The 57,671-nt window shown below is 40.7% G+C and carries 60 protein-coding genes and 1 riboswitch (2 of these 61 cut by a window edge); of the genes, 23 read left to right on the top strand and 37 right to left on the bottom strand.

Annotated elements, in window-relative coordinates; genetic code table 11:
• From KFB94_05935 to KFB94_05915, 5 genes are all read right to left on the bottom strand, one after another.
• On the bottom strand, window positions 1–85 hold the start of the coding sequence (locus KFB94_05935; protein ID QVL44853.1) for an energy transducer TonB. It extends 695 nt beyond the left edge of the window; only the first 85 of its 780 coding nucleotides appear in the window; the start codon lies at window positions 83–85; its stop codon lies beyond the left edge, outside the window.
• Complete coding sequence (tolR, locus tag KFB94_05930) at window positions 82–528, bottom strand: protein TolR (GenBank protein QVL44852.1); 447 nt, start codon at window positions 526–528, stop codon at window positions 82–84. Before tolR ends, KFB94_05935 begins: the two co-directional genes overlap by 4 nt.
• On the bottom strand, window positions 528–1,247 hold the full coding sequence (tolQ, locus tag KFB94_05925) for a protein TolQ (protein ID QVL44851.1): 720 nt from the start codon (window positions 1,245–1,247) through the stop codon (window positions 528–530). The genes tolR and tolQ overlap by 1 nt, the downstream gene beginning before the upstream one ends.
• A 111-nt stretch (window positions 1,248–1,358) precedes the next feature.
• Window positions 1,359–3,350: a phytase gene (locus KFB94_05920; GenBank protein ID QVL44850.1), complete on the bottom strand. Its 1,992-nt coding sequence runs from the start codon at window positions 3,348–3,350 to the stop codon at window positions 1,359–1,361.
• Between the two features lie 103 nt (window positions 3,351–3,453).
• Complete coding sequence (locus tag KFB94_05915; GenBank protein ID QVL44849.1) at window positions 3,454–5,997, bottom strand: TonB-dependent receptor; 2,544 nt, start codon at window positions 5,995–5,997, stop codon at window positions 3,454–3,456.
• A gap of 419 nt (window positions 5,998–6,416) precedes the next feature.
• Between KFB94_05915 and KFB94_05910 the strand changes: the two genes are divergently transcribed.
• The 3 genes from KFB94_05910 to KFB94_05900 all read left to right on the top strand — a co-directional run bounded on the left by KFB94_05910 (window position 6,417) and on the right by KFB94_05900 (window position 8,916).
• Entirely contained in the window at window positions 6,417–7,331 is a 915-nt protein-coding gene (locus KFB94_05910) for a GGDEF domain-containing protein (GenBank protein QVL44848.1), read from the top strand.
• Window positions 7,332–7,334: 3 nt separating this feature from the next.
• On the top strand, window positions 7,335–8,369 hold the full coding sequence (locus tag KFB94_05905; protein QVL44847.1) for an AraC family transcriptional regulator ligand-binding domain-containing protein: 1,035 nt from the start codon (window positions 7,335–7,337) through the stop codon (window positions 8,367–8,369).
• Between the two features lie 280 nt (window positions 8,370–8,649).
• The gene (locus KFB94_05900; GenBank protein QVL44846.1) at window positions 8,650–8,916 is read left to right on the top strand and encodes a hypothetical protein; all 267 of its coding nucleotides are present in this window, start codon (window positions 8,650–8,652) and stop codon (window positions 8,914–8,916) included.
• Between the two features lie 185 nt (window positions 8,917–9,101).
• Here KFB94_05900 and KFB94_05895 read toward each other — a convergent pair whose 3' ends face one another.
• From KFB94_05895 to pqqA, 5 genes are all read right to left on the bottom strand, one after another.
• Complete coding sequence (locus tag KFB94_05895; GenBank protein QVL44845.1) at window positions 9,102–9,719, bottom strand: heme-binding protein; 618 nt, start codon at window positions 9,717–9,719, stop codon at window positions 9,102–9,104.
• A gap of 164 nt (window positions 9,720–9,883) precedes the next feature.
• The gene (locus tag KFB94_05890) at window positions 9,884–10,168 is read right to left on the bottom strand and encodes a TIGR03643 family protein (GenBank protein ID QVL44844.1); all 285 of its coding nucleotides are present in this window, start codon (window positions 10,166–10,168) and stop codon (window positions 9,884–9,886) included.
• Window positions 10,169–10,288: 120 nt separating this feature from the next.
• The gene (locus KFB94_05885) at window positions 10,289–10,834 is read right to left on the bottom strand and encodes a cytochrome b (GenBank protein ID QVL44843.1); all 546 of its coding nucleotides are present in this window, start codon (window positions 10,832–10,834) and stop codon (window positions 10,289–10,291) included.
• Window positions 10,835–10,994: 160 nt separating this feature from the next.
• Window positions 10,995–11,228, bottom strand: a complete 234-nt coding sequence (locus KFB94_05880) for a DUF2132 domain-containing protein (protein ID QVL44842.1) — start codon at window positions 11,226–11,228, stop codon at window positions 10,995–10,997.
• Between the two features lie 359 nt (window positions 11,229–11,587).
• The gene (gene pqqA / locus KFB94_05875; GenBank protein QVL46585.1) at window positions 11,588–11,659 is read right to left on the bottom strand and encodes a pyrroloquinoline quinone precursor peptide PqqA; all 72 of its coding nucleotides are present in this window, start codon (window positions 11,657–11,659) and stop codon (window positions 11,588–11,590) included.
• Window positions 11,660–11,989: 330 nt separating this feature from the next.
• On the opposite strand from pqqA, the gene KFB94_05870 reads away from it, so the two are divergent.
• Complete coding sequence (locus KFB94_05870) at window positions 11,990–12,328, top strand: hypothetical protein (protein ID QVL44841.1); 339 nt, start codon at window positions 11,990–11,992, stop codon at window positions 12,326–12,328.
• Window positions 12,329–12,640: 312 nt separating this feature from the next.
• Entirely contained in the window at window positions 12,641–12,922 is a 282-nt protein-coding gene (locus KFB94_05865; GenBank protein ID QVL44840.1) for a DUF427 domain-containing protein, read from the top strand.
• A gap of 508 nt (window positions 12,923–13,430) precedes the next feature.
• Here the strand turns inward: KFB94_05865 and KFB94_05860 are convergent.
• Window positions 13,431–13,655 carry a SlyX family protein gene (locus KFB94_05860; GenBank protein ID QVL44839.1) on the bottom strand — a complete coding sequence of 75 codons (225 nt, stop codon included), beginning with the start codon at window positions 13,653–13,655 and terminating at the stop codon, window positions 13,431–13,433.
• A gap of 180 nt (window positions 13,656–13,835) precedes the next feature.
• On the opposite strand from KFB94_05860, the gene KFB94_05855 reads away from it, so the two are divergent.
• Complete coding sequence (locus KFB94_05855; protein QVL44838.1) at window positions 13,836–14,306, top strand: DUF488 domain-containing protein; 471 nt, start codon at window positions 13,836–13,838, stop codon at window positions 14,304–14,306.
• Here KFB94_05855 and KFB94_05850 read toward each other — a convergent pair.
• The 3 genes from KFB94_05850 to KFB94_05840 all read right to left on the bottom strand — a co-directional run bounded on the left by KFB94_05850 (window position 14,263) and on the right by KFB94_05840 (window position 18,296).
• Window positions 14,263–15,090, bottom strand: a complete 828-nt coding sequence (locus KFB94_05850) for a hypothetical protein (GenBank protein QVL44837.1) — start codon at window positions 15,088–15,090, stop codon at window positions 14,263–14,265. The two genes, KFB94_05855 and KFB94_05850, sit on opposite strands and share 44 nt — an antisense overlap.
• A gap of 61 nt (window positions 15,091–15,151) precedes the next feature.
• Window positions 15,152–15,847, bottom strand: a complete 696-nt coding sequence (locus KFB94_05845; GenBank protein QVL44836.1) for an NrdJb — start codon at window positions 15,845–15,847, stop codon at window positions 15,152–15,154.
• A gap of 271 nt (window positions 15,848–16,118) precedes the next feature.
• Window positions 16,119–18,296: an adenosylcobalamin-dependent ribonucleoside-diphosphate reductase gene (locus KFB94_05840; GenBank protein ID QVL44835.1), complete on the bottom strand. Its 2,178-nt coding sequence runs from the start codon at window positions 18,294–18,296 to the stop codon at window positions 16,119–16,121.
• A gap of 388 nt (window positions 18,297–18,684) precedes the next feature.
• On the opposite strand from KFB94_05840, the gene waaA reads away from it, so the two are divergent.
• Window positions 18,685–19,941, top strand: coding sequence for a lipid IV(A) 3-deoxy-D-manno-octulosonic acid transferase (gene waaA / locus KFB94_05835; protein ID QVL44834.1), 1,257 nt, complete (start codon window positions 18,685–18,687; stop codon window positions 19,939–19,941).
• Window positions 19,942–19,953: 12 nt separating this feature from the next.
• On the opposite strand, the gene KFB94_05830 is transcribed toward waaA, so the two are convergent.
• The 10 genes from KFB94_05830 to KFB94_05785 all read right to left on the bottom strand — a co-directional run bounded on the left by KFB94_05830 (window position 19,954) and on the right by KFB94_05785 (window position 29,784).
• The gene (locus tag KFB94_05830) at window positions 19,954–20,166 is read right to left on the bottom strand and encodes a hypothetical protein (protein QVL44833.1); all 213 of its coding nucleotides are present in this window, start codon (window positions 20,164–20,166) and stop codon (window positions 19,954–19,956) included.
• Between the two features lie 249 nt (window positions 20,167–20,415).
• Window positions 20,416–20,967 (bottom strand): hydrolase, encoded by a 552-nt coding sequence (locus KFB94_05825; GenBank protein ID QVL44832.1) that lies wholly within the window; start codon window positions 20,965–20,967, stop codon window positions 20,416–20,418.
• On the bottom strand, window positions 20,960–22,321 hold the full coding sequence (locus KFB94_05820) for a TolC family outer membrane protein (GenBank protein ID QVL44831.1): 1,362 nt from the start codon (window positions 22,319–22,321) through the stop codon (window positions 20,960–20,962). The genes KFB94_05825 and KFB94_05820 overlap by 8 nt, the downstream gene beginning before the upstream one ends.
• Window positions 22,322–22,385: 64 nt before the next feature.
• Window positions 22,386–23,060, bottom strand: coding sequence for a protein-L-isoaspartate O-methyltransferase (locus tag KFB94_05815; GenBank protein ID QVL44830.1), 675 nt, complete (start codon window positions 23,058–23,060; stop codon window positions 22,386–22,388).
• Window positions 23,061–23,133: 73 nt separating this feature from the next.
• Window positions 23,134–26,316, bottom strand: a complete 3,183-nt coding sequence (locus KFB94_05810; protein QVL44829.1) for an efflux RND transporter permease subunit — start codon at window positions 26,314–26,316, stop codon at window positions 23,134–23,136.
• A gap of 29 nt (window positions 26,317–26,345) precedes the next feature.
• The gene (locus KFB94_05805; protein ID QVL44828.1) at window positions 26,346–27,431 is read right to left on the bottom strand and encodes an efflux RND transporter periplasmic adaptor subunit; all 1,086 of its coding nucleotides are present in this window, start codon (window positions 27,429–27,431) and stop codon (window positions 26,346–26,348) included.
• 3 nt (window positions 27,432–27,434) lie between these two features.
• The gene (locus KFB94_05800; GenBank protein ID QVL44827.1) at window positions 27,435–28,061 is read right to left on the bottom strand and encodes a TetR/AcrR family transcriptional regulator; all 627 of its coding nucleotides are present in this window, start codon (window positions 28,059–28,061) and stop codon (window positions 27,435–27,437) included.
• Between the two features lie 18 nt (window positions 28,062–28,079).
• Window positions 28,080–28,859 (bottom strand): SDR family oxidoreductase, encoded by a 780-nt coding sequence (locus tag KFB94_05795; protein QVL44826.1) that lies wholly within the window; start codon window positions 28,857–28,859, stop codon window positions 28,080–28,082.
• 15 nt (window positions 28,860–28,874) lie between these two features.
• Window positions 28,875–29,348, bottom strand: coding sequence for a DUF2269 family protein (locus KFB94_05790; GenBank protein QVL44825.1), 474 nt, complete (start codon window positions 29,346–29,348; stop codon window positions 28,875–28,877).
• Window positions 29,338–29,784, bottom strand: a complete 447-nt coding sequence (locus KFB94_05785) for a DUF2147 domain-containing protein (GenBank protein QVL44824.1) — start codon at window positions 29,782–29,784, stop codon at window positions 29,338–29,340. Before KFB94_05785 ends, KFB94_05790 begins: the two co-directional genes overlap by 11 nt.
• A 190-nt stretch (window positions 29,785–29,974) precedes the next feature.
• A riboswitch (TPP riboswitch) is annotated at window positions 29,975–30,071 on the top strand.
• 27 nt (window positions 30,072–30,098) lie between these two features.
• Here KFB94_05785 and thiC point away from each other — a divergent pair.
• The 11 genes from thiC (at window position 30,099) to mutY (ending at window position 43,575) form a co-directional block, all read left to right on the top strand.
• Entirely contained in the window at window positions 30,099–31,982 is a 1,884-nt protein-coding gene (thiC, locus tag KFB94_05780) for a phosphomethylpyrimidine synthase ThiC (GenBank protein ID QVL44823.1), read from the top strand.
• Window positions 31,983–32,219: 237 nt separating this feature from the next.
• Window positions 32,220–32,654: a heme-binding protein gene (locus KFB94_05775; GenBank protein QVL44822.1), complete on the top strand. Its 435-nt coding sequence runs from the start codon at window positions 32,220–32,222 to the stop codon at window positions 32,652–32,654.
• A gap of 189 nt (window positions 32,655–32,843) precedes the next feature.
• Window positions 32,844–34,313, top strand: coding sequence for a mechanosensitive ion channel (locus KFB94_05770; protein QVL44821.1), 1,470 nt, complete (start codon window positions 32,844–32,846; stop codon window positions 34,311–34,313).
• Window positions 34,314–34,512: 199 nt separating this feature from the next.
• Window positions 34,513–35,277: a DUF3883 domain-containing protein gene (locus tag KFB94_05765; GenBank protein QVL44820.1), complete on the top strand. Its 765-nt coding sequence runs from the start codon at window positions 34,513–34,515 to the stop codon at window positions 35,275–35,277.
• A gap of 113 nt (window positions 35,278–35,390) precedes the next feature.
• Window positions 35,391–36,191: a transglutaminase family protein gene (locus KFB94_05760; GenBank protein ID QVL44819.1), complete on the top strand. Its 801-nt coding sequence runs from the start codon at window positions 35,391–35,393 to the stop codon at window positions 36,189–36,191.
• Window positions 36,192–36,196: 5 nt separating this feature from the next.
• Window positions 36,197–37,051 (top strand): transglutaminase family protein, encoded by an 855-nt coding sequence (locus KFB94_05755; protein ID QVL44818.1) that lies wholly within the window; start codon window positions 36,197–36,199, stop codon window positions 37,049–37,051.
• A gap of 124 nt (window positions 37,052–37,175) precedes the next feature.
• Entirely contained in the window at window positions 37,176–38,471 is a 1,296-nt protein-coding gene (locus tag KFB94_05750; GenBank protein QVL44817.1) for an rRNA pseudouridine synthase, read from the top strand.
• 55 nt (window positions 38,472–38,526) lie between these two features.
• The gene (locus KFB94_05745; GenBank protein ID QVL44816.1) at window positions 38,527–38,916 is read left to right on the top strand and encodes a DUF937 domain-containing protein; all 390 of its coding nucleotides are present in this window, start codon (window positions 38,527–38,529) and stop codon (window positions 38,914–38,916) included.
• A 92-nt stretch (window positions 38,917–39,008) separates the two neighbouring features.
• Entirely contained in the window at window positions 39,009–39,806 is a 798-nt protein-coding gene (locus KFB94_05740; protein QVL44815.1) for an undecaprenyl-diphosphate phosphatase, read from the top strand.
• Window positions 39,807–39,872: 66 nt separating this feature from the next.
• Window positions 39,873–42,536: an AsmA family protein gene (locus KFB94_05735; GenBank protein QVL44814.1), complete on the top strand. Its 2,664-nt coding sequence runs from the start codon at window positions 39,873–39,875 to the stop codon at window positions 42,534–42,536.
• 4 nt (window positions 42,537–42,540) lie between these two features.
• Window positions 42,541–43,575 (top strand): A/G-specific adenine glycosylase, encoded by a 1,035-nt coding sequence (gene mutY, locus KFB94_05730; GenBank protein QVL44813.1) that lies wholly within the window; start codon window positions 42,541–42,543, stop codon window positions 43,573–43,575.
• Between the two features lie 165 nt (window positions 43,576–43,740).
• On the opposite strand, the gene KFB94_05725 is transcribed toward mutY, so the two are convergent.
• The 3 genes from KFB94_05725 to KFB94_05715 all read right to left on the bottom strand — a co-directional run bounded on the left by KFB94_05725 (window position 43,741) and on the right by KFB94_05715 (window position 46,991).
• Complete coding sequence (locus KFB94_05725; GenBank protein ID QVL44812.1) at window positions 43,741–45,837, bottom strand: TonB-dependent receptor; 2,097 nt, start codon at window positions 45,835–45,837, stop codon at window positions 43,741–43,743.
• A gap of 211 nt (window positions 45,838–46,048) precedes the next feature.
• Window positions 46,049–46,618 carry a DUF3365 domain-containing protein gene (locus KFB94_05720; protein QVL44811.1) on the bottom strand — a complete coding sequence of 190 codons (570 nt, stop codon included), beginning with the start codon at window positions 46,616–46,618 and terminating at the stop codon, window positions 46,049–46,051.
• A gap of 16 nt (window positions 46,619–46,634) precedes the next feature.
• The gene (locus KFB94_05715; protein ID QVL44810.1) at window positions 46,635–46,991 is read right to left on the bottom strand and encodes a carboxymuconolactone decarboxylase family protein; all 357 of its coding nucleotides are present in this window, start codon (window positions 46,989–46,991) and stop codon (window positions 46,635–46,637) included.
• Between the two features lie 401 nt (window positions 46,992–47,392).
• Between KFB94_05715 and KFB94_05710 the strand changes: the two genes are divergently transcribed.
• Window positions 47,393–48,031 (top strand): response regulator transcription factor, encoded by a 639-nt coding sequence (locus KFB94_05710; protein ID QVL44809.1) that lies wholly within the window; start codon window positions 47,393–47,395, stop codon window positions 48,029–48,031.
• A gap of 144 nt (window positions 48,032–48,175) precedes the next feature.
• Here KFB94_05710 and KFB94_05705 read toward each other — a convergent pair whose 3' ends face one another.
• Together KFB94_05705 and KFB94_05700 are read right to left on the bottom strand one after the other, a co-directional pair.
• A complete protein-coding gene (locus KFB94_05705) occupies window positions 48,176–48,874 on the bottom strand; it encodes a transposase (GenBank protein QVL44808.1) in 699 nt (232 codons plus the stop codon).
• A gap of 71 nt (window positions 48,875–48,945) precedes the next feature.
• Entirely contained in the window at window positions 48,946–49,629 is a 684-nt protein-coding gene (locus tag KFB94_05700) for a hypothetical protein (protein QVL44807.1), read from the bottom strand.
• Between the two features lie 609 nt (window positions 49,630–50,238).
• On the opposite strand from KFB94_05700, the gene KFB94_05695 reads away from it, so the two are divergent.
• Window positions 50,239–50,511: an HU family DNA-binding protein gene (locus tag KFB94_05695; protein ID QVL44806.1), complete on the top strand. Its 273-nt coding sequence runs from the start codon at window positions 50,239–50,241 to the stop codon at window positions 50,509–50,511.
• A gap of 791 nt (window positions 50,512–51,302) precedes the next feature.
• The gene (locus tag KFB94_05690; GenBank protein QVL44805.1) at window positions 51,303–51,644 is read left to right on the top strand and encodes a hypothetical protein; all 342 of its coding nucleotides are present in this window, start codon (window positions 51,303–51,305) and stop codon (window positions 51,642–51,644) included.
• Here the strand turns inward: KFB94_05690 and KFB94_05685 are convergent.
• The 6 genes from KFB94_05685 to KFB94_05660 form a co-directional block, all read right to left on the bottom strand.
• Window positions 51,616–52,473 carry a hypothetical protein gene (locus KFB94_05685; GenBank protein QVL44804.1) on the bottom strand — a complete coding sequence of 286 codons (858 nt, stop codon included), beginning with the start codon at window positions 52,471–52,473 and terminating at the stop codon, window positions 51,616–51,618. The genes KFB94_05690 and KFB94_05685 overlap by 29 nt on opposite strands.
• Window positions 52,474–52,717: 244 nt before the next feature.
• Window positions 52,718–53,182, bottom strand: coding sequence for a response regulator (locus tag KFB94_05680; protein QVL46584.1), 465 nt, complete (start codon window positions 53,180–53,182; stop codon window positions 52,718–52,720).
• The gene (locus KFB94_05675; GenBank protein ID QVL44803.1) at window positions 53,183–53,335 is read right to left on the bottom strand and encodes an excisionase family DNA-binding protein; all 153 of its coding nucleotides are present in this window, start codon (window positions 53,333–53,335) and stop codon (window positions 53,183–53,185) included.
• Between the two features lie 307 nt (window positions 53,336–53,642).
• The gene (locus KFB94_05670; protein QVL44802.1) at window positions 53,643–54,272 is read right to left on the bottom strand and encodes an arylesterase; all 630 of its coding nucleotides are present in this window, start codon (window positions 54,270–54,272) and stop codon (window positions 53,643–53,645) included.
• Window positions 54,273–54,324: 52 nt separating this feature from the next.
• Complete coding sequence (fae, locus tag KFB94_05665) at window positions 54,325–54,876, bottom strand: formaldehyde-activating enzyme (GenBank protein ID QVL44801.1); 552 nt, start codon at window positions 54,874–54,876, stop codon at window positions 54,325–54,327.
• Window positions 54,877–54,937: 61 nt separating this feature from the next.
• The gene (locus KFB94_05660) at window positions 54,938–55,363 is read right to left on the bottom strand and encodes a GNAT family N-acetyltransferase (GenBank protein QVL44800.1); all 426 of its coding nucleotides are present in this window, start codon (window positions 55,361–55,363) and stop codon (window positions 54,938–54,940) included.
• Between the two features lie 81 nt (window positions 55,364–55,444).
• On the opposite strand from KFB94_05660, the gene KFB94_05655 reads away from it, so the two are divergent.
• Window positions 55,445–55,831 (top strand): DoxX family protein, encoded by a 387-nt coding sequence (locus KFB94_05655; GenBank protein QVL46583.1) that lies wholly within the window; start codon window positions 55,445–55,447, stop codon window positions 55,829–55,831.
• A 32-nt stretch (window positions 55,832–55,863) separates the two neighbouring features.
• Here the strand turns inward: KFB94_05655 and KFB94_05650 are convergent, their stop codons facing one another.
• Complete coding sequence (locus KFB94_05650) at window positions 55,864–56,781, bottom strand: quinoprotein relay system zinc metallohydrolase 2 (GenBank protein ID QVL44799.1); 918 nt, start codon at window positions 56,779–56,781, stop codon at window positions 55,864–55,866.
• Between the two features lie 114 nt (window positions 56,782–56,895).
• On the opposite strand from KFB94_05650, the gene KFB94_05645 reads away from it, so the two are divergent.
• Entirely contained in the window at window positions 56,896–57,483 is a 588-nt protein-coding gene (locus KFB94_05645) for a cytochrome b (GenBank protein ID QVL44798.1), read from the top strand.
• 46 nt (window positions 57,484–57,529) lie between these two features.
• On the opposite strand, the gene infA is transcribed toward KFB94_05645, so the two are convergent.
• A protein-coding gene (gene infA / locus KFB94_05640; protein QVL44797.1) for a translation initiation factor IF-1 crosses the window boundary here: on the bottom strand, window positions 57,530–57,671 show its 3' portion. It continues 119 nt past the right edge of the window; 142 of the gene's 261 nt are visible here — the last part of the coding sequence; the start codon falls outside the window, past its right edge; it ends in the stop codon at window positions 57,530–57,532.

Here is a 57,671-nt window from a genome sequence, read left to right as displayed (position 1 = left end):
CAAGCGCAAAACACTGTTCCGAGCGCAACAAATGCGTAAACGCTTGTAAATCAATCACCGGTGTCGGGGCTAATACGCGACTCATTCTGGCGCTTCCGTAATCAGACCTAAGTTCGTTACACCACCTTTTTGCAATGCTGCAATGCCAGCAATAACAGTGGCATAATTGGCCGCTTGATCAGCGCGAATAAACACTTGCGTATCGCCTCGTAAGGCAATCACTTGCTTCACTTTCTGTGTCATCTCATTCACATCAACCGCAGTATCTGTTTGCGATGTGGTATTCACTTCTTCACCAACGTTCCAAAAATAACTGCCATCACTTTTTACCGACAGGGTGAGAATTTGCAACGTTGCATCTGTGGGCAATGCTTCACTTTCTATTTTTGGCAACTCAAGCTTTACGCCCTGCACCAACAGCGGCGCTGTCACCATAAAAATCACCAGCAAAACCAGCATCACGTCAATATAAGGCACCACATTCATTTCTGCTTTTGGGCCATGTTGACTTTGCGGCTTCCTTAACATTACTGACCTCCTGCCACGAGCGAAACAGGCTTCAGTGGGGCATGTAAAAGACGATGTAAGCGCATTTGCAGCTCGTTGCCGAAGGTGTAATAGCTTGCAGTAATCGTCGCACCGCGTGCGCTAAATCGGTTGTAAGCAATCACAGCTGGAATCGCTGCAAATAGGCCAATGGCTGTTGCAATTAGAGCCTCAGCAATACCCGGCGCTACGGTAGACAGTGTGGCTTGCTGCACTTGGGACAAGCCGATAAATGCATTCATAATGCCCCAAACGGTACCAAATAAACCGATATATGGACTCACAGAGCCCACCGTCGCTAAAAATGATAAGCCTTTTTCTAGTTGCGCTTCTTCTTTGCCAATAGCAACCAACATCGCGCGTTCTGCACCTTCTGTTACTTGGCTAGCTGCTATGTTGGGCAGGTGTTTAAGGGAGGAAAATTCGCGGTAGCCCTCACTAAAAATGCCTTGTAAATGTGTCACAGACTTTTGCTTATTCGTGACTTCATCGTATAAATGCACCAAATCATCCGCTTGACGAAAACGTCGAATAAATGTGGCATTGTCTTTTTCAGTACGGGCTAGATTTTTGGCACGTAATACAATCAAATACCAACTAATCACTGAAGCCAATACCAAAATTAACATGACTGTTTGTACCAATACACTGGCACCAGCAACCAAACTCCAAATGGACATTTCCTCTAATCCTGTTTCCATCTCACCACTCCTTTGTTCTACTATTAAATTCGCATCAAAAGCGCATTCACGCGAATATTGCCAATCTCTACTATTAAATGACATACAGGTGACAACTTGATGACAGTCACCCTATTCAAGGTTTAATGCTTCGGCAATGGCTGTCCAAGGCACATATTTAAAATTTTGTTTCTCTTCTGGCATACGTTTACGTCCATCTTGCACCACCAACATACCAAGTCGCCATAACCCAGTGTTATGACCACTAAGATCTGCTGAGGTCACTTCAAGACCATCCGTCTCAGACGCGCCATCAATTGCTAGCAAAGCGTTAATGCCAATTCTAAAATTGCCACGCACTTGATAGGGCGGTGTAGCATCCAGTACAACATAGCTATCATTGCCTTGACTTGAGATAACCAAATAGTCTTGCTTAGCTCCCTGATAGTAGGCAATGCCCTCTATATCTGCATGCACAATCTCATTGGTCGAGATTACGTTCGTCATGGTCGTTGGCACATCCGCACGAGCACTCAATGTCCACACAGCCACATCCTCCTCACCAATAAATAATTGCTCGCTTTGGTCATGTGCCACACAACCCTCAGGTTGTGTTTCCACTTTAAAACTACGTGCTTTTTTTGTGGCAATCTGACCATTAACAGCCATTAATTGATATTGTTCAAACGTGCCATCTTTATCGTTCATGATTGCGTAAAAGTTATCCTGCTTATCTTTAAACATGCAAATGCCATACATTTCCTGAATGGTTGTGGCGTGTTCACCCAAAACGCTGACATGTCCACTTTGGCGGTCTATGCTAAAGAGATGCAAACTGTTGTTATCACGATTGCTGGCTGCTGCAATATCAATCAATTTGCCATTGAGGTTAAAACCTGTTCGTACATCTACATTATTTAAGCGACCAACAGGTAAGTATTGCTGCGTTTTTCCTTGTAAGTCATAAACTGCTAAACCACCCTGCTTATCTGTGGCCAAGACCAAGCTTTTGGTGGCATCATTTGGATGCATCCAAATAGCTGGATCATCTGCCGCATCGCCCATACTTGGTATAGCGTCTGTTTGAATCAGTGGTTTAACTTCCAAGATTTGGCTTACTTCATGCCCTTTCTCGTTCAACAAATCATCTGCTGCAATCGCTAAAGTTGCTTTATGCAAGCCACTTTTATCATGCACCAATAGCGCTAACGTAGTGCCATTAGCACGAACACTGATATTTTCTGGAGAATCCAGCCCAGCCAATGCAACTGGCAATACTGCTTTGTAAACAGCATGAGCACTATCCCCATTATTTTGATAGCGATGTAAGTGTGCACTATCAGCATCTATCAATAAAACTTGATGATTTGCAATGGCCATTCCTGAAACGTTCTTTTCAATATCGCCAAAGGGCGTCAGCATCGCTACTGGTTGGCGCATGAGTTCCGCTTCGGCACGCGCAGCATACGCCCATAGCCCTACGTTTTCTTCGTTCACATACAGCGTATTTGATCGGTCATCTACTTGGCAAAAACTACTTGCCGGTGGCAAACTCAGCCCTCTAACACGCAAAGCTTGTGGCAATAATGCGTGATCAGCAGCTACTAGCCATTGCTCACCCAAACCTTCTTCGCCCACCAAAAATACAAAGGCATTATTGCCACCATCTTGGTACAAACAGGCATCCTCTATTTTGAAGTTAGGCTTAGGCAAAGTGAGTGGTGCAGACCAAGTGCCGCTATCTTGACTAACAATTGATACTACCGCTTGTTGTAAATTACCTTCAACACTCGCCACCAACATACCCTGAGGGATTAGGCGATGGTCTACGGAGGTAAAGTATCCCTTTAACTGACTCAAGGTCTCGCCCTTTTCGTCAATAACTAACAAACCATGTTTTTTGCTTGCGATCATGACATCTGCATTTGTTAAAGTGACATTGGGTGCAAACATACTGCTGTCAATAAGCTGTGCGGCTTCTACCTTGTGTTTGATTGGTAGCGGCTTAAAACTAATCGACTCCCCACCTTTAGCTGGGCTTGTCTGTTGGCAAGCTGTCAACAAAACAAAGCTAAGGCTAGTGATGCCAACGACAAAATGATGTTTAAGTATTGAAATTTGCATATTTCTCTCTGATTATTCATGCCAAGTATTAAAAAAGGCAACGTGGCGCAACCTATATCGGTTGCACCACGCACCTGGGATTACGCGCTCATTCAGTAGCTGATTAAAAATCAGTAAAGGTTAAGCTCACACGGTAAGTTGGGCCGTATTCTTCAAATTGCGAATTGAAACTCTGACGATTTTGATACACGTAGAACTTTTCGTCGGTGATGTTTTGTGCATCAAATGTCAATTGCATTTTAGGTGTAATAAAGTAACTGGCACTTAAATCCACATACAATTGTGCATCTGCATATAAGTCGTTTTGCTTGGTATCAATTGCGCCTACTTCTGCCAAAAATTTAGATTTATAGTTACCTGCTAGACGCACACTGAATTTTTGATCTTGCCAACCAATCGACATATTACCCACTTGTTTTGATTGACTTGGTAACACGATATTACGTGTTTGGCCTAATGAAGAAATTTTGGCGGTCGAATCACTAAAAGTTGCGTTGGCGCCCAAAATAACCTTATTCCATGGATAAGATAACCAGTCTAATTTTTGTGAGTAGGCCAACTCTAAACCATATACTTTTGCATCATCACCGTTTTCAAAAGTCAGCGCTTCATCAAAAGCTGTCCAAGCACCTGTACCACGCACATCAGTCTCATATACAAAGTTTTTGATGTCTTTATAAAAAGCAAACGCTGAAAGAACCCCAGCACGTCCCATATAGTGCTCGATACCGATATCTAAGTTTCTTGCTTCTAAAGGATTTAAATCTGGATTACCAAAAGCGGCTTCATCACCATTAATCACAACCCCTGGTGCTAGCTGATCAAAAGTGGGTCGAACAACAGTGTTTGTATAAGCGGCTCTGAATAAAGTATTTTCTGCCAATTGGTATTTGGCGTGTAAACCTGGCAATACATTGTGATAATCATTACTTTTGGAAACTGCAGCAAAACTACCATCTACAACACTAGTGCCTTTTGCTGTAAATTTCGTTCCTTCATAGCGTAAACCTGCAATTAACCGTAACTTGTTGATGTCAATTGTATTCATCACATAGGCGGCGTTAATATCTTCCGTCATTTGATAATCATTAATGCGTGATTCTTCTTCATCAAGTGCAGCATTACGGTCTAATTGACCAATCAGATTTCGGATAGCGCTGCCATTAATGGATTGCCCAAAAGGACCAGGCTTGTAATTTAAATTACCGCCGCTGTATTGGCTTAGATTGGTTGGTAATGTGCCAAAATCATCATATATATAGGTTTGCGTATCATTCCTAACATCACGACGAATGGCCTTAGCACCAAACTTAACTTGTGAGTCGTAGCCTTTAAAGTCATATAGACGTGCAAAATCCATTTTGATGTCTCTTTGTTTTGAGACAAAATCTGTGGTTTCCGCTTCTACCTCATCTAGTTCAAACGAGTTTGGGTTAAAGTAATCCGCACCGGCAATAAGACGCGGCTTTCTAGTATTACTAAAACCAGTATTAGCAAAAGCCCCTTCGAATACAGCACCAGCGATACCAAATGGACTTTTTTCACTTGATTCGCTGTATGATGCTTGTCCGTCTATTGTCCATAAACCAATATTTTTTTCGCCACCAAATGTAATCGATTTAATTTCTTGCGTATCAATACGGTCTTTCAACTCTCTTGAACCATCTGCAGCACCTAATTCGCTTGGTAACTGCGCATCATCAAATTTTAGTTCTGCAAGGTGGCGTTGTTCGTCATCTTTAAACTTGCTATAAATGGTACGCAAATAGTAGTTTGATAAGGCATCTGGCTTATAGTCAATATTCAAACCAACACCTAAACGGTCACGTTGAATTTGGTAATCTCGTGCTTGGAGCTCATTGAGTTCAGGGCCGTCCCACTCTCCGCCAGTTTCTACGTTATCTGAACCAAATTTTCGTTGTTGAAAACTCAATGCAAGGGCTACTGCCAAATTATCTGTACCATCACCAACACTAAAAATATTACTGATTGCACCAGACACTTTAGGGCTGGTTTTACTCACAAGCGGGTTGAATCCAGCTTCGCCAGAAATGGTGTAAAAGAAACCATCATGGTCAAAGCCAGATAAGCTGTTTACATTGACGGTAGCGCCTAAAGAGTTCGCATCCATATCTGGTGTCAGTGTTTTGACCACAGAGAGTGATTGGATGAGCTCAGACGGCAACACATCAAGCGCCACCGCACGACCACCAGGTTCTGAAGATGGAAGATTCACACCATTAATATTGACACTGTTTAAATCTGGCCCTAAGCCACGAATCGTTACAAATCGGCCTTCGCCTTGGTCGCGCTCAATCGAAACGCCCGGTACGCGCTGCAAGGCCTCAGCAGCATTATCATCTGGTAATTGACCAATGGCATCGGCACGTACCACACTTTCTATAGAGTCAGATGCGCGTTGATCTTTTAACGCTTTATCTATTTGTGCTGCTTGACCAATGACTTCCAAAAACTCTGTTTCGCCAATATCACCCAATTTTGTTGGTTTGGATGTTGATGCGCCTGTTTTATTCAGATCATCAGCATCCGCAGCAAAACCAAGCGGTATACTTGCCATTGCCAGCATTAATACACTTAGTTTGAGTGCCGGTTTTGTTTTGGCTGTCTTACCTTTTTTCACTTGCATTACCATCCCCTATATCGCTTTGTCATAAAAAAATGCTTCTGCCTACCCATTAACTTTAGGCCTTACTCAAGACAGATTTGATGACGAATACTAGGGATGCACTGTGACGCTTTTGTGACAGGTATTTTTAATTGTGCTCTTTTATGGGTATTTTAGCGTATTTTAAAAACTATTTGAGCTTTTTTGACAGCAAATAAAAAGAATGTCTTGGCTCGATAAATCAGTTGATATAGCAGATTTTCTTTACTGCACACTCATGTAATTCAGTTAACTAATTGCTTATTTCAGTAAAATTATCTAATTGGCATGGGCTAAATTGACTGCGCTTTATTTATCACAATGTCATCACACTGCAATAATGCAACGCTACATTCAATCCTATTTGATGCGCCAACGCCTACAGTTAAACAATATCAATCATGAAAAAATTTCCGTCATCAGCAAGCGTTTTAAGTTGCTTAGCTTTATTTTCAACGAGTGGCTTGTATTTATATCTCATGACAGGCGATATCAAATCTTGGGAGATGATTAAGTGGCTAGATGTATTTGCAGAAGGTGGCACCACCTTGCTGGCGTTATTCTGGCTTGTTCTGTTAATGCGTAGCCGCCCGGCGGGTTGTGTGACTTCATTGCTTGCATTGGGTTTATCCTGCTTTGTATTTTCATGGTGGATGGACTTTTTAGATGAGTTTATCAAGATTCCAGATACTATTTTTTGGGACAATTGGTTAGAAAGTTTACCTATTCCAATCGGATTGGTTTTACTCACTTTCGGTATCTTTCATTGGCATAAAGAAGAACTTGCCATCAGCGCACAAATGGTCAAACGTGAACGTGTGTTTCGCGAACACCGTTTATTTGATGCTTTAATTCCACTTGGTAGCGCTGGTTATTTACGCGAGCAATTAAAACTAGCACTTAAAGAAGCACGCACAGAAGCGCAACCACTTTCTCTAGTCGCCATTGATATTGATCACTTTAGTCAAATAAACCAGTTATATGGGCATCAAGAAGGTGATGCCGTTTTGCAGTCAATCACCCAATTATTATTGCTTAATCTACGTGAGCAAGATTTACTTTGCCGACTAGCAGGTGATCGTTTTGTTGCTTTACTACCAAATACCAATGAATACCAAGCAGAAATCATTGCGCTTGAATTAAAAAATGCGATTACGCATCTGGCCTATAAAAGCACGCACCTTGGCAAACGTATCCATTTATCAGCCAGCACTGCAACCACTGTTGGTATGCAAGAAGAGGCCAATACACTCCTTAAAACACTCAACAGCAAACTTGGTTTTATTAAAAATGGATTGATGAACGCGACTACATAATTTATGGGTATAAAATGCAACAGCTATGAACGCGATACGGCCTTTATCGCGGCACATCATCAGCCAGCAATCATGCTTGACTTGGCAATGTCTCGCAATGTGAACAGCCATGCGTTATTACGTGGCACGCAGCTCTTTTTAGATGATATGCTCACTGGGCGTAAACTCATTAGCCCTGCTCAATTTTTAACTTTATTGAACAATGGGCAGCAATTGTTAAAAGCAGATGACACTAGCTTTTTATTTGGTCAGCGCCTATTACCAGGCTTTTACGGGCCCGCCAGCCAAGTATTAAACCACTCCCTTAATTTACGCGATGCATTAATGCACCTTTGTGCCTATCATGCCCTACTTTGTCCGCTATTGACCCCACGTTATTTCGAAAATAATAGCCATTTTTTTATTTATTGGTTAGATAACTGTGGTGCAAGCACACAACAACCGTTTTTAGTTGAAGCTTACATGACTGCAATCACACGCATGGCGGCAAAAATGTCGGCTGAAAGACTGCCATGGCGATTTAATTTTACCCACGCTGAACCACGCTATATTGAGCAATATTGGGTACATTTAAACGAAGATGTTGCCTTTGACCAGCAGCTTAATATGATGAGTATTCCACTTGCGAATGCAAACAAAACATGGCTGCAAAGTGCACCTATCAGTCTACAGTTAGCCACCCTAGGTAGTAAAACGCAGATAGACGAAATAGGCTGGCATGAGAGCTTTTTAGATTCTTTATACAATTATTTACGCGACAATATTCAACAAAATCTGCAGTTAGAATCGGTAGCGGCAGCGTTTGGCATGAGCGCAGCCACGTTGAAGCGTAAATTACTCAAACACAATACACATTTTCAAGAACAGTTAGATTTTGCGCGTAAACATGTAGCACTCTATTTGTATCAAATTAAAGGTTACCAGCATCAACAAGTGGCTGATTATTTACGTTTTAATGATATTAATAATTTTAGGCGTGCATTTAAACGCTGGACTGGGTTGCCGCCTAGCCAATTGCGCCAAGCGAATTGTTTTTAATCAGCGCAGTCTATCCATCATTACAGCAGTTCGACATTGGCAAGTTGTGGCATAAATTGTTGTCAATTATTATTTAAGAGGATTGTAATATTGCTTGTATCGTGATGAATAATCATGCCAGCAATATGTTTTACTTCATCAAATTCAATGGGTTGTCATAAAAAGTTCATGCAACTTTCCGAAAAAATAATGCACTATATTCACATAACAAAAAAACATACATATTAATATGACATACAGATGACAATTTGTTAAATTATGAGTTGAAGGAGAATAAATCATGAATAAATTACTACATTTCATAGCTTTATTAATGTTAATTTCATCTGCCAGTGTGCAATCAACTACCATAGAAAGTAACGGAAGGCAGACCAAAAATTTTACTTGTAGTGAATTTAATAGTAGCTATGAAAAATGCAAATCTAAAGCAAACGAACTGTGCAAAAATGAGTCTAGGATTCTTGATTACCATAAAGAAGTGTATGCCGAGAATGTTGATGGATTCTATATGCCATCAAAACATCACTTTCTTGTTGAATGCCTTTAACAACAATCCAAATCGTTAAGCCATATTCATGGCTGCGCGTTTGATTTAATTTGGATTCATTGATTAATATAGACTGAAAGCAACCCAATCATTGGGTTGCTTAATCTTTAATTTAGCAAAATTCTCGCTCGTAAGGCTTGCTAATTCTGGTGTTATTGAAAGTCTTCAGCAAAAGTCATCAAAGCTCAATAAGCAATCATGATCTCGTTACGACGTAAAAATGGTAAAGTCCAAGGCGGGTTATAGCGTGCCAGTGCTGGCGTTGCAATTGGTTTTATTTGTTTGGTTTTTAACCATGCTAATAACATTGCTGTTTTTTCGGCAACTTTCTCTTCGCCAGCCAAGCCAGAAAAACGCATCACTGCCATACGGTTCTCAGGCACTTCGCGCAAGATAACTGCTGAATGATTGGGTGTGGGTAATGTATTTAATGTGTATTGGCTTGGCATCACAAAATACATACGCCAACGACCCGCTGTTTGTTGCATTGTCACAGGCGCCGTCATGCTGATTCTTTCAGAAGTTGGCACCATCGTCACTGGCGTGGTCATACTGATTTTCTCATTAGCGCCAGAACGGGCGGTATTGTTTCCAAAAATATAATCAGCAATCCGCTTGAATCCATCGCGAGAGGCATCGCGCAAAGAGCCATCAACAAGCGTTTCAGCCACAACCATCGCCGCATATTGCCTTAACTCAAAGTCACCTGACTTTTCCAGCACTGTATATTTTGGCTCTTCTGCTGCCATTGCAAGGTTAACAAACAATAAAATCAACAACCCACATAATAAACCTAATTTCACTTCATGCTCCCAATATTCGTCAGCTTACTATCGCATATTAAAATGCATGTTGATTATCTAATAATGACCGGCCTGCATAAAACACGATTTTCACACCATGCGCATGATGTAAATAGCTAGTTTAATTCAAGCGCCTATCACTCAAGTTAGATCGATTTGACCAATTAATTCCGTAGTTTATATTGAGTTGGACTAAAAGCGCGCGTGATTTCAACTGTTCTTAAACGAAGATGTTTACAAGATTGTGTTTTCACTCTTTTACGCCATAATTTATAACTGCCAAACGTTAATGACGCTTTCATGAGTTTCATCAAAGCGCTTTCATCCAATCCATATATTTTTTTGATGGCATCAAATGTTGTTTTGTCTTCCCAAGCCATCTCAATAATTCTAGATTTATCTTGCTCAATCAAGGCTATATCTATTTTCGCTTGTTGATTTTGTTTCATGGTCATTGCTTAATTCATCATAAAAAAATTAGTCAGCTAAATCTAAACTAAGTTCATCAATCCGCTTGCAAACGTAATCAATGGCATGCACTCAACCCCCTAAGTTACAGAAAATGTGCTTTATTTTTTGTATGTTGGTAGCATCGCCATCAAAGTATTATCGCGCATGACGTAATGATGGAATAAGCCAGCTAAGGCATGTAAAGTAATCAAATAATAGCCAGATTTGCCGATAGTGCCGTGGATGCCTTTTAATGATTTTCCCAACTCTTTATTCTCATTAATCAGCGCAGGCAACTCTAAGCCAAAAAAAGGAATTGTTTTGCCAGACGCACTCAAGGTTAACCAGCCTAAAATAGGTAAACCAATCATCAACAAATAAAGCGTACCTTGAACCGCCTTGCCTAGCACTCTTTTCCATGTTGATGGCGTTGGCACAATGCGTGGTTTGTTTCCTCGTACAATAAAAAATAAACGCAACCATATCAAAATAAACACAGAAAGACCCAACATAAAATGCCACATTTTTAATGCTTCGCGTGGGTCACTGCCCTTAGGATACAACACCCTTAATTCAATACAAGCATAAACAGCAACCATCAATAAAAACATCAGCCAATGCATCAAAATAGACATTGATCCGTAACGGTTTGAAGCTTCACTCATCTGTATGACTCCTGATTGACTGTTAATTATTCTAAGATTGATTGATGCATTATTTTAACTGTTTTCGTTTGTGCTTTTTTCTATCGCAACAAAATAAAAGCAGCAACATGAGAGCCATTAAACCTTAGCTGACTAAAATTATAAGCGCCAATGTCTCAATTTAGGCTTCACGCTGCATGTGTAGATAAAGCGCTTCAACCTTATCTCTAGCCCAAGGTGTTTTGCGCAAAAAAGTTAAACTGGATTGCATACTAGGATCGTAGCTAAAACAATTGATGGGAATCAGTTTCGCTAAATGTGCCCAGCCATAATGCGCCACTAAATCAGTCAAGATTGCTTTAAGCGTTATGCCATGCAATGGGTTATTAGGTTGTAATGGTGGCACGCTGGTCATAATGGTTTATTATCAATCAATATGGTAAGAAAATTTGTCAATCACCATTCTAATCGATTGCAATGCCTTGGCAATAGTCGCAACACATGACTGTTCACATTTTGCTATCGCTATCAACAAATGCAACATGTCTACCCGAGTAGCAATCGAAGCACCTACTCAATAAGTGTTGTTGCAGATGGCGAGTATTGATAATAGCGATTGAGGTTTTAAAAAACTGATTTTAAAAACAAAAAAGCCTAGCAAGAAGCTAGGCTTTAATCGATAACACGTATTACATTAGCGATGACAGATTGGGCAAGTACAAGCTAGCCCATGAAAAGGCCAAAATGCATCTATCTTCGCTGATTGATAACGCATTATTTGTTCATTACGTACATTGTTACTTCAAAGCCAAAACGCATTTCTGTAGCTGCTGGTGTTGTCCACATAATATTCTCCTGAGTCATTTGGTTTCGAGTAAACAAAATGTCTATCTCGTTAACAACATTATCGGCCTCACAGAAAAAAATACCCTATTTAAGTTCATGAACACAGACTCAGTAAATTCATGATCAACCACTGATTAAAAGAACACAACAGGCATCAGCAATCACAAGCTTAAGCATCTTATTACCATCCAAATATGCCGTTTGGTATATACCATTATAGGGATATCAGTAGATTTTCTATTGACCCTACAAGCGCAGAATACGTTTCATGGTAAAGCAATTCAGTTAGAAGGGCTTTACAGTTTAAACAAACACTTTAGGAGAAATAAAATGAAAACATTATCACTACTAAGCGCACTTTTATTAACTGTATCAATCAATGCATATGCAAACCAATCAAACGGCGAGCAGGCAGCAACTAATCAAATGGCAGAAAAAATACACCTAGCAGCCACTTCAGCAGATGAGGTTGTCCACAATGCAACAAGACTTAAATTTATCAGCAGAAGGGCTGCGCATAACCCAGCCGTAAACAATAAAGATGCTTACAATGCAGATGAAAATTGGGTTGGCGCAACTTATGTGGATGAACAAGAAGCTAACACAAGCAAAAGATTAAATCGTCAATTTACAAGCAAACGTCCAAATATGAACTATCAGTTTGATTAATATTTGATTCATAGCGGTTAACAAAAAACGGGCAAATGCCCGTTTTTTTATGCCTTCATCTCAATCATTCAAACAACAAGTCACTGCAAACTCAATCTGTCTTACCTATTCCAACCAAAGAACAACCATGCGACAAAAACCGCTACGATAGCTAGCCCGTCATTCCCATGACAATGTTCATCTATTTTGAATGTCAAGATTGTTAATATGGATTCCCACCTTCGCGGGAGTGACAGCGAACGTTTAGTCAACTTAGCTTGTCAATAGTAAGCGTTTTAACGCTTTACCTAACGATTAACACCAGAGGCCCACATGAAAGCAATTTGGAACAACCAAGTCATCGCAGAATCAAACAATACAATTGTGGTAGAAGGCAATCACTACTTTCCACCGGAATCCATTCACCATAGCTATTTAACCAAAACCGACCACACCACCACCTGCGGCTGGAAAGGCGTGGCAAACTATTACTCCATCGCGGTTGATGGTAAGGTAAATGAAAACGCAGCATGGGTTTACAACACCCCAAAAGAACAAGCCACCAACATCAAAGACTGCTTAGCTTTTTGGAAGGGCGTGGAAATTACCCAATAATTCTCAGTCTTTGCGAGTAGTAAAGCGACAACGCAATCCATTTTGTAATGGTCAAGAAAAGTCGATTTGTGATTTTTTGCTAGTTTCGCGTGGCGGATTACAGTTGGCTTATCCGTTATGTGCGAGCTGAATCTATTGATTGACTGTTCAGGCAAATCCATTGATTGATTGCGGAAATCATGGTCTGAGCTAACCCACATTATTTTGTTTTATAAATGAAAAAACCACCTTGCGGTGGTTTTTTCGCCTCAGAGGATCATTTAACTTAATAAACTTCCCTAGAGGTGAGTTGTTCTCGCAATATAACGCTTTCTAATTTTTAGTCAAGCCCGCGTATGGCGTATTAGGTTGTCACCACAAACTTACCAACTTATTGGCTTTAGATTGTTTGTAATACCGTTTACGGATGCGGTATGCCAGATGAGATTGGTGGACTTTTTTAATACTGATTTAATACTGAGCTAAGCCTTTTGATACCATTGATTTGGTTTTAGAACAATTGAAAACGTTAATAATGCGGCGGTATCTCATGCTGCTGTCCATTCTCCTGCATCGCGCTTTGCATGCTATCCATTTGCCCTATCATCGACTCAACCGTGCGCTGTAGTTTTGCAATCTGGCCTTGCTGCTCAATAACGACTTGGTTAAGGCTTTCCAATAAATCCTCTTGAAATGATAGCTTTGTTTGTAATTCTATAATTGCTTCTTCGTTATTTTCCATAGGTCGTACCATCTAATTTACCCAAGTAGGGTGGGCAACTTGTTTGCCCACGCTTAACAATCGTTCAAAGTTAACCAAACGCGTGCACAGCCTACCCACCCTATTTGGCTCACTCAATTAGTTCTTAATTGTAACAATACTTTGCTTAAGATTCTTAATGCATTATCATTCGCTTAAGTTTGAGGGGAAATTATGCTGTATACATTTGGTTATGAAGGTCTGACGATAGAGAGTTTTATTAATAGGCTAAAAGAAACTGGCGTTAAAACAATTATAGATGTAAGAGAACTACCGCTATCTAGAAAAAAAGGTTTCTCAAAAAAATCTTTTGCTGCTAATCTTCATGCCGCTGGCATTGCCTATGCGCATATGCCAGCCTTAGGTTGTCCGAAACCTATTAGAAATGCATATAAACTAAATTCAAGCTGGTCTGAATACACTAAAGAGTTTAATGCCTATTTGGCAACCCAAACTTCAGCAATTAAAGAGCTTTCGAAAATATCACACTCGACATCAGCGTGCTTAATTTGCTTTGAGGCCGACTTCAATTTATGTCATAGAAGTTTAATTGCGCGTGCCTGTCAAAACCTAGATGGGGTTAAAGTTAGTCATATTACCGCTAAAACAATGATTGCTGAGCTACCTGTTCGGGTTGCTGCATAGGTGGGTAAATCAAACTTACTATCAACCATTGATTAGGAAATCTGTGTATTGTTCCCATAAGAAACATTAAGTCCGATTTTGCTAGGTTTTCCTCAATCATTTTACGGAATGGTATTTCCCAATCTTTTTTATGTTGCGCATAAACATTCCAAAATAAAGCACCAACCTCCCAATCAACAATTTTGTGTTTATATCTAAGCTTTTCATCACCTATATTACACTCATAAATATAATGAAAGTCGTATGGAAGCTTTCTTAAAAGCCTAATACTTTTTTCGTCTGTATCATCAAACAAATTTCCTTGTTGTTGCAGAGATAGCAATTTTTGCTTTTCTTGTTCAGACCACTCTGGATTATCTACTGCCTTAATTTCCAAAGAAATAATTTTTTCAGGTTTTAATAATGCTAGGCTAGTTCCATGCTTGTTCCTTGCATCCTCTAGTTCATCGAAATTATTAAATTTCTGAATTTTATCTAAATATACACGCCTATCTCGCCAAAGATTCTTTGTTGAAAGTGGTTTATCATCACACTCTATTGTATCAACATATAATTTGTGACTTTCAGGCCTATGATCTTTACTCGCTTTTTCAAGCCTTACATTTATCCATTGCCATTTTTTAAACTGTCTGTCATCACTAACCAATCTAAAAGGAACTGGATATAATCTGATTAAATTTCCACTATCATCCATACCCGCAACGCATGACGTTTCAGAATACTTAGCACTTGGTGAGGGGTAAGTTTTACAAAGAATAAGCACTCTCTGGACTTTTGATTTCATTTAATTATTCGTATTATTAAAGTTATAAATTACAAAAAAGGAGCCGAAGCTCCTTTTTAATCTAACCGCACTTACTTTCACCACAATTCAAGCAAGTCAAACACCCATCCATAATAATGCTGGCTTTGGTGTTACATTTTTTACAGAGGGTTGCGCCTTTTGGGTAGCCTTCGTCGTTCATGGCTTCGCCGCTTTCGGCAGCTTTTTCTAGGTATTCTGCTTTTTTCTCATCCACCAATTTTTGTTGGTGTTCGTCTAAACCTGCTTTTTCTAGCATGCCGATATTTTGCAAGTGCTTTTCTACCACTTCGCCAATTTCTGCGACTAGGCTAGGTACAAATTTGCCGCCTTTTTTAAAGTAACCGCCACTTGGTTCGAATACGCTTTTTAGCTCTTCTACCAAGAAGGTGACATCGCCACCTTTGCGGAACACGGCAGACATGACGCGGGTTAGCGCCACGATCCATTGAAAGTGCTCCATGTTTTTGGAGTTGATAAACACTTCAAACGGACGGCGATGCTCTTGTGGTGTGCCTGCGTTCATCACGATATCGTTAATGGTGATGTATAGCGCATGCTCTGTGACTGGTGTTTTGATTTTATAGGTGTTACCCACCAATTCATCTGGACGGCTTAACGGCTCGCCCATTTGCACTACATTACTTTTTGCCGCCTCATCAGCTTTGGCTTTTTCAGCTTTGCTTTCTGGCGTGACTAGGTTGTAACCAGTGATTTTTTTATCAATTTTAATTGCCATTTTTTCTCTCCTATGGGGTCTTTTTGGCTTTCCCGTTCCTTCGTTAATTGTCGTCATTCCATGCTTGACATGGAATCTAGCGTCTTTGTTTTTACACTCTTTTAATACTTTAAGTCACTGGATTCCGACCTTCGTCGGAATGACGCTTTAGTTTTTAAGCGTCGCGAGCGATGGGAGTGCTAGGCGAAAATTGGTTTTGAACCGGAATGTACATTTGAGTACATGAGGATTTAAAACCAATTTTCAACAACGCAATCCCGAGCGTAGCAGCTTAAAATTTGCCGTAGTATCCCTCTTTTAGAGCATCGTACAAGTTGGCTGCACTATGAATCTCCCCATCATACTCAATCTCTTCATTACCCTTGGCTTCAATTTCAGTGCCGTCATCTAGCGTAAATTTATAAGTGGTGTTTTCTAAATCTTTCTCTGTCACCAACACGCCTTGGAATGCTTCTGGGTTAAAACGGAAGGTGGTGCAACCTTTTAAGCCTTTGTCGTATGCGTATAGATAGATGTTTTTGAAATCTTCAAAATCATAATCGGTTGGCACGTTAATGGTTTTTGAGATGGAGCTATCAATCCATTTTTGTGCGGCAGCTTGAATATCCACATGCGCTTTGGCTTTAATATTAGAGGAGTCCATAAAGTAATCGGGCAATTTTTCTTCTTCTGACTGACCAAACGGCATGGCTTTTGGATTAATCAATTCGCGGTAAGCCAATAGCTCGAATGAGAACACATCGACTTTCTCTTTCGATTTTTTACCTTCACGAATTACGTTACGGTTGTAGTGATGGGCAAAACTTGGCTCAATGCCGTTGCTGGCGTTATTGGCTAATGACAATGAAATGGTGCCTGTTGGCGCGATTGAACTATGGTGGGTAAAGCGCACGCCTTTGTCTGCAATTTGGTTACGCAAGCCAACTGGGAACTGCTGCATATAGCGACTATATTTACCCAGCAATACTTTACCTGCAATTTTGTTACCCACTTTAATACCATCTGCCGCCATTTCTGGACGTTTAGCGAGCATGTCTGCTGTGACAACAAATTTCTCATCCATAATAGGCGCTGGGCCTTTTTCTTCTGCTAGTTGCACGCCAACTTCCCAGCCTACTTCTGCCATGACGCGGGTCACTTCTTCTGTAAATTTAAGTGAGGCTTCATCGCCATATTTTTGCTTCATCATGGTTAAGGTTGAACCTAAACCCAAATAACCCATGCCATGACGGCGTTTACGGGCAATTTCTTCACGTTGTTTTTCGAGTGGTAATCCGTTAATTTCGACGACGTTATCCAGCATTCTAGTGAAGATAGCAACCACTTCTTTATATTCTGCCCAATCAAAATAAGCTTCATCGGTGAATGGTTTTTTAACAAACTTGGTTAGATTAACCGAGCCTAGTAAACAAGCGCCGTAAGGTGGCAATGGTTGCTCGCCACACGGATTGGTTGCGCGGATGTTTTCGCAGAACCAGTTGTTGTTCATTTCATTGACGCGATCAATCAAGATAAAACCAGGCTCTGCAAAATCGTATGTGCTAGACATAATCACATTCCACAAATTGCGCGCTTTAATGGTTTTGTAAACACGGCAAGCAACTTTACCTGCATCAACGCCTTTTTCTTTGGTGAGGTATTTGCCTTTAATTGGCCATTCGCGCCATACCACTTGTTCCGCATTATTGGTGTCTAAACCATCAACAATGGCCTCTTTTTCTGTCACTGGAAAAGCCAGCTTCCATTCAGCATCAGCTTTAACCGCTTCCATAAACTCTTTGGTAATGAGACATGAAAGGTTGAATTGACGCAAACGACCATCTTCACGTTTGGCTTTAATAAAATCGGTAACATCTGGATGGCTAATATCAAACGTTGCCATTTGCGCACCTCGACGACCACCCGCAGATGACACGGTGAAACACATTTTGTCGTAGATATCCATAAAAGATAAAGGGCCGCTGGTATGTGCGCCAGCGCCTGCAACAAATGCGCCTTTTGGTCTTAGCGTAGAGAATTCGTAGCCGATGCCGCAACCTGCTTTAAGCGTTAAACCAGCCTCGTGTACTTTATCTAAAATATTATCCATGCTGTCTTCTACCACGCCAGAAACGGTACAGTTAATGGTAGAAGTGGCTGGCTTGTGCTCTAGCGCACCCGCGTTTGAGGTAATACGACCAGCAGGAATAGCGCCATGGCGCAACGCCCATAAAAACTTTTCATGCCAATGTTGTTGTTTTTCTTCAGTGGTTTCTACATCCGCCAAGGCACGTGCCACTCGCGAGTAAGAATCATCCATGTTTTTATCAACTGGCTCACCATTTTTGGTTTTAAGGCAATATTTTTTATCCCAGATATCCAAAGAAACGGATTGGATTGGAATGTCTTTACTATCGTTGACACTGTCTTGCGCGCTGGATTTTTTTGACTGCTCTACTGCTTTTAGCATACTTGCTCCCACTTTTATTCTATTTATACTGTATTTTTACAGCACTTTCGTCTTACTGTAATCTAACTTTTTGATTTATATAAATAATCGTTATTTACATCAGCAAAAAGCGGCTCTTCAACACAACATATTGTGTCATCGGTGATAATTTATGCCTTTATCATGTGTTTTGCAACCCTTTTTTACAACGACATTTTGCACCATTTTTGGGCATAGAAAGCAAAGCTAAGCTCCGACTAGAACACAGCTAATGTAAGCGACCACCAACATTGATATGCAATATAAAAAATAGAGGAATAGACAACAATACTACACTTTGCATCCGTCATTCATCATCAAGATTGTAATGTCGGGGGTTGGTCGTGAATGTTTTATGAGAAAATAAGTGATGCCAAGATTTTTATATACATGTTTACTTTACTTCGTTTTACCATTGGTACCGTTTAAATTATGGTGGCGCGGCATTAAACAGCCAGCTTATCGACAGCATTGGCTGGAGCGATTTGGTTTTTATCATGTAATGCCAGACAAGCCTATTATTTGGTTACATTGTGTTTCGGTTGGTGAAACCAACGCGGCAATGCCGTTAATCAAAGCACTTAGACAAGCATATCCGACCTATCAAATACTGTTATCCCACACAACGCCAACAGGTCGTGCGACTAGCGCGCATTTGTTGGCAGATGATGTGTTACGTGTTTATTTGCCTTACGATGTGCCATTTGCAGTGCGACGCTTTTTACAGCACTTTAAGCCGCACATTGGTTTGTTAATGGAAACTGAGCTTTGGTTTAACCTAATTGCCGCCTGCAAAAAGAGTAATGTTCCTTTGTTATTGATGAATGCAAGGTTGTCAGAACGATCAGCAACTGGCTACGCCAAGTTGGGCACTCTAGCGCGTCATGGCTTAAGTAGCTTACAGGCGATTGGGGCACAAACATTAAATGATGCAAAACGATTAGCGGCACTAGGCGCAACTAATATCAACGTAACTGGCAATCTAAAATTTGATGTAAAACCACCTACTGATAGTAAAGAAAAGGGCGGCCAATTACGTCAGCTATTGGGTGATGAGAGACCTATCTTTTTGGCGGCGAGCACCCGCGAAGGTGAAGAAGCACTGATTTTAGATGCGGTTCAAGATTTGGCATTATTAACGGTCATCGTGCCGCGCCATCCACAGCGATTTGATGAAGTGGCTCATTTACTTAAACAACGCAAACTAGCATTTGTGCGCCGTCATATGCTAACTGAGCCTATCTCCACAGCAACCCAAGTGGTGTTGGGCGACAGCATGGGTGAGTTGTATTATTACTACGCCGCCTGCGATTTTACGTTTATCGGTGGTAGTTTGCGCGATTTTGGTGGGCAAAATTTAATTGAAGCAGCAGTGATGGGTAAGCCTATTTTAATCGGACCACATACCTTTAATTTTGCCGAAGCCACGAATGACGCCATTGAGTTTGGTGCGGCTATTCGCGTGCATGATGTGAATGACTTACGTAAACAGATACAAACGTTTTTACAACATCGTAAACAAGGTGAAGAGATGGGCAAAGCAGCCATTGCTTACAGCCAATCTGCCACCGGGGCAACACAAAAAATGTTGATTATGATTGCGCCTTATTTATCAGTTAAAGATTGATCTATTGAAGCATCAAGTTGATGATGTTTGCAGGCTAAACGATTTAACCAATTTCACCTCACAAGCACCTGCTCCAGTGTCACTTCTGGTCAATGGGCTTTTCCAGCGCCAGTTGCTCTTTGGCTGGGTGACTTCGACTAAACAAGCAGAAAAATTGACCCTTTGCCCTGCCTTTACCGACTGAATGCTTTGCGCAATGGCTGGCAAGGCGGGTATTAAAGGCATATTGGCGCTATTGGTTTCTATCTCACGTCTAGAAATAGGAAACGCTTCAACACGCCAGTGATACCAGCGATTACTTGGCTAATCGTTATTTGATTGATAATAGCATTCTCTGCCTAGCCAACGCCAAATCGACTGGTGCCAACTCAGCTTCTTGATCAGCGGTCTATTGCTAAGTGGATAGCACGCGCACCGTAGTCAATCAAACGCATGAACAGAACATACTGCCACTTTGAATGAATCACTGTGCGGCTATTTGATTAGTTTAGCAATCGCCTTAAATGACGCGTGCTTGGCGTCACCTAACCACTCATAAAGCACAGACTCGGTATTAGTGATCACAGCGCCTGCATTGGCCATACGCGCTATCGCATTACTTCTATTGGCTGCGTTACGTGAAATAATCGCATCTTCTACCACCATCACTTGTTTGCCTTGTGCCATTAAATCGCATGCGGTTTGTAGCACACAAATGTGTGCTTCCATTCCAGCCAGTATGATTTGCGATTTGTCGCGTTGTAGCTTAGCTTTAAATGCTGAATCAGCATAAGCAGAGAAGTTGGTTTTAGCAATCGGCTTGGTGTTACCAAAATATTGCGCTATTTCAGGAATAGTTGCCCCTAATCCTTGCGGATATTGTTCTGTTACCACCACTGGCACAGCCAACAAGTTTGCTGCTTGTATTAATCGACCACAATTGTCAGACACCGCTTGCATGTCTGTCGCCAACATCGCATCACATAACTTTACTTGCACATCAATCAATACAAGCTGACTTTGACCAGCGATTGCAATATTAGTCATTGTCCACTTTCCTATCAGTATTTAATGCGATTAACTGCTGATTAATCTCAATCAAATCTGCTTCTGCCACCAAGCCAGCAGATGCTTTCAATCGAACGATATTCACCAAATAGTTATAGCGTGCTTGGAGCAAATCACGTTTAGCAGCAAATATCTGTTGCTGTGCATTCAACACGTCTACACTGTTTCGCACACCAACTTCATAACCTAAATTGGTTGAATCTAATTGGCTTTGGCTGCTGATTAAGGCTTGTTCGAATGCTTTGACTTGGGCAATACTGGTGTTTAAATTTAAAAATGCACGTTGTGTTTCCAAATCTGTTTGACGTTTGGCCAAATCCAAATCATCTTGCGCTCTTTGCTTGTTATAAACCGCTTGACGCGCTTGCGAACTGATGACGCCGCCTTGGTATAGTGGAATATCAAGCTGCAAGCCTATCGTAGCAATCTTTAACTGGTTACCTGCGTTAAATGGAGTAGGGCTGCCATTAATTAAACTATCGGTATAACTAGCAACCAAATCTAAAGTGGGCAAATGACCTGCATTTGCGCGTGCTATTTCTTGCTCTGCTAGCACCAGCGTTTCTTGCTGAATTTGAATATTTAAATTATTCTCGCGCGCTATTTCTTGCCAATCATCCATGCTTTGCTGTAGTGGCACCACATTAATATCTGTCTTAATTCTAGCCAAACTTTGTGGAACATCACCAGTAATCGCTTGCACTGCACGTTTAGCAATTTCATGCTCGTTAATCGCCGCCACTTCTTGCGCCACCGTTAAATCGTAACGTGCTTGGGCTTCGTTAACATCGGTGATGGTTGAGGTACCAATTTCAAAACTTGCTTTTGCCTGTGCCAATTGGCTCAAAATTGCCGCTTTTTGTGCTTGGATTAATGTAATTTGATCTTGCGCAATTAATACTTGAAAGTACGCTTCTGTTGCCCGCAAAATAAGTGCCTGTTGGCTCAGATTATATTGCTTATCTGCTTGGCTAACCTGTGTTTTGGCTTGATCCATTTGCACCAAGTTTTGTTTTCTGTAGATAGGCTGACGCGCCTCAAAGCCAGCGCGATAAGTATCAAAATCGGCTCTACCGCCAGGAATATTTCTGTTTAAGAAACGGATGTCTGTACGAGAGTTGCTGGCTGCAGTAGTGAAATTAATCATGGGTCGATAGAGCGCTTTACCTTGCTCTATGATTTCTTGAGCCGCTTTGTTGGCGCTCAATGCAGAAGCTAGCGTAGGGTCATTTGCTAAAGCTTGATGGTAGATATCCAGCAAGGTTTGCGGCTTTGTGCTCGTTCGCTCTCCTTCTGCCAACACAAAAGCTGGATGCATACTTGCTACCAGCATTAAAAAAACTATTAAATAGCGCATATCGCTTTAACACTCACAATCAAATCTCAACAATCAATGCTTAAAATGCAAACGTCGCTGCTTGGGGCGCATGTGCTAAGGGTGGCACACAAGTTTCAAAAATGACTTGTTTATTAAATCCATTGTCAGAAACACGCGTGATTAAGGTTGCCTCCATGACGGGCGCAGACCCTAATACCATAAACAATGTGCCGCCTACATTGAGTTGTTCTCGCAACTGCAATGGCTCAACCGGCGACGAACCTGTTAATACAACCACATCATAAGGTCCTTTGTTCTTTAGTCCCTCTATGCCGTTGCCTAGTTCAATTGTCACATTACGAATATCCTCATCTGCCAGTTTATAAGCAGCGGTTGCACTTAACTCAGCATCAATTTCTATTGAATAGACATGTGCAGCCATATTGGCCAGCAGGGCAGTAAAATAACCACTACCCGTGCCAACATGTAGTACTTTATCGGTGGCTTTAATCGCTAGCGACTGTAAAATCCTCGCCTCTAACTTAGGCGAAAGCATAAACTGTCCATTCATGAGTGGTATTTCAATATCTGCAAAAGCCAGACCTTGATATGCCTCTGGTACAAAATGCTCGCGTGGCACTTTGTGCAACAACTGCAACACATTGGGATCTAATACTTCCCATGTGCGAATTTGCTGCTCTATCATATTAAAACGCGCTTGCTCGTTACCAAGATTTTTTTGTAGTATTGTCATCGATTACACCTCAATATTCCTATATCCGTTTTGTATACCCGCTAGTGTAAAACAGTATTGCTTATCACGACTATTATTCTGCAATTTGTTCCACAAAAACAGAATCTGTTGCTTTTGGTAGGCGCACATTAAACCATGCGGCATACAATGCTGGCAAAAATAATACTGTTAATAGAGTTGCTATTGCCAGCCCACCCATAATAGCAACTGCCATTGGTCCAAAAAACACGCTGCGTGTTAATGGAATCATGGCTAAAATGGCTGTTCCCGCTGTCAACGCAATCGGCCTAAAGCGCCGAATCGTTGATTCCACTATGGCTTGCCAATCGGCTAAGCCAGACAATTTATCCTGCTCAATTTGATCAATTAAAATAACGGAGTTGCGCATAATCATGCCAGACAAAGCAATCGTGCCTAGCATCGCAACAAAGCCAAATGGTTGATTAAATAACAGCAAGGCAATGGTGACACCAATTAACCCTAATGGCGCGGTTAATAATACCAAAAATACGCGCGAAAAACTTTGTAATTGGATGATTAACAAGGTCAGCACAACAACCAAAAATAGTGGTGCGCCTTTGGCAACAGAAGCCCCACCTTTGCTGGATGCTTCTATCGCACCACCTGTTTCGATGGTAACCCCTAATGGTAAGCTTGCTTTAATTGTTTGTAGTTTTTCTTCTATTTGATTGGATACCACTGGCGCTTGAATGTTGCCACTTAAGTGCGCACGAACAGTGATTGATGGTGTTCGATTACGTCGCCAAATAACACCTTCTTCAAAGGTGGATGTGATGGTAGCAACTTGCGATAGCGACACGTTATTGCCTGATGGGGAGATAATGACTAAGTTTTGTAATTGGGATAACTGCGTACGCTCTAGTCGCGTGCCCCTAGCAACCAAATCAATGCGCTCATTGTCTTCCCTGAATTCGGTTACATATAACTCATGTATAGCACTATTAATTGTATGAGCAATATCAACTGAGCTGATATTTAATAAGCGTGCTTTTACTTGGTCGACACTCACTTTAATCACCTTGCTTGGCTCTTCCCAACTCAATTGCACATTAATGAAATGGGGGTGTTGACGCATGATATCGGCAACTTGATGGGCAATTTCTCGTATTGTAGGAATATCAGTGCCATCTATTCTAAACTGAACAGGGAAACCAACTGGCGGTCCATTTTCTAAACGTATCACCGAAGCACGTAAACTGGGAAAGTCTTGTTCAAATAAGGCCAATAAATCATGACGAAGCAACTCACGCGTTTCTAAATCTTTGCTTAAAATCACTAACTGTGCAAATCCCCTATGCGGCAATTGCACATCCAGCGGTAAATAATAACGCGGTGCGCCTGAGCCAACGTAAGACACGTAGTTAACAATACCCTGGTGTTGCTGATTCCAACGCGCCAGCCATTGCTCCAGTTTTTTCACTTCTGTGTTGGTTGCTTGATAAGAGGCGCCTTCTGTTAGACGCAAATCAACTACAATCTCAAGCCGTGTGGAGTCTGGAAAAAACTGTTGCTGCACGTTACCAAATCCTATTACGGCCAATATAAAAGCCATGACAGTAATCACAATCACTGTTTTTTGATAGCGTATACAGGCGATGACCAGTTGACGAAATAGCCGGTAAAACGGTGTGTTATAAATATCGTGGTGATTAGATTGGTCTTTATCAGCCCGTTTATTACGCCATTTAACCCACGTTAATTTGTTGGTAATCCAACGCATCAATCTAGAGGATGTTGGTGCGGCATGGTAATCTGGCAGTAGGTGATAACCCAAATAAGGCACAAAAATAACGGCAGCCACCCATGATAGTGACAAGGCAATGGCCGATACTTGGAAAATTGACCGTGTATATTCACCCGTAGAAGAGGCCGCCGTAGCAATGGGTAGAAAGCCCGCCACTGTAACCATCGTACCCGTTAACATGGGGATGGCGGTGGAATGAAAAGCGAATGATGCCGCCTTGACTCTATCCCAACCTTGCTCCATTTTTGATGACATCATTTCTACTGCAATAATGGCATCATCAACCAACAAGCCAAGCGCAAGAATTAATGCCCCTAATGAAATCTTGTGTAAGCCAATGCCATAAAATGACATCACTAAAAAAGTTGCGGACAACACAATAGGAATAGAAATGGCAACAACAATGCCCGTTCTTACCCCCAATGACAGTAAACTAACGCCCAATACAATGACCAAGGCTTCAATTAATGAACCAACAAAATCATTGACAGAGGATGCAACAATAGTCGATTGCGAGGTGACTGTATGGATGCTTACCCCAATAGGCAGCTGATGCTTAATTTGCTCTATTTTGTGGCTCAGTGCCTTACCTAGCGCAATGACATCACCACCTTCCACCATGCTCACACCAATCAATAAGGCTGATTGACCGTTATAGCGCGTTGTATCTTGGGGCGGATCTTCAAAACCACGATATACATTGGCTACATCACTTAATTTAAAATCTTGGCGACCAACCCGAAATTTTGTTTGACGTAAATCCTCTATTGTTTGATAGCGCCCCGACACCTCAATTCTAATTCGTTCATGTGGCGAGTCATACGTTCCACTTGGTACAACGGTATTTTGTGATTGCAAAATATTCACTAATTCGCTGCTATTTAAACCCAAGGTAGAAAGTTTAGCATTGGAAAATTCAATATAAATCCGTTGCTCTTGCTCTCCAAAAAAATCAACTTTCTCTACATCGGGCGTTTTCAGCAATGCGTTACGAATAATATCGGCCTGTTGCTTTAATGCAAAATTGTCAAAACCATCTCCCGTTAGCGCATACATGGTGCCATATACATCACTAAACTCATCATTAAACGTTAAGCTCTGAATATTGTTGGGCAGCGTATGGCGAATATCACCTATTTTTTTGCGAACCTGGTACCAAATATCAGGAATATCTGCCGATAGCGTATGGTCTTTAATCACAACAAAAACAACCGACTCGCCATGTCGGGAAAAACTACTTAAATAATCAATACTCGGTATTTCCTGCAGTTTTTCTTCAATTTTATCTGTTACTTGCTGCGCCACTTCAGCAGCACTAGCGCCCGGCCATGCCGTGCGTATGAGCATCACTTTAAATGAAAAAGGCGGATCTTCTGATTGCCCCAATGTGCTAAATGCAAATACGCCAGAGAGCAACAGCATCAACATCAAATAAAGCACCAATGTTTGGTGTTTTAATGCCCAATCGGATAAGTTAAATCCGCTGCGCATTTCATTGCCTTTGTTAGATTCAAGACTCACTATTTGTGCTCATTTTGTTGGATTTTTGGTTTTACTTGTTGACCTTGCACTAAAGTATGTACGCCAGCGATTGCAACCATCTCACCCACGGATAACCCTGACAAGACTTCAACACCATTTTCGGTAAACGGGCCAACTTCAACTTGGCGTCTTTGGGCAAGTTGCTGCGCATCTATCACCCATACTATGGTTTTTCCATCCTGTTGCGTTACCGCACTAGTTGGCACAATCAGTTGATGCGGCGCATGGCGGTCAACAATAACACCAGCCGTCATGCCAAATTTCATCTGCTCGTCGGCATCGATGATTTCCACACGCATATCAAAAGCCCGTGTTGCCTCATTTGCAGTTGGTGTTATTTCACGCACTTTACCCTTATATTGTTTTGTTTGATTGGCCCATAACTGAATGGTCACCCTATCGCCAATTTGAATATTATCGATACGCGACTCAGGCACGGCCACCAACGCATCCACTTGCTTCAAATCAACAACCTGCACCACGCTTTCACCCACCTTAACCACTTGCCCAGGCTCTGCATTAATCATGGTAATCACCCCATCTCGATCAGCTCTCAACATGGTGTACTGCGATTGATTATTGGCAACGGCGGCTTGCGCGATGGCTTGTTGCATCACCGCTAATGTTGTTTTAAGTTGCGCCTCATCTGCATCAAGTGCCGATTGCGAAATAAACGCTTGCTCAACTAATTTTCGCTTACGCTCAACCTCAGCCTTGGCTAATGTATAGCGCGCTTGTGCTGCCAACACATCGGCATTGGCCACTTGCGCGCTTAATTGAATATCGGTTGCATCAATACTGGCAAGTAGCTGTCCTTTTTTTACTACATCGCCCACGTCCACTCGCCTTGCTACAATTTTTCCCTCTACACGAAAACTTTGATTCGACTCATAACGTGGTTTTATTTCACCAACCAACACCATATCAGCTCGATCGACATTAGCGTCATCACCAACAACCATCACCAATGCAGGACGTGGTGGTGATTCTGGCTCTACTGGTTTTTCACATGCCTGCAACCATAACATGGTCATTAACGCCATAAGAATGCTATTCGTTTTCATCGTTTACTCTTTCACCAAACCACGCAATATCACATCTTGCATCAAAGCAAGCCGCTCTGAAATATCACACCAACCAAACCAATCATCTTGCGACATTGTGATTTGCAAAGCGCATACCCCGTGCATCGCCGCCCATATAGTTTGTGCAATTAAATTAATATCCGTTAACTCTTGTCTAAAACGTCCATCTGCATGGGCGGCTGCTACTACCGTTTTAAGTTGTAAATAGCCGTTTTTCTCGGCATTATTTTGCACATTTTCAAGACCTTTTGGTTGATCAGACGCATGCCTTGTCATAAACATCAACTGATAATGATTTGGATACGTTAAAGCAAATTTTGCATAGCCCTGCCCAAGCGCAACCATACGATCCAATGAATCGGGAATGGTTGAAATATCATGTAAAGCATCAGCTAAGGACAAAAAATCCGCCTCACAAATCGCTCTTAATAAAGATTCTTTGTCATTAAAATGCAAATAAATAGCGGTAGCAGAGTAACCAATCAGCTTTGCTATTTCACGCATACTAACTGCCTCCACCCCTTTATTCACAAACAACTCACGCGCCGCATCCATAATGTTTGCTCGCATTTGCTGTTTTTCTTTTTCTGTTTTCACTTTAGGTGGCATTAATGTCCAGATTATCCTTTAACTAGTTTCTCGCATTATAAAACCGGCCATTTTCATCAACAGCTTGCGTGATGGCATCATCGCACACCCATATTCCATCCATTGGTTCAACCACCCAGGTGTCACACGCAATTTACCTGCCATCATGGCTTTATAAGCTGCTAATGCAACTTTGTCTGCCTGCATTAATTTGCCTTGCGCATTAGCGGCCTTATCCATATTGGCACGTTTGACAAATCCTGTTGCTGTCACCCCTGGGCTGAGCAATGTCACGCTAACACAACTCCCTTTTAATTCATCATGCAATGCTTCAGAAAAATGCCTGACATAAGCCTTACTTGCCGCATATACTGCAAAATTTGGAATAGGTAAAAACGATGCAATTGACCCTACATTCAAAACACGGCCCTTGCCTAACGCCTTCATATCTTTCACAAACAATGCTGTTAATGCGGTGAGTGTTAACACATTTAATTGCAACATGTTGTTATACAACGGTGCTTTATCAGAATCAAAACAACCGTAATCGCCATAACCTGCATTATTAACCAAACATTCAATTGCCCAATCATTGGCCTTGCAAGCTTGATAAAGTGTATTGGCACTATCGGCATTTGATAAATCCATTGCCAGCACTTCTACTTGTATTGCATAGTCGGCCACCAAAGTGTTTTTTAAGTCAATTAAGGCATCTTCACTTCTTGCCACCAAGATTAAGTGATGCGCTTTGGCCGCCATTATCTTCGCCAGTGCATAACCAATACCACTCGATGCGCCAGTAATAATAGTATAGTTCATCTGATATTCCTTATGTTATGCCATGGTTTTAAACGTCATAAAATAGACCGCACCCAATGGAACCACCACAGCTAGACCGCCCCATATATTCCAGCGGCGACAAAGTTGCCAATACACATCGCTTATTACACCCGTTTCTGCAAATAGTTGCGCCATTTTGGCTTGTTTGATTTGGGTTGGAATCAAGATAAACGCCCATATAATGGCTGAAATGGCAAATAGCCCAATCCCCATTTGTAACCATTTCATCGAATAAGACCAACTTGTATGGACATTGAATGCCCCTGCAATGGTTAAAATCACCGAACCACCTGCGTTAAATAACCAATCTGTGACAGTCACTTGGCGCTGTGCAAATGCAATCACCTGAGCATTTTTAGTGCGATCAGCCATATTCTTCCACCAGCCTGTGATAATAATAATATTACCCAAAAATAGCACCACCCCCACAATATGTAGCACCTTTAACCATAAGTAACTATTGTCCATTTTGCACCCTTCTCCATGTTTGTGTTTTACCCAATAAACGAATCCCTACATAAGCCCGAACATCCAATATTTGGCCTGCCTCTTTTAACTTTAATATCACCCGATAGGTATTCCCTGAGAACGGATCTAGAATTTCCGCCCCCTCATAACTGCCCTCACCCTTTTTAACCACCTCTTTTAATACCGTCATGCCAATTAATCTTTTGTCTTTTCTTTCACCCTTGCAAGCTGTACAAAACTTTTCTTCTTGATCTGTCTGCAACACTTTTTCTATCACACCTTTATAAACACCCTGTTCAGCTGTGATATGAATATAACCAGTTGGCTGACCTTCATCGTTATGGGCTTTCCAAAGGCCTGTCAAATCATGAGCAAATACATGACACGAAAATAACAGGCCAAGACCGAGCAATATAATTGGATGACTTTTTTGCATAATAAACGCCAATAAAATAAAAAATGGAATGTCATTAATTTAGTTAACAGTGTTAAATTAACGGTGTTAATTAATCGTGTCAAGCACTTTTTTGTTTGACTCTCTGCCAACAAGACACCTCATTCATCACCAGCAAAAAGAGTAAGCAGGGATTTCACATTGCTTTTTTAACTGTTTTCGCGTAAATTTAAATCATTGCTAGGGGTCTGTGTTTTAAAGCACAGTGAGATATACCCTTTGAACCTGATGCGGTTTATACCGCCGTAGGGAAGCGTCTTTCTTGAGCTCCTTACGTTATTTTTTTGGAGCTTATCTTGAATACCATCGATAAAAACTTAACCGTATTTTCTACCGAAACTGCTTCATTAGATGCAGGCACCACCGAACCTTTTGCCAAATCCCGCAAAATTTATGTAGAAGGTAGTCGTCCAGATATTCGCGTTCCTTTTCGTGAAATCTCACTGAGCGATACGCCTTCTCAGTTTGGCGCAGAGAAAAATGAGCCAGTCATTGTTTACGATACGTCTGGACCATATACCGACCCTTCAATTACTATTGATATTCGCAATGGCTTACCTGCCATGCGGGCCAAATGGATTATGGAGCGTGGCGATGTAGAGGAGCTAGATGGCCCAAGTTCAGAATTTGGCAAACAACGCAAAACAGACCCCGAGCTTGCCGCCATGCGTTTTAACCTTACACGCAAACCATTACGTGCTAAAGCAGGTAAAAATGTCAGCCAAATGCACTATGCACGTCAAGGTATTATCACGCCGGAAATGGAATACATTGCCATCCGCGAAAATCAAAGACGCGAAGGCATGAGTGCGTTATTGCAAACCCAGCATCCTGGCCAAGATTTTGGTGCGAGCATTCCAAAGATGATTACGCCTGAATTTGTGCGCGATGAAGTAGCGCGCGGACGCGCCATCATTCCGCTGAATATTAACCACCCAGAAATTGAACCGATGATTATCGGTCGTAACTTTTTAGTCAAAATTAACGCCAATATTGGCAATTCTGCTTTGGGCTCTTCTATCTCAGAAGAGGTCGAAAAAATGGTATGGGGTACACGCTGGGGTGGCGACACAGTAATGGATTTATCCACCGGTAAAAACATCCACGAAACCCGCGAATGGATTATTCGCAATAGCCCAGTGCCTATTGGCACCGTGCCGATTTACCAAGCATTAGAAAAGGTAAATGGCAAAGCCGAAGACCTCACTTGGGAAATCTTCCGCGATACTTTAATAGAGCAAGCAGAACAAGGCGTGGATTATTTTACGATTCATGCTGGCGTGCGTTTGGCTTACATTCCAATGACAGCAAAACGCATGACTGGCATTGTGTCTCGCGGCGGCTCTATTATGGCAAAATGGTGCTTGGCACACCATAAAGAATCGTTCTTCTACGAGCATTTTGAAGACATCTGCCAAATCATGAAGCAATATGATGTGAGCTTCTCGCTTGGCGATGGCTTACGTCCTGGCTCAATTTATGATGCCAATGATGAAGCGCAATTCGCCGAGCTCAAAACACTAGGCGAACTAACCCAAATTGCTTGGAAACACGACGTCCAATGCATGATTGAAGGCCCTGGCCACGTCCCTATGCACCTCATCAAAGAAAATATGGACTTGCAGCTTGAACATTGTGGCGAAGCGCCTTTTTATACCTTAGGGCCATTAACCACCGACATCGCCCCAGGCTATGATCATATTACCTCAGGCATTGGTGCCGCCATGATCGGTTGGTACGGCTGTGCCATGTTATGTTACGTCACACCAAAAGAACATTTGGGCTTGCCGGATAAAGAAGATGTTCGAGTTGGTATTATTACTTACAAAATTGCCGCCCATGCCGCAGATTTGGCAAAAGGCCATCCGGGCGCACAAATCCGTGATAACGCATTAAGCAAAGCACGTTTTGAATTCCGCTGGGAAGACCAATTTAATTTAGGCCTAGATCCAGAAAAAGCCAAAGAATTTCATGATGAAACCTTGCCACAAGAAGGTGCAAAACAAGCCCATTTTTGTTCGATGTGTGGCCCACATTTTTGCTCCATGAAAATCTCACAAGATGTGCGCGATTATGCCGATGCGCAAGGGATTGACGTAGAAGAAGCGCTACAAAAAGGCATGCAAGAAAAAGCCATTGAGTTTGTCAAAAAAGGCAGTGAAGTGTATCAAAAAGTCTAACGCTAACTAATTTGCTCAATAAAAAAGTCAGCAGATGCTGGCTTTTTTATTGATATGGCAATGTGCATTTGGTGGCCGCTTTATTAAAAAGTATGTTTGCTCTTAAGGCAAAGTTGTACTACAGTGAATGTTAGTCCTATCCTTTCGGCAAGTTGCGGTCAATCAAGTTGCGACCAATCAAGTTGCGGTCAATCAACTTGCATCCTACTAATCACGATAAATCACCATGGAGAATATATGCACGTAACCTTCGAACAAGCGCAAGAAATCATCGATAATGCAGTTAAAAAATCACAAGAATTAAAAGTAAAAATGTGTATTGCAGTATTAGACTCTGGCGGTAATCTAAAAGCATTTTCACGCATGGACGATGCATGGGTTGGTAGCAGTGACATCGCCATTAAAAAAGCAAAAACAGCATGCTATTTTGCCATGCCATCTGGTGAAATTGGTAAATTATCCGTTCCGGGCAAACCACTCTATGGCATTGAACACTCTAATGAAGGCTTAATTACCTTTCCAGGCGGTGTGCCAATTGTCGATAAAGACGGCATGTTAATTGGCGCTGTTGGCGTGAGTGGAGATACCGTTGAAAATGACCATCTCGTAGCAGTAGCAGGTGCGACTAAATGCGGCGAATGTGATCTACCAGCGCATCCTTGGAGAACATAATTTTAGCTATCGTTTAGGCTAATCACCAAACCTAGACAGTGAATAAGATTTAGGGGCACTCCCCTAAATCGTTCTCACTATAAAGCCTCACAATCTCCCACTGCCCGCTTCTGCCACCATCCACCTTGTAATATCTGAAAATCGTTGTACACTGAACTTGCAATTTCATCAAAATTCAGGGGACATAAAATGGACTTTTCTACACTCTTTAATAGCTTGCAAGGGCAATTAGGTCAACATTTACCCGGTATTTTTGGCGCGCTTGCCGTATTAATTGGCGGTTGGCTAATTGCAGTATTAGTTCGTGCTGGTTTAAACCGTTTTTTACACATCATCGGCATCAATAAAAGGGTTTCAGAAAGCACAGGACAAGAGGTCGATTTAGCCTCTGGCATTTCTTTAGGCGCGTTTATTCTGGTTTTACTGATTACCTTAATTGGCGTATTGAGCAGTTTAAATCTACAAGCCGTATCCGAGCCGTTTAATGTCATGGTGATACAAATTTTTGAATACCTACCGCGTATATTTGCTGGATTAATTTTACTAGCCATTGCGTGGGGCATTGCCACTTTAGTTAGATTAGTCGTCACCAAAGCACTCGCAACCACCAAACTGGACGAAAAACTAAGCGCTGCCGCCGGCATGCAACCCATGAGCAACAATGTTGGCAACATGTTGTTTTGGATTATTATCCTCATGTTTTTACCCGCCTTGCTTTCTACATTCGAACTCAACGGCCTACTTGCCCCCGTGCAAGGCATGGTCGATCAATTTTTAGGCATGGTGCCAAACATTTTTGCTGCCGCAGTAATTGCAATGGTCGGCTGGATAGTGGCTAAAATTTTACGCGGCTTGGTCACCAACATTATTGCCACCAGTGGCATCGATAAACTTGCTAATGCAATCGATAGTGACGGTAAAAATGTCATTACATTATCGAATGTGGCTGGCATGCTGGTGTTTATTTTTGTCTTCATTCCAACACTCATCGCAGCGCTTGATGCCTTAGAAATGAGTGCCATTTCTCAACCAGCCAGCAACATGCTCAGCATGATGTTTGACGCAGTGCCAAACATTCTAGCGGCGGCAGTTATTCTAACCATCACCTATTACGTCGCCAAATTTGTCGCAACACTCATTGTCAATCTGCTCACCAGTATCGGCTTTAATACAGTACCCGCAATACTGGGCTTTGCCGACACCTTTAGCAAAAAATCAACAATTTCTGAGCTCGTAGGAAAAATACTCATCTTCTTTGCCATGTTATTTGCCACAGTAGAAGCAGCCAATCGGCTAGGCTTCTCGGAAGTGAGTGCCATTGTTAGCATCTTCATCCAATTTGGTGGCGACATATTACTAGGCTCAGTTATTTTAATGATTGGCTTCTGGCTAGCCAACCTCGTCTACCGCGCTATTGATCGCGCAAGCGGAAAAGAATCAACAGGCCTAGCCAATATCGCCCGCATCGCCATTATTGGCCTAGTCGTCGCCATGGGCTTACGCGCCATGGGCATCGCAGACGACATCGTCAACATGGCCTTTGGCCTAACCCTAGGCTCAGTAGCCATAGCCGTCGCACTAGCCTTCGGCCTCGGTGGGCGAGAAGCAGCAGGCAAACAACTAGAATATTGGTTTAAAAAAATGCGTGGTGATGAATAAATAATCAAGAAAGGTGAGTAGCGAGTTAGCTACTCACTATTATTTTTTGTCGCTAATGGCTTTTTAAAATAATGGTCAGAGTTTAGTTGGTCACAGATAGTAACGATGGTTAATTTTGGAATTAACCAAAGGTCTGAATTATAGTACTCTCAAGACTTATAAAACTTTTATCTAAACAATAAATACTAGGATGTTAATTGTGACTGGAAATAAACATCAAAATTATGAGCTTCTCAATTTAATTGGATATGGGTTAGCCAAATTTAATAACGACTTTATCAAAGAATTTGGTGCAAAATCTAAATCTGAGTTTTATGAAATATTTCGTAAGAATGGTATTGTTGATACATCTAGCACGGTTAAAAATCGCCAAGATTTATTTGATGCATTTTTTGATAATGGCAGAAAAGGTTGGTGGCAAAAAGGCGATGCCTACTTACACAGAAAAATATTTATTGATAGCTTATTTGGTCACTTAAATTTCACTGATTATGCTTCAGTAGTAAAACTGTATTTACTTGATGAAAACGATATACAAACCCACAATGTACAAAATATAACTCCAATTATTAAAAGTAAATTCAAGCGACTAAAAACGACTGGAGAAGAAGCAGAGATATACTTTATTAATAATTATCAAAAAATCCCATATTTCAATGAAGCATCTATTGAAGATGCTAGAAATTTTGGTGATGGATATGATTTCCAACTCCAAAAGCCTGACTCAATCATCCTCGCTGAAATCAAGGGCGTAAGAGCTAAGAAAGGCACCTTCAGACTGACTGAAAACGAGTATATTAAAGCTAAAGAGTACAAAAATGACTATGGGATTGTCATTGTCAGTAATTTAGATGAATTGCCAAAAATGACAGTTATTTTTGACCCCATCCAAGAACTCGAATTAACTAAACGTTCAATTACAACAAATCAGCTAACTTATCATTCTCCATTTTTGGAATGGTAGACTTTGTCAGTTTAATTTAACGAATAAGACCAACACGAATAATCAATTAACGCTAGACTATAATGCTTTAACGTTGCGGTGATTAAGCTGTGATAATTGATTAAGGAAATGCTGTGTGGTTGCGTGCGAGTTGTGATATTGCTTTTGATGTGAGTGTTGAAACGCCGTTTATTTTGATGTTGCGTCCGCGTAGTGGTGTTCAGCAATGGATTGCGCGGGAATCTTATACACTTAAGCCGAGCCATATTCATGCTGTTGAATATACTGATCATTATGGTAATTTATGCCAACGGTTAACTGCGCCTGTGGGTGAGTTTTCGATACGGACATCGGCTGATATTTTAACGGCGGATGATGTTGATGTGGCGCCTGGTGCGCCGTTTGATGATGTGCAACATTTGCCTAATTATGTGCTGACTTATTTATTACCCACGCGCTATTGCGAATCTGACCGTTTTATTGATTTGGGCAAACAAATTGTTGCGGGCAAATTGCCTGGTTATGATCAAGTGGCGGCGATTGAAAATTGGATACGCGACAATTTGCGTTTTAATTCGGATTCGCCACATTTTCAGCTTTCTGCTACCGAGGTGAATCAGCAAGGCGAGGGGGTTTGTCGTGATTTGGCGCATCTTGGTATTGCGCTTTGCCGCGGCCTTTGCATTCCTGCCCGTATGGTGGTTGGTTATTTATATGCATTAGAACCAATGGATTTTCATGCATGGTTTGAAGCTTATGTGGGTGGGCGCTGGTATACCTTTGACCCAACGCAATCAGCGCCAAAAGGCGGGCGCATTGCTGTTGCTTATGGACGCGATGCTGCTGATGTGGCGATATTTAATCAATTTGGCCCTGCTTTGTATCCGCGAGAAATGGCCGTGCGGGTAGAAAAATTAGCGGCAGCGCCTGAGTAAATAAGATGCATAGAATTCGTATCCAACATCTAACCGAATATAGGTTTGCGGCGCCTGTTACGTTTAACACACACCGATTGTTGATTCGTCCACGCGAGGGGCATGATGTGCGAATTGAGACGTCAAAACTGGCTATTTCTCCCGCTTATGACATTAAATGGCAACGGGATGTGTTTGATAATTCGTTGGCGATTGTTAATTTTAAAGCACCCAGCCATACGCTTTCTATTGCCAGCGAGGTGGTGATTCAGCATTTTGAACAGGCGCCTTTCGACTTTATGGTTGAAGATTATGCTGTTTATTATCCTTTTAATTATGCCGATGCAGAGCGGACCGATTTGCTGGCTTATCAACAGCTTGTGTTTTTAAATGATCAACAGGCAATTAATGATTGGCTACACCAATTTAATTATCTTGGCATGAATACGTTTAGCATGCTGATGCTGATTAACCAAACGATTAGCAATCAGTTTACCTATCAAATGCGAGAAGAACCCGGTGTGCAATCACCCGCTTATACCTTAGCGCATCGTAGCGGTTCTTGTCGTGATTACGCTACATTATTGATTGAGGCTTGCCGTTGCTTAGGCATGGCTAGCCGTTTTGTTAGTGGTTACTTACATGCGCCTGCTACTGAAGAAGGCCATGCCAGCACGCATGCTTGGGTTGAGGTTTATTTGCCGGGCACGGGTTGGAAAGGCTTTGACCCCACATCAGGAGAAGTGACCAGTAGCAAGCACATTGCCACTGCCGTGGCGCGCAACCCGGAGGCTGTGCCGCCAGTGGCTGGTAGCTTTATTGGGTTAGGATCAAATAAACCAACGATGCATGTTGATGTAAAAGTCAGTTTATTAACCTGAGCATTGCTTTATTGAAAATAGCTTCATTGAAAGTAGTTTAATTCAAAACAGTGTATTTCAAATGTTAACTTAAGATTAGCGCAGATTAGTCTGTTAAAATGCTGATTACATTAGGAAACCCATTTTGACGACACTTAAGCTGAACAAAACGCCATCTGAACAACCCGCTGTGAAAAAATCGCCAGTGCGTCGTGCAGACCCTGCTAAACGCGATCGCAGTAGACCACCGCCAGCTAAACCAAGCTTTAATCAAGAAAAAGTAGCAGAAAAACCAGCGCGCCAACGCAATCATAGGCACGATGGTCGTTTACATGAAAACGTGGCAAAGCCAGCCACTGCTGATGCATCAAATGCTGATGCTTCAATTACTAACAGTCCAATTTTAAGAAGCGAATTTAAAGCGCGTGCTTTTGTAGCAAACAAAAATGAAACTGGGCAGCATACACCTCGACGTGATGATGATAGAAAGCCAACTAGACGGCAAGAAGAGGGCGGAAAAATACAAGCAGATACGACCCGTCAATATGCAGACCGTGAAGGCGCTTATCGTAATCCGCCAAGACGTGGCGGCAAAGCGCGTGATGGGTTTGTAGCCAGTGAATTTGACAAAACACGCGCGGCCAAAAAATCTGCACATCAACAAGCGGCAGCAACATTGCCAAACCAACAAGATGACAAGTTACCCAGATTATCAAAACGGATGGCAGAGCTTGGGCTTTGCTCACGTCGCGAAGCTGATGAATGGATTGTGAATGGCTGGGTAAAAGTGGATGGTGAAATTATTGACACTTTGGGCACGCGCGTGAACCCCAATGCTGAGATTGTTGTGAGTGGCTATGCCATGGAACACCAAGCGGAAAACGTGACTATTTTACTGCACAAGCCTGTGGGGCATGTGAGCGGACAAGCAGAAGATGGTTATCAACCGGCAATTGTATTGGTACATCCTGATAATGAATGGCTAGAAGACCCCGATTTGAATGCACATAACGCAAAGCAATTTCAACGCGGATTTTTAAGAGGGCTTGCACCAGCAGGGCGCTTGGATATTGATTCAACAGGTTTGCTAGTGCTTACTCAAGATGGGCGTGTTGCGCGCCATTTGATTGGTCAAGATTCAAGCGTTGAAAAAGAATATTTGGTGCGGGTTGAAGGCGAGTTGGATGAAAAAGGGCTGGCACTGCTGAATCATGGCTTGAGTTTAGATGGTGAGCAACTAAAACCAGCTAAGGTGAGTTGGCAAAATGAAGACCAATTACGCTTTGTGCTACGTGAAGGTAAAAAGCGCCAAATTAGACGGATGTGCGAATTGGTTGGTTTGCACGTGGTGGGGCTAAAGCGGGTGCGTATTGGCAGTGTCAATTTAGGTAAATTACCACTGGGCATGTGGCGTTATTTGCGTGAGAACGAACAGTTTTAAGGTATGCTTCTCGATTGCAACTTTCATCAATCATAATAAATAAAGGATAAAAAAAATGGGTTTGTTTGATAGCGTAGCAGGCGCAGTGTTGGGTAAAGTGCTAGGTGAAAAATCGGATATGGCGAGGGTTGCTATGGAGATGCTCAATCAATATGGTGGTATTGAAGGTATTTTGGCAAAATTCAAAGACAGCGGGTTGGCTGATGCTGCTGCAACTTGGGTTGGAAAGGGCGAAAATGCGCCCGTTTCTTCTAGTCAAATTAGCGATGCATTGGGCGCTGAAACCATTGCGGAAATTGCAGGCAAGTTTGGTATTAGCCCCAGTGTATTAAGTGGTCAGTTAGCTGAACATTTACCCAATGTGATTGATAAAATGACACCTGACGGCAAGGTGAATAATAATGCTAATGATTTACTGGGCACAGTATTGGGCATGTTTAAATAAAATCACACGGCAGACATTGAGACGCTATGGCATGTAGCGCCTCAATGTTGGCATCAATTGTTATCATTAATTAAGAGATTACTGTTCACATTATGGATTTATTGTTAATTATCAACACGATTATCATGGGTATCGTTGAAGGCGTTACTGAATTTTTGCCTGTCAGTAGCACTGGTCATCTGATTATCACTGGCGATGTGCTCAATTTTTTGAGCAAAGAAAAGCGCGATGTGTTTGAAATCATGATTCAATTGGGCGCTATTTTGGCGGTTGTTTGGCAATATCGCACCAGAGTATTGCATGTTGCTACACATTTACAGGAACCGAAATCGCAACAATTGGTACTTAATCTTTTTATTGCTTTTTTGCCATTGGCCATCATAGGCCTGGCTTTTCATCACCAAATTAAAGCGCTATTATTTAATCCCAAATCGGTTGCTATTACGCTGGTTATTGGGGGTTTTGTGATTTTATGGGTAGAGCGAAATTTACCTAAAGTAACAGTGAATGCAGTGGATGACATGGACTGGAAACAAGCGTTAAAAGTAGGCTTTGCACAAGCAATAGCCTTAATCCCGGGCGCATCTAGGGCAGCTTCCACCATTATTGGCGGCATGGTATTTGGCTTATCTCGCACGGTAGCAACCGAGTTTTCCTTCTTTTTGGCTATTCCTGTGATGTTTGCCGCAACCATATACGATTTATATAAGAGCAAAGATTTGCTTGCAGCTGATGATGTGTTGATTTTTGTTATTGGTTTTGTGACCGCATTTATTGCAGCTTTAATTGTTATTAAGGTATTGATTCGCTACATTGCCAATCACGATTTCACCCTTTTTGCATGGTATCGTATTGCCTTTGGTGGGTTGGTGCTGTTTTATTATTGGTAGCCACTAGAATGCGTTGTGCATCAAGCAATCAGCCATAGTTATTCAATTCAGAAATAAAGGATGATCATGAAAAAGTATTTAAAAATAGCTGCTTTAGTTATCGCTGGCATTATTCTTTTAGTCTTACTGGTGATGGCTTACTTGGCGGCCACCTTTAATCCGAATGACTATAAACCACAAGTGATTAATCTTGTTAAACAAAAATATAATCGCAATTTGACGATTGAAGGTGATATCAGTCTATCTTTCTGGCCTAAATTGGGCGCTAATTTAGGTAAAGTGGCGATTTCTGAACAGGATTCTAGCAATGCATTTGCTGCCATCAATAGTGCAAAAGTGGCGTTGGCTGTGTTGCCGTTGCTCAAAAATTCACTCGTGGTTGATACGATTTACGTTGATGGCGCCAAAGCCAATATTGTGAAATATAAAGACGGCACGACGAATTATGATGATTTTTTAAGCGAGGATGAATCTGAACCATCTGATATTCAATTTGATGTGCAAGGCATTAATATTACCAATTCTGAAGTGAGTTATACAGATGAAGGCAAAGGGGCTAGTTATCAAATTAGTCAATTCAATCTGGCCTCAAGTCAGCTAGCATTGGGTAAGCCAATTGATCTCGATACCCATTTCATGATGAAAGCAAATCAACCTATTATTGATGCTAAAACAGCCGTTAAAGGTCAATTTTTATACGATCCTGAGAATAAGCGCTTTACTGTTAAACGACTCAACAGCAATATTCAAGGCGCTATGTTAGATGGAAAAGATGTTGATATCACGGCTAGCGGTGACATTGATGCACAAACAGAAAGTATGGCGTTTATTATTGATGATTTTAAGTTGTCGGCTTCTGGTGATTTTCAAGGTGTAAAACAGAAAGTTAATGTAAGCGCACCTGCCATCAATATCAAAAAAGACAAGGTCAGCAGCAAACAAGTGACCATCAGCGTTGCGCAAACACAATCTAATGGTGATTTAAAATTGAATATGGTGTTGGCTGATATGCAAGGCTCACCCAAAGCGATTCAAAGTAGTGGCATTACTGGTGATTTATCCATGAAGCAAGACCAACGTACGGTGGCTGGCACATTCTCTGCACCATTTACAGGCAATATTGAAGCGCTAATCTTTGATATACCCAAATTAGTTGGCCAGCTAGATATTAAGGATCCTAGTTTACCAAATGGCGGAGTAAATGGATCGTTCAATCTAAGCGCATATACGGATATTAAAAAAGAGCTGGCGAAGAGTACTTTTAGCATGGTGTTGGATGATACAAAGCTGAATGGTGATGTTGCCGTTGCCAGTTTTAAACAACCACATATTCAATTTAACTTAAATGCAGATAAACTAGACTTAAATAAGTTGTTAGGTACGCCAACAGCGTCTACCGAAAAAGCATCCAATCAACCTGCTGATTTAACCGCACTCAACACCTTGTTACTTGATGGCAAAATCAATATCAAGACTATTTTGTATGACAAGTACCAATTATCAGGTTTGAATCTTGGCATTAAAGCTGATGGCAAAAAAGTGGCGATTAACGGCTTAAATGTCGACATGAATGGCAGTCAAATTAAAGGTGCATTGAGTGTGAGTCAATTTGCTAAACCGCTATACAGTTTTGATTTGGATATTAACCAACTTAATTTGAATGATTACCTCACCGAAACACCCGCGCAGCAAACCAAAACAACAGGAAATGAATTACTCGATTTAAGTGCATTAAAAGCCTTAAATGCGAATGGTTCGCTACGTATTGGTAAACTGAGCTATGGGGACACAAAGCTAGAAAATGTGCGTATTGATCTAAAGGCAGATGATGGTGTTGCCACATTAGCGCCATTTTCTGCCAATTTATATGGCGGCAATATGCAAGGCTCACTTAATGTTGACGCGCGTACAACACCAAGCATTGCTTTTAAGCAAAGCATGCGTAATATTGCCATTGGTCCGCTTTTAGAAAACACGATTAATAACGATATGCTATCTGGTATAGGCGCCGTGAATATTGATATTACAACGCAAGGTAATACCGTCAATACATTCAAAAAAAATCTAGCAGGCACTTCATCATTAGCACTCGCAGATGGCGCCGTAAAAGGGATTGATATTGCCGGTAAAATACGCGACATTAAAAATAAAGTGAATGTCTTAAAAGGCAAAGCGGTAGAAGCAGCATCTGATGAAAAACAAAAAACTGATTTTAGTGAGCTGACCGCCAGTTTTACCATCAACAATGGTATTGCCCACAATAACGATTTAAGTATGAAAGCGCCTATTCTAAGACTGGCCAAAGGCGATAGCTTTGGCGACATTAATATTGGTGATGAAACCATCCATTACACTGCTAAGCCTACTATTGTTAAATCGATTAAAGGTCAAGGCGGTAAAAATTTAGATGAGCTTGCTGGTATTGGTATCCCGCTCAAAATATCAGGAACATTTGCGGCACCTAAGTTTAGTTTAGATACCCAGGCGATGATGACTGGTATGGCTAAATCGCAATTATTAGAAAAAGTGGGTGGCGATAAAGGTGCTGCTGTAAAAGAGCTGATGGATGGTGATAATAAATTAGACGCTATTAAAGGATTGTTAAACAATAAAAAATCATCCGATTCAACCGCGCCTGCTGATAATGCGACACAAACAGCGCCCAGTACACCATCTGAAAAAATTGAAGATAAAGCCAAAGAAAAACTAAAAGGTTTACTAAAGTTTTAAATTAATGGGCACTATTGCAGACGCCATTATCCACTGGCAAAAAAAGCATGGTAGACATGATTTGCCATGGCAAAACACCACGGACGCTTATGCGATTTGGGTATCTGAAATTATGTTGCAACAAACGCAAGTGACGGCTGTGATTGGTTATTATGCCGCGTTTATGCAACGCTTTCCTGATATCGCCTCACTGGCCAATGCCACCCAAGAGCAAGTGTTGCAATCATGGAGCGGATTGGGTTATTACTCACGTGCGCGCAATTTGCACAACGCGGCACAAATGATTGTTGATGAGTTTAACGGCAGCTTCCCAACCCATTTTGACGATATTATCAGCTTACCTGGTATTGGTCGTTCAACCGCCGCCGCTATTTCAACCTTCGCTTTAGACCTGCCACAGCCCATATTAGATGGCAATGTAAAACGGGTATTTGCAAGGCATTTTTTGATTGAAGGTTGGACAGGAAAACCCGCTATTCAACAGCAGCTATGGTCCATTGCAGAGCAAGAAAATCCTACACACAATGCAATTGCCTATACCCAAGGCTTAATGGATTTAGGTTCATCCATTTGTACGCGCAGCAAGCCAAAGTGTCATGTTTGCCCTTTACAGATAAGCTGTCAGGCACTTGCTCATAACAAAATAAACAGTTTACCGACGCCCAAACCTAAAAAAGCATTACCGCAAAAAGAAACCACCATGTTAATTATGCAAATGGGTAAACAAGTTTTATTAGAAAAAAGACCGCAAAATGGTATCTGGGCAGGTCTTTGGAGTTTGCCTGAAATCAGTCATAGCGAGATTGCCACTGAAGCAGCAAAACAACAATATGGCCTAGAAACAGAACCAGAAGAAACGCTTCAAATAGTGCATCATGCATTCACCCATTACAAACTAGCTATTACACCACAACCACTCACCGTAATCAGCACAAACAAACAAACAGCGCCCAATGCAATCTGGATGCCAATAGAAGAGGCCATTGGCGCGGCCATTCCCACCCCTGTCAGAAATATACTGCTCAAGTTAATGCAATAAATCGCTAAAAGCGCTATTAACACCACGTTTATCAGATGTCGCACCTATTATGGCCGCCCCGTGAGTGAAATACTTAGCTATTACTCGATTAATCAGCCTAAGATCGGGTTGCACTGGATGCCTTCCTATCTCTTATCACAAAGATTGCTCAACAAGGCTATCTGGTTACCACTTCCCTTCCAACGAAACCATGAATCTGCGCATGACGTTTTCATCAGTGGCAAGTTGCCAATCACTAATGCCTTGTATAAACCTATTCTGCATGCGCGTATCTGCTTTCAATAAGTTACGTGCTGTAAAGCGTATATTGTAGGTGGGGGATAGTTTATATCGCAAATAGGCATCTAGCATGGTGATTGATTCAGTAAAACCCCGTTGCTCGTTTGGAATACTGGTTTCGCTGCGCCCTGATATAACGGCCGTCATACCATAGGTGGTTTTAAACTTTGGCAAACTCTGCTCTAAGCCCATGTTTAATATATAGTGAGGCGTGTCACGCGCCATCCGCGTTGTGCCCAACCGTTCATCGTCCACACGGCCATAAGGCAATGTAAGATGTGATTTTAACGTCGCCCCCGTCCAGCCAAAACTATCCATCTTTACTTTAGCATCTAGTTCAATACCATAATGTATTGCATCGCCTTCATTGAAAGGTCTATCCACCCAACGAACACCTTCTTGCTGCACACGACGCTCAATAAAATCGTTGGTAGCGCGCAGATAGATATTGGCGCCGAATACACCCAAACTTTTTGGCAGATAATGCTCTAACACCGCTTCAAAATTGATATTACGCTCAGGACTCAAGTTTGGATTGCCACGTCTATCTGCTTCTACAGGCGTATTAGGTCCTAGGCTTCGAATCGTGGCATTGCTAATTTCATCTAATTTTGGCATTTTCATACCAGCACCTAACGATGTACGGAGTACCCATCGTTCATTGGGTTGCCAACGTATCGCAATAGATGGCAATAGACCAGTTAGCGTTTGTGACACATTATCCGAGGCTATAGACATGTTCTCTAAGCGCAAACCTGTGGTGAGTGTAAAACTGTCTTCGGGCGTCCAATCATCTTGTAGCCATAAAATAGTATCTCTCGAAGCAGCACGGAAATCACCAGCAGAAGCTAAACCACCGACAAATAATTGTGCATCTTCACGCCTAACTTTAACAAACTCCATACCTGAGGAAAGAAAATGTGTGTCTACAATTGATTGGTCCCAGCGTAAGGCGGTGTTGAACTCATCATTAGTCGTACGCGACCTTTCTTCAAGTCTGGTTAGCAAATTAGTAGGGCCGCGTATATCACGTTTTGTATCTACATCATTTTTATCTTTATTGAACGCCATGTGCCCAGATAGCTTGCCATGTTTTGTAAATTTCATCCCTTCTGCGCGCAAACGCCATAGACGTTGCGTACCTGTTTCGCGTAAATTGCGATTGCCCAGATTGACAAAACCACCTCCGCTGACAGGATCAATATTTGGTGTAACATTGGTCTGACTACTGATGTCAGTTGGTCCATAAAACAACATAGGTGAAACCGTCAAATTATCAAGTCCATCTTTCCAAGTGAATCGAGGTGAGAACATGTGTTTGCCTAATTTTGATACGCCACGGGCCTGCTCTTCTTGCCAAAATGAATTTACACCAGCAGCGCTGAACTGCCTAATTGTGCTTGAGTTAATTGGTGAATGACGCAAATTAGAAGTAAAAGGCAGACTCCATGCAAAGTTTTCTGAGCCGCCATTTTCCGTCCATGAAAACTCTGAATTAGGCTCATCACCTCGCTTACCTAAGCCAAACTTAAAGGCAGTTGATCGTTTAGGTAGAGCCTTTTTGCTGATTAAATTGACGGTTAATGCAGAAGCACCACCAAATTCGGCCGATGACCCACGTAAAATTTCTACACGGTCTAACTGTTCTGCAGGTAAACGTTGCAACATGCCACTGGCACCACCCACTTGACGTTCACCATCAATTAAAATTTGTATTGAATCACGCGACATGCCGCGCGCACGATTTACCCCACCCTTTAATTCAATACCAGGTAACCTACTAAGCACTTCGCCAATAGTTGATACCCCTAAACTTTCAATTTCAGCGCGTTCAACAATGACCTTTTGCGTTGCAGCATCTCGCCGAATTGTTAGATCATCCCGTTGGCCTGTGATTGAAATTTCCTCCAATTCAATCGTCTCTTCAGCGCGGGTAACCATACAACTGATGCTTAGAAATAAAACAACTAAATATAGCTGCATGACAATTCCCTTATTAGATTCAAATTGCAATCATAACGCAAAACAAAATAATGGCACGTCGACAGTACAGACTATTCCCTGTTTACTGTGAATGTAATCTATGATTATTAAGATTAATTTAATCTGATTTGCCCATAGGCATGCGTTTTTCTTGTTCTCATTTTATTTTTTTGTGCTTTCCTTTACCAACTATACTTGCTTATTCATGGTGCTAATTCAGTCTATATCTAATCGATACCGCGCCGCGTACATCGCCAACTTGATAATCGCGTGCAATGTCATTTGGATAATATTGATCCAATGCATTTTTCACTTCAGTCGAGATGTCGTTTGTTTGACCATGGCAAGCTAAGCACATTGGTTGCACTTTAATTGCTTTGGCATAGCGATAGTAACGTGCGTTATTTTCTGTGGTTATTTGGCTATATTCTAAATTGGCTTTTGCAGGATCAGCGCTTTGTTGTTGCAGAAAGCTCTGTAATACTTTTTCTTCCCAAGCATCTGGTATGCCTTGCTGGCGATTCCTGGCTTTAGTCGAAACACGCGTCACCGTTTTTTTATCAGTGGAATATTGTTGCGCAATCGTGGGTGCGACCTCTTTGCAAAATGGGATAGCGCTGACTATACCTTGGCTTTGAATCTGCTGTTTAAGTGTGCCACCGAGTTGTTGGGTAAAAGCTTGGGTGGTTTTTTGTGCGTCATGCAAATAGGTTTGATTATCAACTGTTTGTGTTAGACAACCACTTAGCAAAAGTACGGATGTAATCATTAATTTTTTCATGGGTTACCTTATTTAATTAATTGTTGGGTGATGACGCACTGGCTTGATCATAAGCAGTAATTGCATCTGCTGCATACATCAGAGAAGGCCCACCACCCATATAAACTGCCATCCCCAAGGCTTCGATTAGTGCTTGTTTACTGACGCCTAATTTAACTAAAGTTTGGGTATGAAATCCAATACAACCATCGCAATGTGCAGCTACGCCAAGTGCTAAGGCAATCAGTTCTTTGGTTTTTTTATCTAATACACCGTCTTTTGTTGCACTGCTAGATAACATGGCAAATGCCTGCATGACCTCTGGCGCACCATGGCGCATTTGTTTTAATCCAGCAGAAATACTATTGGTTAACGCTTTATATTGCTTATCCATTTTCTTGCCCTTTTCAATCTATTTAAGAACATTATATATTATTATATAATGATGGATGGATATTGATATAGGTCAAACATAGCTCGGATAGCTATGTTTGATGTGTAATCTATAATATAAAATAGATGAATAGGCGTTGAATATAAGGGTAAACTTACATTGTTTTAAGCGTTATCTAATGTTACACTCAGATGGCCGATGATACTTTATTTGAAATTTATGCCTTCAATTATAATAAAACTATTCGATGGTTATAATTTCTTTATTTGCCACGCCAAATCCAATTCCAAACTACTTATCAGTAAGCTAGCTTTGAACTTTTGGCAGTCAACTAATATCAAAGTTGTTATTAAAGTTTCCATAATATTTGTCGTTAACGATGTTTGTGGACCAAAATGCATATGACAAAAAAAATATCAATTTTACATATTGATGACCATGAAATACTAAGAGACTGTCTAAAGCAATTGATCTCGCTTGAGGGTAAATATGAAATTACGCATCAGCTAGATTCTACCAAAAATACGCTTGACACTCTGAGTAAGGCCAATATCGATATTTTAATTTCAGATATTTCTGTAGATGGTACAGATATGGTCGCTTTCATCAAGCGTATAAAATCCAGCTTTCCCGCTATACCAATCATTGCTTTAAGCATGCATGAAGATTTGTATGTCATTAAAAGTATATTAAAAGCGGGCGCCGATGCCTATGTATCAAAAAAATCACCTTATGTAGATTTAGTACATGCCATTGAGTCAACCATTGCCGGTAAAAAATATATTTGCCCTGAGACTTCGCTTTTGTTTGCAGCATCAGTGAGTCTTTATGAAAACAAATCACACGAAAAACTAACCTATCGTGAATTTCATATTTTCTCCTTACTTGCACAAGGCACAAGCGTCAATGATATAGCAAAAAGTTTGAACTTAAGTCCTAAAACCATTAGTAGCCACAAATCAAGAATGATGGAAAAAATGGCGTTTAAAAGTAATGCCGATATGGTTAAGTATTATTTGGAAAATGTTCTACATGAATAATCACTATTACGGCTTACCTGAAACACACAGGCTACAATGCATCTGAAAAATAACGATTAAAGCTAGTGTTAATGCTGCAAAACAGCTTACGATTTGCTTATGTTGATGCTTGTTTTTTTGCCGTGTAACCTATAGTTTTACCAATTAAGGTGAGCGAGAACCAATTGATGTAGATGGATACTCTGCTACTTCTTTTGCTTTATCTCGATCCATCTGCTTATTGTATCGATTCTGACTAATTAAATTTGATTGAGCATCCTGTTTCGGTTTGCGGTATCCAATCCCAGAGGCCAATCCATGCGCTTGCATCAAGCGATAAACACGATTTACACCAATCTGCTCACCCAATGCTCGCAAATTGCTGTGCACCTTACGATAACCATGCACGCCACCTGACGCCAGCCAGGATTGTTTGATTAAGCTTGCCTGACGCTGATCGTTTTTATCTCGGATAGATTGTGGCTGTTTAAGCCAGGCATAAAAGCCACTTGGGTGTACTTCTAACATCTGGCAAAGCCATCTTGTTGGCCAATTGTGTTGATGCTCTTTAATAAAGGCGTATCTTAATCGCACAGCTTCATGCAATAATCCTCGACTTTTTTTAAGTAAATCACGCTCTTCTCTGGCACGTTTTAGTTCTTTTCTTAACCTGCTCATTTCTACTTGATCGGCTAACTGCGCTTGATGCACACTTGCGTTGGGACCAAATTTTTTCAGCCATGAATAAAGGCTATCTTGCGAAACATGCAACTGCTTTGCTACGTCCGACACCACTTCTCCATGCTCTGTAATGCGACGAACTGCTGCTAATTTAAATGCCTCCGGATATCGCTTCCCACTCATTTTCACCTTTCTTGACTCAATTAAATGTCGTTTACTATTACCTACGCATTTAGCAGTAATGGACTATTAATCTAATATGGAATACTCAATGAAACTTTTAAGCCTGGCATATCACTAGTAGCATCAAGTTTGGAGAACTCAACCATACCGTTCAACATTGCCACTCTGTGCTGTAAACCTACGATGCCATTTGAGGTCATTGCTGATAGATTGGTATTGGCAGGAAGGCCAATGCCATTATCTTCTACCACTAACCGCAGCCTGAGGTTTTTTTGATAAAAAGTAACTCTGACTTCCGTTGCTCTAGCATGCCGAACGATATTGGTAATTAATTCTTGTATGATGTGATGGAGCTGCCTCCATTTAACATGCGAAATCGTAACGCTTTCGTCCATTTCACCAAAGACAACCCGCATTGGTGATTCATTAAGTCGGGTAAGAAATTCTTTTTTGATTTTAAATGCGATGTCAGTCTCAGTGGTAGCTGGACGCTTTTCATTTATTACTTCTGATACAGCATTATGTGCATCTTTGATTTTAGTTTGAATAGCCGAAATTAAACGTAACGCATCTTCATTTTTATCACCGACAACAAATTTAATCGCTTCTGAATTAAGTTGGATAGCCGAAAGAATTTGCCCAAGTTCATCATGCAAATCTCTGGTCATTCGCTCCCTTTCTAATTCAATGAGCAAATCTAATTCATCGTTGTGTGGGATCAAATCTAGTGGAATAATTTCTTGCTTCACTTGCATAAAAAACCTCATTCTTAATTAAAGATTAAGTGACGGTAGTTTAAGTCGCTTGTTTTATTCCATCATTAGCTTCACTTTAAAAATCAATTGTTAACAAAATTATTAATTTGCTTGTATGCACTCAAAACTCGGCTTATTTTTGAATGTTTTGAGAATTTAAAATTTAACGACTAAAACTTTTTCGTGAATTGTTTTTTCACACATACTATTCAATTACATATAACAAGTAAAACATGCCTGCCTTATCACTTAAGTATTGTTGATTAATTACACGTGTTAAAGATTAAAAATGCAAAATTTTACTTTTAATGCAAATGATTTTACGTAGGCGAAACCTTAAATAGGCATCAATATAATATTTAAGCATTTTATTGAAGAGATATTATAAACAGATAGTTACGACTAATGATGTTACTTATCCTTAATAAAAAGTAAGGAAATGCTTAAAGTGATAAAAAATGTAACTTTGAACTACCTAAACTAATATTACTTATATATTATTGCCCAAAGTGTAGTGGTAATGCTCATTTCCATTGAACATCACCGAAAAAATGTTAGGTTTCTTTAATTTTTTAAAGAATTTATAAAGTTAATTAATGGAGGTAGGTAATGAATAAAACAGAATTACTAGCACGCGTCTCTGCAGAAACAGGCGTTTCTCAAGTAGTCGCTAATAAAGTGATATCAGCAACTACAGATGCAATTAAGAAAAGCTTGTCTCAAGGCGAAGCAGTTCGATTGGTTGGCTTTGGCACATTCAAAGTGAGTCAACGAAAAGCAAGAGTAGGGGTAAATCCACAAACTGGGAAAAAAATTGAAATCCCTTCTCGCAAAACGGTGAGATTCCTATCAGGCAAAGATACTAAAGCAGGGGTGAATTAATTATTTTATTCACTTAACGTAGCACGTGAATGAGATAAATCGATTACATCACTTTGCATCATTAATTTGAGCAGTTCAGTTTGACCTGCTCAAATTAATTTTGCAAGCTACTTCATATCAATAACAATGCAATTATTGCCCGTTTAAGTTTCAGCCAGTTCTGCAGGCCTTAATGATTCATGAGGCTGAAATACAGCAATAACCCTCTTTTTCTTGTACAAAGTTAAGGATTCCCTGATCACTTCAAGCAAGATTTGTAGCGTACTCTTGAATCATTCAAGACTTGTGTCGCTTAAAAAAATATGGCACTAGATTAAGCACATTCCGTTGTTTGCATTTAAACCAAGATTAAAAGAAAGCATTTTATTTTATGCGGTTATCAGCGCTTACCAAGGCGGTTGAAATTAGTAAAAAGTTAAAACTAGATCTTGGTCTTTATCAATATAATATCCGAGGGTTATACGTCTTAACCCAATCATCAATGTATGGCGCTATTATTTTGTTGTTATGCTTAGATGTGGCTAGCGCAAGAAATACGATTTTAAGTAATATCCAATTCTTACTAACCATACTAATTATTTTTATATTTTTTAGTGGTTTAGCATTCAACTGCTTAAGAATACTCAGCAAGAAAATGAGTTTGTATGCCAGGATAATTGCATACTATATGTTCCCCATGATGGCTGCTCTAACTGGCTGCATATGGTTCATCGGCAGAATTTGATACCGGTTAATCCCTAATCAATGACCAACTAAACATCTCGGCAATAGTTCAAAGAAGGTTGTTTCTGATGCGATTTAAAAACAAGCATTTTATTGAAAATGATGCTTTAAATTTAAATAATAAAGTCAAAAGACTTTATGAAGTAGAATACATCCATATAGATACCGAAAAGCTGAGCGTTTGTCTTGTGCATACTTATAATGCACTAGCAGCAACCATTATTACTATAAAGCGATTAGCTAAAAAGGGTATCGAAGCGCATAAAATACAGATTCTATCAACAACCTGTATCCAGACCAAAAAGCGTACTCAAGCAATCTTTAAAGCATCTGGCAAACGCTGTCAAATCATTACGATTGATGTCTTTATTTGCTCAATTCTCAAAATAATTCTTCGACGTGTCTTTTAATGTTAGCTGCCATTGTTTTAGTGGGTAAATCGTTGGCATCATGGCCAAAAGGGTCTTCAATCTCTTCTGCAATTAACTCTAAACTCGCTAATACATAAAAAATAAATACAACAACTGGAATGACATAATAGCCCAGACTAAATACGTATCCAAAAGGCAAAGTCATCACATAAAAGAAAATGAATTTTTTGATAAAAGAACTATACGAATACGGTATTGGTGTGTTTTTAATTCTCTCGCATGCGCCACAAATATCAGTAAAAGATTGTAGCTCGGCGTTCATTATGTAAAATTGATGTCCACTTATCTTACCTGATAAGTAAAGTGCATTTACTCGATGAAATAACATTTTTGCGACTTGGTTGGGTCTGTGTTTTTCATTATCGATTATCCAATCATCTAACAGCATGTTGCTGGTTTTTTCATTTAACAAATGGGTAGAAAGTATTGATGCATAAGCAGGAATTGCGCCTTTAAAGAAATCTCTATCACTTTGTTCAACACACAAGACGGCAAGCTTAAGCGCCAAATTACGGCTATTATTAACAAGTGCTCCCCATAATTTTCTGCCTTCCCACCAGCGCTCGTAAGCGGTATTGGTTCTATATGCCAATAATAATGACAATACAAAACCGACTGTGGTGTGCATTAAGGGAATATTCTTAACATGGCTTTCATCAGAAAGCTGCCAATAAGCTAACTCTAAATAGGCGATGCCACCAGCATAACACCCAATAAGAATCATCATCGGAATCAACTGCCGGAAAGTGTCTGACTCATGAAAGCGGAAGATAAAAATAAGCCAGTCTTTTGGGTTGTATTGAACCATTTTTAATTGCTTGACCTGTGTTGAAAGTTTGTAATGAGTCTATCATGACAAGCGCGCAAAAAGAGCAACCATCTTAAGCTATCGATGGTTATTTCAGGCATTGCTAGGATTGATCGATATGATTGTACTTTATTGTTAGTCATGGTTTATTGCAACTAACATGTAGGCATTTATCGTTTCAGCCGTTTTGTATTAGCTTTTACAATAATCAGTTACTAGCACATCAATAGCATGCAGCCATAAACTATTTGCCATTTTTTTTGGCAATCAAACTCAATATAAACGCTTCTAACAAAACAAAATCAACTGGTTTAAAAAAGTGTTGAACTGTCGAGGGAAAAACGCTCGTATCTGGAAGGTCATCAGGCGTCAATGCCGTTATAACTGCAATATCAAGCTGATTAAACTGCAACGATGTTTTTAAATACTTGACCAAATCAAAGCCGTTGATACCCAACATATTCAGGTCTGTGATCAGTAAATCTGGCATTTTACGACCAAGATTTATCATACCGTCAAAACCATTACTAACAATATCTAAGCCAATTTTATATTTCCAGTCTGTAAAATAAAAAGTAAATAACTTTCTTAATTTTTCGTCATCTTCAACGAGTAAGATATTGAATGCATTATTGGTGCTGTTGAGTGTGCCATTGTTAGCAGCGAGCGCTTGCTTTCGTTTTTGTATAACCGCTTCAATAGACGCTATTTAAACCTTGCGATGGCAACCCGCCGTTTTCCAGGCTCGCAATACGCCAGACTCAACCCATAATTGGATCGTTCTTAATGATACATTGAGCATATAAGCAGCAATTCGTGTTGTTACATAGTGATCAGTTTCTAAGGTAGATGTTATTGTCATTGATAACCACATCGATATTAGCGTTGTAAAGATTAGTTTAGTCGTTATTAAAATACTTAAGCTTCAATTTATCATAACATAAATAGCCACTATTTTACTAGACAAAAATAAGCCTTAATAAAATTGTTTAATAGAGATTTATCTAGCATAAAAATCAATCTCTCATTGTGTTTTAGCCATTTGATTAGATCAGCCATCAAAGCACATATTGTCTCTATTATTTGAAATCAATTGGCTTTTAGTTAGGCACGAAACCGCAAGGTTTCATTGGTGATGAGCAATATCATTTTGCTCTTGATTGCAGTCATTACTGCGCTTTAAACAAACCTAGCGCCATTAGTTTAGCGTGAAGTTTGGCTTCAATCATTTGATAGCCGGCGGCGTTTGGATGCACATAATCGGCTTTTAACGCGCTATTAGATAACACTTCAGAGAAGACTTCCTCTACTAACGCCACATTAGTTTCTGCCGCCAATTTTGCGTACAAAGGGTGATCACTCAAACCAACCAAAGCGGCTTTAACCGGCTGATAATTTGGTATTGCAACTAATATTGCTTGTACCTTGTTCAATTTTGCAACTTGAATAATGGCGCGGATGTTGGCTTCAGTTTCTACAACATTAATATTGCGCAAAAAATCGTTTCCTCCCAACACAATCATTAATAATGTCGGCCGATGTGTTGCCAATAATTCAGGCAATCGTGCTAACCCTTGTGCACTTGTGTCGCCAGGCACACCTGCGTTCACAATATGCCAATCCGTACGCTCTGCTAGTAGCGAAGGATAATCTTCCCCTCTAGCGGCACCTTTACCATAACTTAGGCTATCACCTAATATAACCACTGTTGAACCTGCAGGAATAGCTGCTAACTGTTGACTAGTAGTACAAGCTAATAGGCTCAAAGTGAATAAACAACAGGCGATACATTTTTTCATTGGATTCCTTTATGCAGCAGGCATAAAAAAAGTAGCCGCAGCTACTTTTTTATCATGATGAGTAATCTTGATCCCAGCTATCTTCCCACATACAATGTTTTACTTTTTGGCGATTTGCAATCAACTCATCAATACTTGGCTCGTCATTTAATGCACGTTTAATCGCAAGCTTAGTCGCCTCATAATTGTTTTTATACATATCTTTTTTATCTAAGTTAGGGTCTTTCGCTGCACCTGGATCAATCCATACCAAGCTAATAATACATAAATCATTCACTTGGTCTTTTGGAATAATCCCTTCGATCACACAATCCAAAATTGCATCGGCTGTTGCTGCTTGCACTAAACCACCGAACAATTCGATATTAGCAGAATCTTTTAATGTTACTTTTGGCACTGTCATGCAAACAGGACGTACCATTTGATTAATGTCGCGCACAGCAAACATGGCTGTATGGCCTTTAGATTGTTGCATCAAATTAGCAAACGCTTGACCAACTGGGCCATCTACCGCGCCGATTAAAATTTCCGGCATTGCTGCAGAGGTATCTTTACCCTCTGTATATAAGGTTGCTTCACCAGCTTTAAAAATAATTTTTGACATAAATACCCTTTAAAAATGAACTGAAAATCAATAAGAAATTATACAATTTTAATGCTGCAACTTAAATCTTTAGTTGCATATCGACATGTGGAATATTGGCATCTAAATAAGTATCACTACTCACAACAAATCCAGCTTTTTCATAAAAGCGAAGAGCCTGTGTTTGTGCTGAAAGTGTCACTTGATTTAAATGTTGCTGCTTATAAAATTCGATGGCTGATTCTAATAATGCCGTTCCCACACCCAATCCACGCTTTTCTGGCAGCACCGCCATACGCCCGATAATGCCTGAAGACAATAGTCGTGCGCAACCAATTGGCTTTGCTATCTGCTCAACCGCTAACAAATGCGTAGCATCAACATCTAAACCATCCCATTCTAATGTATAAGGGACATGCTGCTCTAAGACAAACACTTGCTCACGAATCAGCTTTAACTGTGCTTCATGAGTAGCCCAAGTTACCGGTTTAATATAAAATTCTTGCATCGCGTTTTGTATTACTTGCAGTCAATAGTGCTTACAGGCATTATGCATGGATAATTTAAATAAGTGAATGAAGGATAAATGATGCAAAAATATCAAATAGCTGCAGCACGCATTTTACTCGCCATGGTTTTTTTAGGCCTAGTGCTATTACGTTTAACCGCAATTATGAATAATCCTGATGGGTATCTGCAATATCAAATCACCTTAGGCCAATTTGGCTTACCAACGATTTTTGCTCCTATTCTGATTCTCATACAACTTGTTGCCGGAATCGGACTATTAGTTGGGCTTAAAACGATATTATGCGCCAGAGTGTTAGCTTGCCTGGCTGTATTTTTAGCATTGGTACTTGGCACAAAAATTCCTGAAGTGTTCTTTTTATATATGGGTATTGCTGGTGGCATGTTATTACTGAGTGTGCATCCACAAACACCTTTCAGTCTGGATAATCTAAAAAATAAAGCTTGATGATTGGTTAAAAGCGGCTAAGCCGCTTTTTTTTATTCCCATTCTAATGTGGGATAAATCGTATTGATGTTTCTACGGTTTGCTACATCAAACAGCACCCATTTATCTTTCTCGCTTGCTGCGGCGGTATCCATTGCTTCAGCTAAACCGACATCGTTCGCGATCGCTGCACGCACATCATGTAATAACACGTTTAAATAACCCAATTGATTATCAATAGCTAACACCCAATTACTTGTTGATTGACCATGACCAGGCACGACGAACTTGATACTAGGATGCGCTTTTAACTGTTCCAATGTTGCAATCAAGCCTTTAATATCACCTTCAATGACTGGCGTACGCGCTATGAAAAGTAAATCTCCCGTAAATAATGTCTGTGTTTTAGAATCAATCACCGTAATATCAGTGTTGGTATGGGCATTTGGATAAGCTTGCAATTTCAGCTCCCTATCACCCAAATCAAGCGTCAATAGATCTTTAACTACTAAGGTTGGAATCACAATATCACTGCCTGTTGCGTTATCACCCAAATATTTTTCATTCAGTTTTTTGTAACCTTCTTCGCGCAATTGCATAGCTTCGGCTAGAAATTCATGTCCAACAAAGGTTGGTTTATCAGCAATAAAGGCGGCATTACCAAAAATATGGTCAGGATGCACATGCGTATTAATCACATATAAAATGGGTAGTTGGGTAATTGCTGCAATTGCTGAGCGTAATTGCTTTCCCACTTGTAAACTGCCTGCGGTATCAATAACAGCGACGCCTTTGGAGCCAACCACCACACTAATATTACAAATATCGCCTTGATAACCAACATCAATATCCAAATGCTCACCGTGATGGACATAAATGCCATCACCCATATCTTGTAAGAAGCCAACTGGCATACTTTCTGCACAGGCAGACAACATTAACAGTAGTAGTATTTTGATTAAAGTCTTCATTATTTTGTCGCTTTACGTTTTTAACGGTTAAAATATAATGCTTTTCGTACAAGAATGTAGTGACGATTGTCACATATTACATCAACTAGACTGGCATTTTATTGAGGGGAAAGCATGAATAAACGTTATACAATTACAGCTATTATGTTGCATTGGCTGATTGCCGCAGGCATTGTAGGCATGTTTGCTTTTGGTTGGTACATGACGGAATTGCCAAGAGAAGCACCAGAGAAAACTGCATATGATTTATTCGACTGGGGCATTTACACTTGGGAGCTTACCAAACCAGTTTCACCCAGAACTTTTTATTTCAATCTACATAAATCAATTGGTATTACGCTCCTTGGTCTGATTATTATTCGTGTTCTGTGGCGTCTGAGCCACCAACCACCTGCAGCATTAACAAGTTATAAAGCATGGGAGCGCAAATTATCAACGAGCGCTCATCACTTACTTTACTTATTAATGTTCATCGTTCCAATCAGTGGTTTAATTATGTCGATTGCGGGTAAATATGGCGTAAAATGGTTTGGACTAGATTTTATTGCTGGGTTTGAGAACAAAGCAGTACGAGAAATTTTTCATGAAACACATGAAATTGCAGGGCTTATATTTCTAGCCATCATCATATTACATATTGCAGGTGCTTTAAAACATACGTTTATTGATAAAGATAAAACCATGAACCGCATGCTGCCCTGAAACAAAAAAGCGCCTAATGGCGCTTTTTAATGTGCTTTGCATAAAACTAGTATCTTTTTTTTCTAGGTGTAAAACTATTACTACCTTGCTCAATATGCCTAAATGTAATGCGACCATTATTAATATCATATGGCGACAACTCTAACGTTACGTTATCACCCGCCAAGATACGGATATGATTTTTTTTC

This window comes from Methylophilaceae bacterium (assembly GCA_018398995.1).
GTDB lineage: Bacteria > Pseudomonadota > Gammaproteobacteria > Burkholderiales > Methylophilaceae.
Note: the sequence above shows the minus strand (reverse complement) of the source record. Positions and strands in the feature narration are given on the sequence as shown.

Coding starts and splice junctions, on each gene's coding strand:
- tolR (QVL44852.1), bottom strand. CDS start 528: ATGTTAAGGAAGCCGCAAAGTCAACATGGCCCAAAAGCAGAAATGAAT.
- tolQ (QVL44851.1), bottom strand. CDS start 1,247: ATGGAAACAGGATTAGAGGAAATGTCCATTTGGAGTTTGGTTGCTGGT.
- KFB94_05920 (QVL44850.1), bottom strand. CDS start 3,350: ATGCAAATTTCAATACTTAAACATCATTTTGTCGTTGGCATCACTAGC.
- KFB94_05915 (QVL44849.1), bottom strand. CDS start 5,997: ATGCAAGTGAAAAAAGGTAAGACAGCCAAAACAAAACCGGCACTCAAA.
- KFB94_05910 (QVL44848.1), top strand. CDS start 6,417: ATGAAAAAATTTCCGTCATCAGCAAGCGTTTTAAGTTGCTTAGCTTTA.
- KFB94_05905 (QVL44847.1), top strand. CDS start 7,335: ATGGGTATAAAATGCAACAGCTATGAACGCGATACGGCCTTTATCGCG.
- KFB94_05900 (QVL44846.1), top strand. CDS start 8,650: ATGAATAAATTACTACATTTCATAGCTTTATTAATGTTAATTTCATCT.
- KFB94_05890 (QVL44844.1), bottom strand. CDS start 10,168: ATGAAACAAAATCAACAAGCGAAAATAGATATAGCCTTGATTGAGCAA.
- KFB94_05885 (QVL44843.1), bottom strand. CDS start 10,834: ATGAGTGAAGCTTCAAACCGTTACGGATCAATGTCTATTTTGATGCAT.
- KFB94_05880 (QVL44842.1), bottom strand. CDS start 11,228: ATGACCAGCGTGCCACCATTACAACCTAATAACCCATTGCATGGCATA.
- KFB94_05870 (QVL44841.1), top strand. CDS start 11,990: ATGAAAACATTATCACTACTAAGCGCACTTTTATTAACTGTATCAATC.
- KFB94_05865 (QVL44840.1), top strand. CDS start 12,641: ATGAAAGCAATTTGGAACAACCAAGTCATCGCAGAATCAAACAATACA.
- KFB94_05860 (QVL44839.1), bottom strand. CDS start 13,655: ATGGTACGACCTATGGAAAATAACGAAGAAGCAATTATAGAATTACAA.
- KFB94_05855 (QVL44838.1), top strand. CDS start 13,836: ATGCTGTATACATTTGGTTATGAAGGTCTGACGATAGAGAGTTTTATT.
- KFB94_05850 (QVL44837.1), bottom strand. CDS start 15,090: ATGAAATCAAAAGTCCAGAGAGTGCTTATTCTTTGTAAAACTTACCCC.
- KFB94_05845 (QVL44836.1), bottom strand. CDS start 15,847: ATGGCAATTAAAATTGATAAAAAAATCACTGGTTACAACCTAGTCACG.
- KFB94_05840 (QVL44835.1), bottom strand. CDS start 18,296: ATGCTAAAAGCAGTAGAGCAGTCAAAAAAATCCAGCGCGCAAGACAGT.
- waaA (QVL44834.1), top strand. CDS start 18,685: ATGCCAAGATTTTTATATACATGTTTACTTTACTTCGTTTTACCATTG.
- KFB94_05830 (QVL44833.1), bottom strand. CDS start 20,166: ATGCCTTTAATACCCGCCTTGCCAGCCATTGCGCAAAGCATTCAGTCG.
- KFB94_05825 (QVL44832.1), bottom strand. CDS start 20,967: ATGACTAATATTGCAATCGCTGGTCAAAGTCAGCTTGTATTGATTGAT.
- KFB94_05820 (QVL44831.1), bottom strand. CDS start 22,321: ATGCTGGTAGCAAGTATGCATCCAGCTTTTGTGTTGGCAGAAGGAGAG.
- KFB94_05815 (QVL44830.1), bottom strand. CDS start 23,060: ATGACAATACTACAAAAAAATCTTGGTAACGAGCAAGCGCGTTTTAAT.
- KFB94_05810 (QVL44829.1), bottom strand. CDS start 26,316: ATGCGCAGCGGATTTAACTTATCCGATTGGGCATTAAAACACCAAACA.
- KFB94_05805 (QVL44828.1), bottom strand. CDS start 27,431: ATGAAAACGAATAGCATTCTTATGGCGTTAATGACCATGTTATGGTTG.
- KFB94_05800 (QVL44827.1), bottom strand. CDS start 28,061: ATGCCACCTAAAGTGAAAACAGAAAAAGAAAAACAGCAAATGCGAGCA.
- KFB94_05795 (QVL44826.1), bottom strand. CDS start 28,859: ATGAACTATACTATTATTACTGGCGCATCGAGTGGTATTGGTTATGCA.
- KFB94_05790 (QVL44825.1), bottom strand. CDS start 29,348: ATGGACAATAGTTACTTATGGTTAAAGGTGCTACATATTGTGGGGGTG.
- KFB94_05785 (QVL44824.1), bottom strand. CDS start 29,784: ATGCAAAAAAGTCATCCAATTATATTGCTCGGTCTTGGCCTGTTATTT.
- KFB94_05775 (QVL44822.1), top strand. CDS start 32,220: ATGCACGTAACCTTCGAACAAGCGCAAGAAATCATCGATAATGCAGTT.
- KFB94_05770 (QVL44821.1), top strand. CDS start 32,844: ATGGACTTTTCTACACTCTTTAATAGCTTGCAAGGGCAATTAGGTCAA.
- KFB94_05755 (QVL44818.1), top strand. CDS start 36,197: ATGCATAGAATTCGTATCCAACATCTAACCGAATATAGGTTTGCGGCG.
- KFB94_05745 (QVL44816.1), top strand. CDS start 38,527: ATGGGTTTGTTTGATAGCGTAGCAGGCGCAGTGTTGGGTAAAGTGCTA.
- KFB94_05740 (QVL44815.1), top strand. CDS start 39,009: ATGGATTTATTGTTAATTATCAACACGATTATCATGGGTATCGTTGAA.
- KFB94_05735 (QVL44814.1), top strand. CDS start 39,873: ATGAAAAAGTATTTAAAAATAGCTGCTTTAGTTATCGCTGGCATTATT.
- mutY (QVL44813.1), top strand. CDS start 42,541: ATGGGCACTATTGCAGACGCCATTATCCACTGGCAAAAAAAGCATGGT.
- KFB94_05725 (QVL44812.1), bottom strand. CDS start 45,837: ATGCAGCTATATTTAGTTGTTTTATTTCTAAGCATCAGTTGTATGGTT.
- KFB94_05720 (QVL44811.1), bottom strand. CDS start 46,618: ATGAAAAAATTAATGATTACATCCGTACTTTTGCTAAGTGGTTGTCTA.
- KFB94_05715 (QVL44810.1), bottom strand. CDS start 46,991: ATGGATAAGCAATATAAAGCGTTAACCAATAGTATTTCTGCTGGATTA.
- KFB94_05710 (QVL44809.1), top strand. CDS start 47,393: ATGACAAAAAAAATATCAATTTTACATATTGATGACCATGAAATACTA.
- KFB94_05705 (QVL44808.1), bottom strand. CDS start 48,874: ATGAGTGGGAAGCGATATCCGGAGGCATTTAAATTAGCAGCAGTTCGT.
- KFB94_05700 (QVL44807.1), bottom strand. CDS start 49,629: ATGCAAGTGAAGCAAGAAATTATTCCACTAGATTTGATCCCACACAAC.
- KFB94_05695 (QVL44806.1), top strand. CDS start 50,239: ATGAATAAAACAGAATTACTAGCACGCGTCTCTGCAGAAACAGGCGTT.
- KFB94_05690 (QVL44805.1), top strand. CDS start 51,303: ATGCGATTTAAAAACAAGCATTTTATTGAAAATGATGCTTTAAATTTA.
- KFB94_05685 (QVL44804.1), bottom strand. CDS start 52,473: ATGGTTCAATACAACCCAAAAGACTGGCTTATTTTTATCTTCCGCTTT.
- KFB94_05675 (QVL44803.1), bottom strand. CDS start 53,335: ATGACAATAACATCTACCTTAGAAACTGATCACTATGTAACAACACGA.
- KFB94_05670 (QVL44802.1), bottom strand. CDS start 54,272: ATGAAAAAATGTATCGCCTGTTGTTTATTCACTTTGAGCCTATTAGCT.
- fae (QVL44801.1), bottom strand. CDS start 54,876: ATGTCAAAAATTATTTTTAAAGCTGGTGAAGCAACCTTATATACAGAG.
- KFB94_05660 (QVL44800.1), bottom strand. CDS start 55,363: ATGCAAGAATTTTATATTAAACCGGTAACTTGGGCTACTCATGAAGCA.
- KFB94_05655 (QVL46583.1), top strand. CDS start 55,445: ATGCAAAAATATCAAATAGCTGCAGCACGCATTTTACTCGCCATGGTT.
- KFB94_05650 (QVL44799.1), bottom strand. CDS start 56,781: ATGAAGACTTTAATCAAAATACTACTACTGTTAATGTTGTCTGCCTGT.
- KFB94_05645 (QVL44798.1), top strand. CDS start 56,896: ATGAATAAACGTTATACAATTACAGCTATTATGTTGCATTGGCTGATT.